General features: G+C 73.2%; 14 protein-coding genes (2 of these 14 cut by a window edge). 4 read left to right on the top strand and 10 right to left on the bottom strand.

Features of this window, described 5'->3' with window-relative positions:
* Positions 1-3,153 carry the 3' portion of a type I polyketide synthase gene (locus FXF68_RS35110; RefSeq protein ID WP_148767062.1) on the top strand. Its footprint begins 7,668 nt before the window's first position, so 3,153 of the gene's 10,821 nt are visible here — the last part of the coding sequence; the start codon falls outside the window, past its left edge; it ends in the stop codon at positions 3,151-3,153.
* Between the two features lie 60 nt (positions 3,154-3,213).
* On the opposite strand, the gene thiO is transcribed toward FXF68_RS35110, so the two are convergent.
* The 7 genes from thiO to FXF68_RS35075 all read right to left on the bottom strand — a co-directional run bounded on the left by thiO (position 3,214) and on the right by FXF68_RS35075 (position 20,852).
* Entirely contained in the window at positions 3,214-4,326 is a 1,113-nt protein-coding gene (gene thiO, locus FXF68_RS35105) for a glycine oxidase ThiO (protein WP_148767060.1), read from the bottom strand.
* Positions 4,327-4,342: 16 nt separating this feature from the next.
* Entirely contained in the window at positions 4,343-6,484 is a 2,142-nt protein-coding gene (locus FXF68_RS35100; RefSeq protein WP_148767058.1) for a type I polyketide synthase, read from the bottom strand.
* Between the two features lie 13 nt (positions 6,485-6,497).
* Positions 6,498-7,088, bottom strand: a complete 591-nt coding sequence (locus FXF68_RS35095; protein ID WP_222870232.1) for an FcoT family thioesterase — start codon at positions 7,086-7,088, stop codon at positions 6,498-6,500.
* Between the two features lie 50 nt (positions 7,089-7,138).
* Positions 7,139-18,028, bottom strand: coding sequence for a type I polyketide synthase (locus tag FXF68_RS35090; RefSeq protein ID WP_148767056.1), 10,890 nt, complete (start codon positions 18,026-18,028; stop codon positions 7,139-7,141).
* Between the two features lie 82 nt (positions 18,029-18,110).
* Positions 18,111-19,703, bottom strand: coding sequence for an AMP-binding protein (locus FXF68_RS35085; protein ID WP_246179109.1), 1,593 nt, complete (start codon positions 19,701-19,703; stop codon positions 18,111-18,113).
* 1 nt (position 19,704) lies between these two features.
* Positions 19,705-19,953, bottom strand: a complete 249-nt coding sequence (locus tag FXF68_RS35080) for an acyl carrier protein (RefSeq protein ID WP_148767054.1) — start codon at positions 19,951-19,953, stop codon at positions 19,705-19,707.
* A gap of 38 nt (positions 19,954-19,991) precedes the next feature.
* On the bottom strand, positions 19,992-20,852 hold the full coding sequence (locus FXF68_RS35075; RefSeq protein ID WP_148767052.1) for an SDR family oxidoreductase: 861 nt from the start codon (positions 20,850-20,852) through the stop codon (positions 19,992-19,994).
* 262 nt (positions 20,853-21,114) lie between these two features.
* On the opposite strand from FXF68_RS35075, the gene FXF68_RS35070 reads away from it, so the two are divergent.
* The 3 genes from FXF68_RS35070 (at position 21,115) to FXF68_RS35060 (ending at position 25,331) form a co-directional block, all read left to right on the top strand.
* A complete protein-coding gene (locus FXF68_RS35070) occupies positions 21,115-22,083 on the top strand; it encodes an ACP S-malonyltransferase (RefSeq protein WP_148767050.1) in 969 nt (322 codons plus the stop codon).
* A 77-nt stretch (positions 22,084-22,160) separates the two neighbouring features.
* Positions 22,161-23,720: an AMP-binding protein gene (locus FXF68_RS35065; protein ID WP_148767048.1), complete on the top strand. Its 1,560-nt coding sequence runs from the start codon at positions 22,161-22,163 to the stop codon at positions 23,718-23,720.
* Between the two features lie 21 nt (positions 23,721-23,741).
* Entirely contained in the window at positions 23,742-25,331 is a 1,590-nt protein-coding gene (locus FXF68_RS35060) for an MFS transporter (protein WP_148767046.1), read from the top strand.
* Positions 25,332-25,364: 33 nt separating this feature from the next.
* On the opposite strand, the gene FXF68_RS35055 is transcribed toward FXF68_RS35060, so the two are convergent.
* The 3 genes from FXF68_RS35055 to FXF68_RS35035 form a co-directional block, all read right to left on the bottom strand.
* Complete coding sequence (locus FXF68_RS35055) at positions 25,365-30,806, bottom strand: type I polyketide synthase (protein ID WP_222870231.1); 5,442 nt, start codon at positions 30,804-30,806, stop codon at positions 25,365-25,367.
* 11 nt (positions 30,807-30,817) lie between these two features.
* The gene (locus FXF68_RS44240; protein ID WP_148767044.1) at positions 30,818-50,725 is read right to left on the bottom strand and encodes a type I polyketide synthase; all 19,908 of its coding nucleotides are present in this window, start codon (positions 50,723-50,725) and stop codon (positions 30,818-30,820) included.
* A 68-nt stretch (positions 50,726-50,793) separates the two neighbouring features.
* Positions 50,794-57,671, bottom strand: the 3' portion of a protein-coding gene (locus FXF68_RS35035; RefSeq protein ID WP_187438287.1) for a type I polyketide synthase. 3,541 nt of this gene lie beyond the right edge of the window; only the last 6,878 of its 10,419 coding nucleotides appear in the window; its start codon lies off the right edge, out of view — the gene reads right to left on this strand; its stop codon occupies positions 50,794-50,796.

Genomic DNA, 57,671 nt, shown 5'->3' with positions numbered 1-57,671 from the left:
CCCGGCGCCCTCGCCGACCACATCGTCGGCGAACTGTCCGGCGGCGGGGACGCGGAGGCGCGGGCGGCCGTGCCGTCCGGAACGCCCGGCCCGGCGGCCGACGACGACCCGATCGTGATCGTCGGGATGGGCTGCCGCTATCCGGGGGACGTCCGGTCGCCGGAGGCGCTGTGGCGGCTGGTCGCGGACGGCGCCGACGTGATCTCCGGGTTCCCGGACGACCGCGGCTGGAACCTCGACGAGCTGTACGACCCGGACCCGGACCGCACCGGCACGTCCTACACGCGCCAGGGCGGGTTCCTGTACGACGCGGCCGACTTCGACCCGGCCTTCTTCGGGATCAGCCCGCGCGAGGCCCTCGCCATCGACCCGCAGCAGCGGATCCTCCTGGAAGTCGCCTGGGATACCCTCGAACGCGCGGGCATCGCGCCCGGCACGCTGCGCGGCAGCCGCACCGGCGTCTTCACCGGGATCATGTACGACGACTACGGCTCACGCCTCAACCCCGCACCGGGCGAATTCGAGGGGTACGTCGGCAGCGGGAGTATGCCGAGCGTCGCGTCCGGGCGCCTCTCCTACACCTACGGTTTCGAGGGTCCGGCGGTGTCGGTCGACACGGCGTGCTCGTCCTCGCTGGTGGCTCTGCATCTGGCGGCGCAGGCGCTGCGGAACGGCGAATGCGACCTGGCGCTGGCCGGTGGCGTCACCGTCATGGCGACGCCCACGACGTTCGTCGAATTCAGCCGACAGCGCGCATTGGCGACAGATGGGCGATGCAAAGCGTTCTCAGCCCAGGCGGACGGCACCGGATGGGGCGAAGGCGCGGGACTGCTGCTCCTGGAACGCCTCTCCGACGCTCGCAACAATGGCCACCGCATTCTGGCCGTCGTCCGGGGCAGCGCGGTCAACCAGGACGGCGCCTCGAATGGGCTGACCGCGCCGAACGGACCGTCGCAGCAGCGCGTCATCCGGCAGGCGCTCGCCAATGCGCGACTGACCGGCGGCGACGTCGATGTCGTGGAGGCCCACGGCACCGGGACGACTTTGGGCGACCCGATCGAGGCGCAGGCTCTCATCGCCACCTATGGGCGGCGGCGCGACGCCGAGAACCCGTTGTGGCTGGGGTCGCTGAAATCCAACATCGGCCACACGCAGGCCGCCGCCGGGGTGGGCGGAATCATCAAGATGGTGCAGGCCATGCAGCACGGACTGCTGCCCCGCACTTTGCACGCCGAGGAGCCGTCACCCCACATCGACTGGTCCGGCGGGACGGTCCAACTCCTCAATCACCCGATGCCGTGGCCCGACACCGATCATCCGCGCCGGGCCGCCGTTTCCTCGTTCGGGATTTCCGGGACCAACGCTCACGTCATCATCGAGCAGGCCCCGTCCGTGGAAGCCGCACGGGTGGATGGCGCGGGTTCGGACGAACCGCTGCCCTGGGTGCTGTCCGCGAAGTCGGAGGAGGCGCTGCGGAGCCATGCCGCGCGCCTGCACGAGCACGTTTCCGCTCGTCCCGAGCTTGAGGCGGCGGACGTCGCCTACACGCTCGCCGCGACCCGGACGAAGTTCGACCACCGGGCGGTGGTCGGCGGCGAGACCCGCAATGACCTCCTGGCCGGGCTGCATGCACTGGCCTCCGGGCAGGCTCCCGTCCGTCACATCGCGGGCTCGGAGAAACTGGCTTTCCTGCTGACCGGGCAAGGCTCCCAGCGTCCCGGAATGGGGCGGGGACTTTATGACGCCTATCCGGTCTTCGCAGAGGCTCTGGACGAGACCATTCGCCATCTCGACCCGCATCTCCCCCACCCGCTCAAGCCCATCCTGTTCGCCGCACCCGACAACCCCCAAAACCACCTCCTCCACCAAACCCTCTACACACAAACCTCACTCTTCGCCCTCCAAACCGCACTCCACCGACTCCTCCAGACCTACGGCATCACCCCCGACTACCTCCTGGGGCACTCCCTCGGCGAACTCACCGCCGCCCACCTCTCCGGGATACTCACCCTCCCCGACGCCGCCACCCTGATCACCACCCGCGCCAAACTCATGCAACAACTCCCCTCCGGCGGCGCGATGGTGTCGATCCGGGCGGGCGAGGACGACGTGATCGCAACCCTTCGAGGCGACGTCTCGATAGCGGCGGTGAACGGGCCTCGATCGACCGTCATCTCCGGCGACGCGGAGACCGTCCAGGCCATTGCGGCGGAATGGAAGGAACGCGGCGTCAAGACGCACAGGCTCCGCGTCAGCCACGCATTCCACTCACCGCACATGGACGCCATGCTCGACGAATTCCGCCAAGTCGCGGAAACCCTGGAGTACCGCCAACCCGAAATTTCCATCGTCTCCAACCTCACCGGAAACATCGCCGGACCCGAAATCACCACACCCGACTACTGGGTCCGCCACGTCCGGCAAGCCGTCCGATTCCACCAAGGCGCACAGACACTCCACCGCGAAGGCGTCACCACCTACCTCGAACTCGGACCGGACGCCGTGCTGACCGCGCTCGCGCGGACCGCCGTCGCGGACGCCGACCCCGAGGCGGACGCGGTCATGCTGCCGCTGCTGCGGCCGGGACGCTCCGAGCCCGGCACGCTGCTCGCCGCGCTCGCCCACGTGCGCGCCGACGCGGAGCGGCCCGCCGCCCTCCCCGCGGGCGGGCGCGGTGTGGACCTGCCCACCTATCCGTTCGAGCGGCGGCGCTACTGGCTCGAGGCGCCCGCCGCGACCGGCAGCGCCACCGGCCTCGGTCTGGACCCGGCGGGGCATCCGCTGCTCGCCACGGCCACCGAGCTGCCCGGCGGCGGCCGCCTCCTCACCGGGCGGATCTCCCTGGACGCCCAGCCCTGGCTCGCCGACCACACGATCATGGACGAGGTGCTGCTGCCCGGCACGGCGCTGGTCGAGCTGGCGATGCACGCCGCGTCCCTGACGGGGTGCGACGAGATCGAGGAGTTCGTCCTGCACACGCTGGTCACGTTCGACGCGCGCGGGGCCGTCCTGCTGCACGTCGCGGTGGGTCCGGCGGACGAGACGGGCCGCAGGTCCGTCACCGTCCGGTCGCGGGGCGAGAACGACACGTCCTGGACGCAGAACGCGGAAGGCACCCTCGCCACGACGTCCGCCAGGGAGCCGGTCGCCTGACCGTGACGTGCGTCCGCCCCGGCCGGAAGGAATTCCGGCCGGGGCGGACCTCTGAGAGGGTCAGGCGAAGCGGTGCGGGGTGAAGGGCTTCGCGACGTCGGGCAGGGCGCCGGTCGTCAGCGCGTCGACCATGGCGTCGGCGGTGGCGGGCGTGAGCTGGACGCCGATCCGGAAATGCCCCGTGCACAGCAGCAGTCCGGGAACGGTGGTCTCGCCGAGGACGGGAAGGTCGTCCGGCGCGCCCGGACGCATCCCGACGCCCGCCTCCGCGAACTCCAGGGAGGTGACGTCGGGAAGGACGGCCGCGGCCCGGGCCAGCAGGTCCCGGACGCCTCCGGCGGTGACGGTCATGTCGTCGCCGACGTCCTCGTAGGTGGCGCCGACGGCCAGCTCGCCGTCCAGGCGCGGGATGAGGTAGACGGCTCTGCCGTCCACGGCGGCGCGGGTGGTGCGCGCGAGGAACGGTTCGGCGGAGCGCAGCCGCACGATCTGCCCCTTGACCGGCCGGATCTCCGGGACGGCGCCCGGCGGCAGCCCGCCGACGCGGCGCGTCCAGGAGCCCGCCGCGAGGACGACGCGGTCGCCGGACACGGTCCCGCCCGAGCGGAGCCGGACGCCGGTCGCGCGGCCTCCCGCCACGACCGCCTCGGTGACCGCGTCCGCGATCAGCGTTCCGCCGCGCCGTTCGATGGCGGCGGTCAGCGCGGCCGTCATGCGGCGCGGGTCGATCGCGCCGTCGTCCGGGGCGAGCAGCCCGCCGCGGACGGACGGCGCGAGCCGCGGCTCGTGCGCGCGGCAGTCGGCGGCGGTGAGCGCCTCCGTCCGGATGCCGAGCGACTCCTGGAGGGCGCGCAGCCGGTCCAGGGCGGCGAGGTCGGCGTCGGTGAACGCGGCGTCGAGGACGCCGTCGCGGCGGTGGCCGGCGTCGCGGCCCGCGTCCTCCTCCAGCTCCGCGACGAAGGACGGGTAGCGGTCCCGCGAGGCGAGGTAGAGCCCGCGCAGCGGGCCGTCCTCGTGGACCTGCTCGGTGAGCGGCGGGAGCATGCCGCCGGAGGCGTGCGACGCGCGGCCCGGCTCGGCCGGGTCGACGACGGTCACCCGCAGCCCGGCGGTCAGCGCCCGCCAGGCGGTGGCGAGGCCGACCACGCCGCCACCGGCGATCACCACGTGCATGGAGGGGTCCCTTCGGTCAGGAGAGCAGCCGGTGCAGGTGCCCGGCCAGGCGGGCGGCGCTCGGATGGTCGAACGCGACGGTCGCGGGGAGGCGCAGGCCCGTCCGGGCGGCGAGCCGCCGGTTCAGCTCCACGGTGGTGAGGGAGTCCATGCCGAGCTCGCCGAACTCGCGGGCGGGGTCGAGGCCGTCCGGGGACGAGTGGCCGAGGACGTCCGCGACCTGCGCCCGCACGAACTCCAGGACGGCGTCCTCCCGTTCGGCGCCGGACAGGTGCGCGAGCCGTTCGCGCAGGTCCGGGCCGTCCGACGGGCGGGCGGCGCGGCCGGAGACGGCGAGGTCGGCCATCACCTCGGGCAGCGCGCCCGGTCCCGCGCGCAGCGCGGACTCGTCGAGCCGGACGGGCGCGAGCACGGCCCGGTCCTGGCGGAGGGCCGCGTCGAGCAGGTCGAGGCCCTGGTCGGCGGTGAGCGGGGCCAGGCCGGAGCGACGGAGCCGGGTGAGGTCGGCGGCGCTGAGGCCGGTGCCCATGCCGTCCTCCCACAGGCCCCAGGCCAGGGACAGGCCGGGCAGTCCGGTCGCGCGGCGGCGGTGCGCGAGCGCGTCCAGGAAGGCGTTGGCCGCCGCGTAGTTGGCCTGGCCCGCGCCTCCGGCGGTGCCGGACACGGAGGAGAACAGGATCAGCTCGCAGCCCGGCAGGTGCTCGGTCAGCTCGTGGAGGTTCAGCGCGGCGTCGGCCTTCGGACGCAGCACCCGCTCGAACCTGCGGGGGGTGAGTGCGGTGACGGTCCCGTCGTCCACGACGCCCGCCGCGTGCACCACGGCGACGAGCGGCCGGTCCGCCGGGATCGCGGCGAGGACGCGCTCCAGCGCGGGACGGTCCGCCGCGTCGCAGGCGGCGATGTCGACGTCCGCGCCGAGGCCGGTCAGCTCGGCGGCCAGCTCGGCCGCGCCGGGGGTGGCGTCACCGCGGCGGCCGAGGAGCAGCAGCCGCCGCACCCCGTGCTCGCGGACGAGTCGGCGCGCGACCAGCGCCCCGAGCGCGCCGAGCCCGCCGGTGACGAGCATGGTCCCGGCCGGGTCCCAGCGGGGCGTCGGGGCCGCTGGCGCGGCGGGCGGCACGCGGGTCAGGCGGGGCCGGGACGGCCGCCCGTCTTGGACGGCGAGCTGCGCCTCCCCGGTGTCCACGGCGGCGGCGAGCGCGGGCCCGGACGAGCCGGTGTCGTCCAGGTCGACCAGCGCGAACCGTCCCGGATGCTCGGACTGGGCGGACCGCACCATCCCCCACACGGCGGCGCCCGCGAGGTCGGGGACGTCGTCCCCGTCCCGCACGGCGACCGCGCCCTGGGTGACGAACACGAGCCGGGACCCGGCGAGCCGCTCGTCGGCGAGCCACTCCTGGATCAGCACGAGCGCCCGCTGCGTCGCCGCCCGCACCTCGGCCGCCTCGTCGGTGCAGGACACCACGACGGTCCCGGGGACGGCGTCGCCCGCGCGCAGCCCGTCGTCCAAGGCGCGCAGCGACGGATACAGCTCGACCCGCCGTCCCGCCGACTTGAGCGCGCCGGTGACGCCGAGGTGGTCGGTGCCGAGAAAGGCGAGCGCGCCGGTGCCGGGGACGCTCGGGCGGGTCAGGGCCGTCCAGTCGAGGCGGAGCAGCGCGGCCCCGGCGGACCGGCCGCCGCCGGGCGCGCGGAGCGCGAGGGACGCGACCGACGCGACCGGCCGCCCCTCGCCGTCGGTCACGGTCAGCGACACCGCGTTCGCGCCGTCCGGCGCCATGCGGACGCGCAGCTCCCGCGCCCCGGACGCGCCGCCCAGCCGCACGCCCCGCCACACGAACGGGACGCGCGGCGCGTCCGGCCCGGTCGCGGCGGGCAGCAGCGTCGTGTGCAGCGCCCCGTCGAACAGGGCGGGGTGCAGCAGGTAGGAGGCCGCGGCGCCGGACAGGCCCGGGTCGAGGGCGATCTCCGCGAACAGCTCGTCCCCGCGCCGCCACGCGGCCCGCAGCCCGCGGAACGCGGGACCGTAGCGGAAGCCGCGCTCGGCGAGCCGGGCGTACAGGTCGGCGGTGTCGACCGGGTCGGCGTCCGGCGGCGGCCACTCCCCCGTCGTCTCGGTGATGACCGGTCTCGTGGTGTCGGGAGTCGTCTCGTCCATCGCTGCCTCCGGCTCAGCCGCCGGACGGCGGCGGGTTCAGGATCGCGGCGGTGACCTCGCCGTGGCTGTCGCCGCCGTGCTCGTCCCAGAAGCGGCAGGTGGTGCGGATCACGACCAGGGCGTCGCGGATGTCGCTGGCGTCCCACTCGGCGACGTCCGCGATCTGGATCTCGCCCTGGAACAGCCGCCCGCGCATCTGCGTGCGGAACGCGCTGCGCAGGTCGGTGATGAGGATCTCGCCGAGCTGGCGGGTCCAGAAGTCGTCCATGTCCCATCGGGAGAAGGGCGCGACGACGCGCTCCTTCACCGCCTTGGCGACCAGGTAGTAGAACATCTGGTTGAAGCAGATGTTGAACTCGACCGCGTTGAAGTGGCCGGTGTCGTCGATGTAGCAGGACTCGGGGATCTCGAACGTGCAGGCCGCGCCGACCCGGAGCTGGTCGGCGGGCCCGGCCGGGTCGCGCTCGACGGTCAGCTCGGCCGACGTCAGGTACTCGCAGCGCTTCGCCCGGTACGGCCGCAGGACCTGGGTGAGCAGGTCCGGGTCGTCGGGGTAGCGGGCCGGGGCCGGCGCGCCGCCCGGCCGTTCCATCACTTCCGCCATCTCGGTGTCTCCTCGGGTTCGCAGGTGTCCGTTGGTCGGCGCGGGGACGGTCAGCCCGGCGTCGTCCGGCGCGCGGCCCGGAGCAGGTCGGCGACGCCCATGCTCCGGATCGCCTCGGCGGGGTCCCCGTCGTCGGGGCCGGGCGTGGCGGGCGGCGGGGCGGCGTCGGCGAGGCCGAGCAGCGTGTCCAGGATTCCCGCCGCGCGGAGCCGGTCCAGGGGGATGCCCGCGAGGGCCGCCCGCACCGCCGCCTCCCCGCCGGGCGGCGCCGGGTCGTCCGGGAGCAGCTCGGCCAGCAGGAACTTCGCCAGCAGCGCGGGGGTCGGGTGGTCGAAGACCAGGGTCGCCGGGAGCCGCAGCCCGGACGCCGCGCCGAGCCGGTTCCGCAGCTCCACGGCGGCGAGCGAGTCGAGCCCGAGGTCGCCGAACTGCGCGCCCGGGTCGATGGACGCCGGGTCCTCGTCGTGCCGGACGGCGGCGACCTCGGCGCGCACCGCGTCCAGGGCGGCGCGCTCCCGGTCGTCCGGGTGCAGCGCGGCGATCCGCTCCGCGAGTCCGAGCCCGGGCCCGGGCCTGCCGGACGCGGGCCCGGACGCCTGCCGGCGCGGCGCCGCCGGGACGATGCCGCGCAGCATCGCGGGCGGCTCCCCGCCGCGTGCGCGCAGCGCCGCCGGGTCGAACCGGACGGGCACCAGCGCGGGCGCGTCCGCGGCCAGCGCGGCGTCGAACAGGGCGAGGCCCTCGTCCGGCGACAGCGCGGGCATGCCGGACTCGGCGGCGCGGCGCAGGTCGGCGTCACCGAGGCGGCCGCCCATGCCGTCCTTCTCGTCCCAGAGTCCCCAGGCGAGCGACGTGGCGGGGAGGCCGAGCGCGCGGCGGCGGGACGCGAGCGCGTCGAGGAACGCGTTCGCCGCCGCGTAGTTGCCCTGGCCCGCGCCGAGCAGCACGCCGCTGGCGGACGAGAACAGGACGAACGCCGACACGTCCGGCAGGTCGCGGGTCAGTTCGTGCAGGTGCCAGGCCGCGTCCGCCTTGGGACGCAGCACCGCGTCCATACGGCCGGGGTCGAGCGAGCCGATGACGCCGTCGTCCAGGACGCCCGCGAGGTGCACCACCCCGGTCAGCGGACGGTCCGCCGGGATCGCGGCGAGGAGGGCGGACAGCGCGTCGCGGTCCGCGACGTCGCAGGCGGCCAGTTCGACGTCGGCGCCGAGGCCGGTCAGCTCGGCGGCGAGCGCGGCGGCTCCGGCGGCGGACGGCCCGCGACGTCCGGCCAGCACCAGGCGGCGGACGCCGTGCGCGGTGACGAGGTGCCGCGCGACGAGGGCGCCCAGGCCGCCCGTCCCGCCGGTGATGAGCACGGTTCCGTCGGCGCTCCACGACGAGGCCCCGCCGGGCGGGGCGGGCGATTCGATGAGGCGTGGAATGTACGGTGTGCCGTCCCGCAGCGCAGCCTCCGGTTCGGACGGCGACAGCGCGACGGGAAGGGCACGGAGGGAAGCGTCGAGCCCGTCGAGGTCGAGGAGGGCGAACCGGCCGGGGTTCTCCGCCTGCGCCGCGCGGACCAGGCCCCATGCCGCCGCCTGCCCCGGTTCGACGCGCCCGTCGCCGGTGTCGACGGCGTTCCGGGTCACGATGGCGAGGCGCGACCCGGCGAGGCGCTCGTCGGCCAGCCACGCCCGCAGCGTCTCCAGGACGGCGGTCGTCGCGGTGCGGGCGTCGCCCAGTGGGTCGGTGGTCGCGGCCGGGCAGGCGAACACCGCCAGTTCGGGCGCGGGCATCGCGCCGGAGCCGACCGCCGCGGCCAGCGCGGCGACGTCGCCGAACGCCGGGACGGCGTCGTCCAGGCCGAGCCGGTCGACGCCGATGACCGCGCCGACGTCGGCCGGGGACGTCGCGCGGGACGCGCCCCACCCGACCCGGTACAGCGTCGGCCGCCGTCCGCTCGCCAGTTGGCCGGCGGACACGGGGCGCGTGGCCAGCGACTCCACCGTGGCGACCGGGCGTCCGGCCGTGTCGGCGAGGTCGATGGCGAGGGTTCCGGAGGCGTCCGTCCGGCGGGTGCGGACGCGGACGGCCGACGCGCCTTCGGCGTGCAGCGTGACCCGCGTCCACTGGAACGGGACGCTCGCGGCGGCGTCCCCCTCCCCCGCGGCGTCGCTCAGGGCGTCGGCGTGCAGGGCGGCGTCGAGCAGGGCGGGATGCAGCCCGTAGCGCGCCGCGTCGCCGCGCGCGTCGTCCGGGAGGGCGACCTCGGCGAAGACCTCGTCGCCGCGCCGCCACGCCGCGCGGAGCCCCTGGAAGACGGGACCGTAGCCGTAACCCATGCCGGACAGCCGGTCGTAGGCGCCGTCCAGGTCCAGCGCGGTCGCGCCCTCCGGGGGCCAGTGCGCGAGGTCGGAGGCCGGTTCGCCGGGTTCGGGGACGAGGACGCCCGACGCGTGCCGGGTCCAGCCCGACGTCTCGCCGTCCGGCCGCGAGTACACGGCGACGGCGCGCTCGCCCGCCTCGTCAGGGCCTTCGACCACGGCCCGGACGGCGTACCCGGCGCGGCCGTCGAGGACGAGCGGCGCCTCCAGCGTCAGCTCCCCGAGCGAGCGGCAGCCGACCTGGTCGCCGGCCCGCAGCGCCAGCTCCACCAGCCCGGTGCCGGGCAGCAGCACCGAGCCGAGCACCTCGTGGTCGGCGAGCCACGGCTGCGTCCCGGCGGACAGCCGGCCGGTGAGGACCACCTGCTCGGAGCCGGGCGCGGCGACGGCGGCGCCGAGCATCGGGTGCCCGACCGGGTCCAGGCCCGCGCGGACCGGGTCACCGGCGGGCACGCCCGCGTCGAGCCAGTACCGGCGGCGCTGGAACGCGTACGTCGGCAGGTCCACGGACGGCCGTCCGGACACGTCCGCGAAGAAGGCGTCCCAGTCGACGCGGGCGCCGCGCGTGAACGCGGCGGCGATGCCGGACAGCAGCTCGCGCTCCTCCGGCCGGTCGCGGCGCAGCAGCGGAACGAACGCCGCGTCGCCGCTCGCGCAGTCCCGGCCCATCGCGGTCAGGACGGCATCCGGGCCGACCTCGACGAACGTCGCCGTCCCGGCCGACTCGAGGAAGCGGATCCCGTCCGCGAACCGCACCGGCTCGCGGACGTGGCGCACCCAGTACTCGGCCGATCCCTGGTCGGCGGGCTCGCCGGTCAGGTTGGACACGACGGGGATCTCCGGACGCCGGTAGTCCAGCCCTTCCGCGACGCGCCGGAACTCCGCGAGCATTGGCTCCATCAGCGGCGAGTGGAAGGCGTGCGAGACGGCGAGGGCGCGGGTCCGGCGGCCGTCGCCGGCCAGGCGGGCGGCGAGTGCGCGCACCGCGTCCGCCGCGCCGGACAGCACGACCGCCGACGGGCCGTTGACCGCCGCGATCGACACCCCGTCGCGCAGCAGCGGGACGATCTCGTCCTCCGCCGCCTGGACCGCGACCATCGCCCCGCCGGACGGGAGCGCCTGCATCAACCGGCCGCGCGCCGCGACGAGCGCGGCGGCGTCACCCAGCGACAGCACTCCGGCGGCGTGCGCGGCGGCGATCTCGCCGACCGAGTGCCCGGCCAGATGGTCCGGGCGCAGGCCCCACGACTCCAGCAGCCGGAACAGCGCCACCTCGACCGCGAACAATCCGGCCTGGGTGTAGACGGTCTCGTTGAGGAGGTCTTGGTCGTCCCACACCACGTCGCGGAGCGGGCGCTCCAGGTGCCCGTCGAGGCGGGCGCAGACGGCGTCGAACGCGTCCGCGAACACGGGGAACCGGGAGTAAAGCTCGCGGCCCATCCCGGCGCGCTGCGATCCCTGCCCGGTGAACAGGAACGCGACGCCGCCGCCGGTGACCTGGCCCGCGACCGCCGAGGCGTCGCGCCGGGCCAGGGCGTCCAAGCCCTGGACGAGTTCGTCGTGATCGGCGCCGATCAGCACCGCGCGGTGTTCGAGCGCGGCGCGGGTCGTCGCGAGCGCACGGCCGACCACCGCCGGATCGTCGTCGGCGCGCAGGCGCGCGTGGAGGCGCTCGGCCTGCGCCCGCAGCGCGCCGGCGGTCTTCCCGCTGACGACCCACGGCACGAGCCGCGTCGTCTCCGGCCGGGGCTCGTCGGTCACGGTCGGCTCGGGGGCCTGCTCGATGATGACGTGCGCGTTGGTGCCGCTGATCCCGAAGGAGGAGATCCCGGCCCGGCGCGGACGGCCGTTCTCCGGCCATTCGCGGGCCTCGGTGAGGAGTTCGACGCGCCCGGCCGTCCAGTCGACGTTCGGCGACGGCGCGTCAACGTGCAGCGTCTTGGGCAGAACGCCGTGCCGCATCGCCTCGACCATCTTGATGATCCCGGCGACACCGGCGGCGGCCTGCGCGTGACCGATGTTCGACTTGATCGACCCCAACCACAGCGGACGCCCGTCCGGACGGTCCTGCCCATAGGTCTCCTGGAGGGCCTGCGCCTCGATCGGGTCGCCGAGCGTCGTGCCCGTGCCGTGCGCCTCGACCGCGTCCACGTCGCCGGTGCCGAGCCCGGCGCCGGCGAGCGCCTGGCGGATCACCCGCTGCTGCGACGGCCCGTTCGGCGCGGTCAGGCCGTTGGACGCGCCGTCCTGGTTGATCGCGCTGCCCCGCACGACCGCGAGGACCCGGTGGCCGTTGCGCTCGGCGTCCGAGAGCCGCTCCAGCAGGAGCATGCCCGCGCCCTCGCCCCAGCCGGTGCCGTCCGCGGCGGCGGCGAACGACTTGCAGCGGCCGTCCTTGGCCAGGCCGCGCTGGAGGCTGAAGTCCACGAAGGTGTCCGGGGTCGCCATCACCGTCACGCCGCCCGCCAGCGCGAGCGTGCACTCGCCCTGCCGGAGCGCCTGCATCGCCCAGTGCAGCGCGACCAGCGACGACGAGCACGCCGTGTCCACGGTCACGGCCGGGCCCTCCAGGCCGAGCGCGTAGGCGACGCGGCCGGTGGCGATGCTGCCCGCGCTGCCGTTGCCGAGGTATCCGGCGAGGTCCTCGGGCACTTCGGCGAGCCGGGTGGCCCAGTCGTGGTACATGATCCCGGCGAACACGCCGACCGGGGTGCCGCGGACCGAAAGCGGGTCGACGCCCGCGCGTTCCAGCGACTCCCAGCAGACCTCCAGCAGGAGGCGCTGCTGCGGGTCCATGGCGAGCGCCTCGCGGGGGCTGATGCCGAACAGGTCTGCGTCGAAGTCGGCCGCGTCGTAGAGGAACCCGCCCTCGCGGATGTAGCTCTTGCCTGGGAGGCCGGGCTCCGGGTCGTAGAGGTCCGCGACGTTCCAGCCCCGGTCGTCGGGGAATTCGGCGATGCCGTCGCGTCCGGCGGCGACCAGCCGCCAGAGGTCCTCGGGGGCGGCGACGCCGCCGGGGTAGCGGCAGGCCATGCCGACGATGGCGATCGGCTCGTCCACGGGCGCGGTCACCCGCACGGCGCGCGGGCCGGACGCGGTGTCGCCGGACGCGGTGTTGAGCGCCTTGTCCGCGATGTGCCGGGCCAGGGCGCGCGGGTTGGGATGGTCGAAGACCAGGGTCGTGGACAGCCGCAGGCCCGTCGCCGTGCTCAGCGCGTTGCGCAGCTCGACCGCCGCGAGCGAGTCGAACCCGATCTCGTTGAAGGCGCGTCCGGGGTCGATCTCGGCCGCGCCGTCATGGCCGAGGACGGCCGCCACCTGCGTCCGTACCAGGTCCAGGACGACGCGTTCCCGTTCGGACTCGGGCAGGTCCGCGAGGCGGGCCGCCAGCCCTGCGGCGGGCGCGCCCGCGCGGCGGCGGGACGGTCCGCGCACCAGCCCGCGCAGCACCGCCGGGACGGCGTCCGTCCGGGCCCGCAGCGCCGCCGTGTCCACCCGGACCGGGAGCAGCTCGGGTTCCCCCGTTCGCAGCGCCAGGTCCATGAGCGCGAGGTTCTCGTCCGCCGACAGCGCGGCCAGGCCGGACCGTCCGGCGCGGCGGCGGGTGACCTCGTCCAGGCGTCCGCCCATGCCGTCGTCGCCCGCCCACAGGCCCCAGGCCAGGGACGTCGCCGCCAGGCCCGCCGCGCGGCGGTGCCGGGCCAGCGCGTCGAGGAACACGTTGGCGGCCGCGTAGTTGCCCTGCCCGGCCGCGTCCATGACGCCCGCCGCGGACGAGAACAGCACGAACGCCGACAGGCCGAGTTCACGGGTCAGCTCGTGGAGGTTCCAGGCCGCGTCCGCCTTGGGACGCAGCACGGCGTCCACCTGCTCGTGGGTCAGCGATCCGACCAGGCCGTCGTCCACGACGCCCGCCGTGTGGACGACGCCGCTCAGCGGATGCTCGGACGGCACCGCCGCCAGCACGGCGGCGAGCGCCCCGGCGTCGGCGACGTCGCAGGCGACCACCGTGACGTCGGCGCCGAGGCCGGTCAGCTCCGCGCGGAGGTCGGCGGCGCCGGGGGCGTCCGGGCCGCGCCGGGACGCGAGGATCAGGCGCCGGACGCCGTGCGCGGCCACCAGGTGCCGCGCGACCCGCGCGCCGAGCCCGCCCGTGCCCCCGGTGATCAGCACGGTCCCGTCGGCGCTCCACGGCGCGGGACGTCCGGCCCCGGTCGCCCGCGCCAGGACGGGGACGTGCGGCACGCCCGCGCGGACCGCGACCTGCGGCTCGCCGGTCGCGAGCGCCGTCCGCAACGCGCGGACGGCGTCGGCGGCGCCGTCCAGGTCGACGAGCGTGAAGCGTCCGGGGTGCTCCGCCTGCGCGGCGCGGGCCAGGCCCCAGAGCGGGGCCGTGGCGAGGTCGGGGGCCTCGTCGGCTCCGGCCGCGACCGCCCGCCGCGTCACCATGACCAGCCGGGACGCGGCGAACCGCTCCTCGGCCAGCCAGCTCTGGAGGAGGTCGAGAAGGCGCACGGCGGCGGCCCGCGCGGCTTCGGGCGGCGCGCCCTCCACCGGGAGGAACGGTGCGACCACGACACCGGGCACCGCCGCGCCGGACACCAGGAGGTCTTCGATGCCGGAGTGGACCGTCCCGGCGTTCTCCAGTTCGGGCGCGCCCGCGAGGACGGCCCAGCCGTCCCCGGCCACCGGTTCCGAGGCCGGAACCGGCTCCCACCGGACGATGTGCAACGGCTCGTTCCCGCTCTCGACGCGTCCGGCGGGGAGGGCGCGCGTCACGATCGTGCCGATGGACGCGACCGGCGCGCCCGCCGCGTCGGCCACCGCGACCGACACCGCGCCGCCGGTACCGGTGGGCGTGATCCGAACCCGCACCGACGCGGCGCCCGTGGCGTGGAGGGTCACGTCCGTCCAGGCGAAGGGGAGCCGGATCTCGTCCTCGGCCGGGTCCCCGGCGAGGTCGGCGGGACGGAGCGCCGAGTCCAGCAGCGCTGGGTGCAGCCCGAACCGCTCCGGGCCGGGTTGCGCGTCCTCTGACAGGGCGGCCTCGGCGAAGATCTCCGCGCCCCGGCGCCAGACGGCGCGCAGGCCCTGGAACATGGGGCCGAACTCAAGACCGGGGGTGTCGAGGGCGGCGGGGTCGACCGGCTCGGCGCCGGGCGGGGGCCAGGCCGTGAGGTCCGGAACCTCTGGCTCGTCCGCCTGCGCGGACAGGACGCCGCTCGCGTGCCGGGTCCACGGCTCGTCGGGCAGCGCGTCGCCGGGACGGGAGTAGATCTCCACCGTCCGGCCGTCGTCCTCGGCGGGCTCCCCGACCACGACCTGCACCGCGACCTCGGCGTCGGCGGGCAGCGCGAGGGGCGCCTCCAGCGTCAGTTCCCGGACGGTCCCGCAGCCCGCCTCGTCCCCGGCGCGGACCGCCATCTCCACGAACGCGGTCGCGGGCAGCAGGACGGTCCCGGCGACGACATGGTCGGCGAGCCAGGGCCGCGTGCGCGTCGACAGGCGGCCGGTGAGGACCGTCCCACCGCCCCCGGCCAGGCCGAGGACGGTGTCGAGCAGCGGGTGCCCGTCGCGGCGTCCGGCGGGACCGGGGCCCATGTCCAGCCAGTAGCGCCGCCGCTGGAAGGGGTAGGTCGGCAGGTCGACGCGCCGGGCGCCGCTGTCGGCGAAGAGGCCGTCCCAGTCGACGGGGACGCCGTGCGCGTGGGCGAGGCCGACCGCCGAGAGCAGTTCGCGCTCCTCGTCGCGTCCGTCGCGCATGACGGGCGTGAAGAGCGCGTCCTCGTCGTCGTCGGCGAGGCAGTCGCGGCCCATCGCCGAGAGGACGCCGTCCGGGCCCAGCTCCAGGAACCTGGTGACGCCCGCCGAGCGCAGCCAGCGCACGCCGTCCCGGAACCGGACGGCCTCGCGCACGTGCCGCACCCAGTACTCCGCGTCCGGCTCGACGGGCCGCCCGGTCACATTCGACACGATCGGGACGCGCGGCGGCGCGTACGCCATGACGTCCGCGATCCGCCGGAACTCCGCGAGCATCGGCTCCATCAGCGGCGAGTGGAACGCGTGCGACACGCGGAGTCGGCGCGTGCGGCGCGGCGCCCCGACCCGGCCGTCCGCGAAGAGGGCGGCGACGCGGGACACGGCCTCGCCGTCGCCGGAGATCACGAGCGCGGACGGGCCGTTGACGGCGGCGAGGCCCACCCGTTCGTCCAGGTAGGGGGTGATCTCTTCCTCGGTGGCCGCAACGGCGATCATCGCGCCGCCGGGCGGGAGCTCCTGCATGAGGCGCCCGCGCGCGGCGACCAGCAGCGCCGCGTCCTCCAGCGACAGGACGCCCGCGACGTGCGCCGCGACCAGCTCGCCGACCGAGTGGCCCGCCACGTGGTCCGGGGTCACGCCCCACGACTCCAGCAGGCGGAACAGCGCGACCTCGACCGCGAACAGCGCGGGCTGCGCGTAGGCGGTCTGGTCGAGCAGCGCGTCGGCGTCCGGGTCGGTGCCGAACAGGACGTCGAGCAGCGGCACGTCGAGCTGGAGATCGAGGTGGTCGGCGGCGTCGGCGAGGGCGTCGGCGAAGGCGGGGAAGGTCTCGTAGAGGCGCCGTCCCATGCCGGGACGCTGGCTGCCCTGCCCGGTGAACAGGAAGGCCGTCCCGCCGGACGGGGACGCGGCGGTCCCCCGCAGCACACCGGCCACGGCGTCGCCGTCGGCCAGCGCGTCCAGGCCGCGCAACACCTCGTCGCGGTCCCCGGCGACGACGACCGCGCGGTGGTCGAAGGACGCCCGCGTCGTCGCCGCCGAGAACGCGGCGTCGAGCAGGGACGGCGGCCGGCCCGCCGTGAGCGCCGCCCGCAGCAGGCGGGCCTGGTCGCGCAGCGCGGGCTCGCTCTTCGCCGACAGCGGCAGCGGCGTGATCCGCTCCTTGGACGGCTCGGGCCTCGGCCCGGTTTCCATGTCCGGCGGCTGCTCGATGATCACGTGCGCGTTCGTGCCGCTGGCGCCGAAGGACGAGATCCCGGCCCGCCTCGGCTCGGACTCGCCGTCGGGACGCGTCCAGGGAACGGCCTCGGTCAGCAGCCGGACCGTCCCGGACGACCAGTCGATGTGCGGGGACGGCTCGTCCACGTGCAGGGTCCGCGGCAGCGTCCCGTGCCGCATCGCCATGATCATCTTGATCATTCCGGCGGCCCCGGCGGCGGCCCCGGAGTGCCCGATGTTCGACTTGACCGAGCCGAGCCAGAGCGGCCGGTCCGGGGCGTGCTCGCGCCCGTAGGCGGCGATCAGCGCGCCCGCCTCGATGGGGTCGCCCAGCCGGGTCCCGGTGCCGTGCGCCTCGACCGCGTCGACCTGGCCCGCCGTGAGCCCGGCGTCGGCCAGCGCTGCGCGCAGCACCCGCTGCTGCGACGGCCCGTTGGGCGCGGTCAGGCCGTTGCTCGCGCCGTCCTGGTTGATCGCCGACCCGCGCACCAGCGCCAGCACCGGATACCCGGCCTGCCGCGCCGCCGACAGCCGGGCCAGGACGAACACGCCGACGCCCTCCGAGAAGCCGGTGCCGTCCGCCGCGGCGGCGAACGCCTTGCACCGGCCGTCCGGGGCGAGGCCGCGCTGGCGGCTGAACGTCGTGAACGTCCCGGGCCCGGACATCACCGTCACGCCGCCCGCGAGCGCGAGCGAGCACTCGCCGCGCCGGAGCGACTGCACGGCGAGGTGCAGCGCGGTCAGCGAGCCGGAGCACGCCGTGTCCACGGTCAGCGCGGGCCCTTCGAGGCCGAGGACGTAGGCGACGCGGCCGGACACGACGCTCGGCAGCGTGCCGAGCATCAGGTGCCCGTCGAGCCCGTCCGGCGCCTCGTGGGTCTTCGGGCCGTACTCGTGCGGCTCCATCCCGACGAACACGCCGGACGCGGAGCCGCGCAGGCCGGCGGGATCGATGCCCGCCCGCTCCAGCGCCTCCCAGCAGGTCTCCAGCAGGACCCGCTGCTGCGGGTCCATCGCCAGGGCCTCCTTCGGGCTGATGCCGAAGAAGGCGGCGTCGAAGTCGGCGGCGCCGTCCAGGAAGCCGCCCTTGCGGACGTAGCTGGTGCGGGGCGCGTCCGGGTCCGGGTCGAAGAGGGCGTCGAGGTCCCAGCCCCGGTCGGCGGGGAAGTCGGAGATGACGTGGACGCCGCCGTCGACGAGCCGCCACAGGTCGTCCGGGGACGCGACGCCGCCCGGGAACCGGCAGCCGATGCCGACGACCGCGATCGGGTCGTCCGCCGCCCCGCCCGCGCTCCCCGGCACGGCCGGTGCGTCCGTCTCCTCGCCGCCCGCGAGGGCGCGCAGGTACTCGGCCAGCCGTCCCGGCGTCGGGTAGTCGAACCCGACCGTGACCGGCAGCGGCAGGCCGGTCGCCGCCGTCAGCCGGGCGTGCAGGTCCACCAGGCCGAGGGAGTCCAGCCCGAGCTCCAGGAAGGGGCGGTCCCCGGTGACGGCGTGCCGGCCGTCCGGGTCGACCTTCCGCAGCACGGCGAGGGTCTCGGAGATCACCACGTCCAGCGGCGGACGTCCCGCCGGCGCGCCGGGCTCACTCATTCGCGCACTCCACCATCTCTCTCGTTCCGGCCCGCGGCGGTCCGGCCGTCCCGTTCGCGGGCCGTCCGGCGTCCGGCGGGCCCTAGCGCGTCGACGCGAGCAGCGCGCGGTCGACCTTGCCGTTCTCGGTGAGGGGAAGCTCGCCGACGACGTGGATCTCGCTCGGCACCATGTAGTCGGGCAGCGCCTCCGCGCAGAACGCGCGGACCGCCGGCCGGTCGAGATCGCCCTCGCCCGGGGCGCCGACGACGAACGCGCACAGCACCGGGTCGGCGGAGCCGCCGTCCGCGACCGTCACGGCCGCGGCGCCGACGCCCGGGAACTCGGCGATCCTGCGTTCCACCTCGGTCAGCTCGACCCGGTTGCCGCGGATCTGCACCTGCGAGTCGACGCGGGCGCGGAAGTACAGCTCGCCGTCCGGGCCGCGGTGGGCGAGGTCCCCGGTGCGCAGGACGATCTGCCCCGACGCCGGGTTGAGCGGGTCGCGGACCAGCGCCCGCGCCGTCGTCTCCGGGTCGTCCCAGTAGCCGCTGAACAGCGCGGGGGCGCGCAGGTAGATCTCGCCGGGGACGCCGGGCCGCTCGATCGGGCGGCCGCGCTCGTCGGCGATCATCATCTCGGCGCCGGGGTAGGCGTGCCCGATGGACAGCAGCTCCAGGTCGTCCGGGATGGGGTCGGGGACGTCGGTGAACGAGCACGCCATCGACTCGGTCGGGCCGTAGCAGTTGATGATCCGCGCGCCCGGCGCGAGGGACCGCAGCCGGCGCAGCTCGTGCATCGGGAACTGCTCGCCGGAGAACAGGACGCCGCGCAGGCCGAGCGTCGCCAGCTCGTCCGGCTCGTTCCGCAGCACCGGCCGCCAGATGGACGGGACGCCGTGCACGTGCGTGGCGCCCGCGTCCCGCAGGAACCCGACGAAGCGGCGCGGCCAGCGCAGCCGCTCGCGCGGGATCGGCAGCAGGGTCGCGCCGCTGCCGAGCGTGATGCCGATGTCGAACAGCGCGAAGTCGAACTGGAGCGGCGACGCGGTCGCGACCCGGTCCCCCGGCCGGAGGATGCCGAGGCCGTGCACCGCGCGGAAGAAGGCCGTGCTGGCGCGGTGGCTCATCACGACGCCCTTCGGGCGGCCCGTCGTCCCGGACGTGAAGATGATGTAGGCCGGGTCGGTGCCGACGACCTCGCGCCGCCGCCTCGTCCGCGGCTCCGGCGCGCGCTCGGCCCGCAGCCCGGCCGGGCCGAACCGGGCGGTGCCGACGCCCGGCGGGACGCCGTCCCGGCCGCCGTCCTCGTGCTGGAGGTACAGGGCGGGACGCGCCGAGTCGATGATCGCGAGCAGCCGCTTGGCGGGCGTCTCCGGGCTCACCGGGATGAACGGCAGGCCGAGCACGCAGCACGCCAGGTAGACGGCGATGGCCGTCGACGAGGTGTGCGACTCCAGGATCACCCGGTCGCCGACGTCGAGGCCGAGCGCGCCGATCGCGTCCGCGTACTCGTCGACCCGTTGACGCAGCTCGCCGTAGGTGACGACGGTCAGCTCGCCGGTGGGGCCGGGCTCCACGACCGCCGGCGCGCCCGGGGCGTCGCCGGCGGTCTGGAGCATGAAGCCGTGCAGGTTGTCCACCGAGTCCCGCACGCGGGCGGGCGGCACGGCGGGCGGCATGGTGATGGGGCTCATCTCAGGACGCCTTCTCGATCATCTTGGAAAGGGTCGTCCAGAGGACGCCGGGGGTGGCGAAGTTCGCCATGTCGAGCGCGTCGTCGACGAACCGCACCGAATAGGCGGCCTCCAGCGAGGCGAGCAATTCGACGGCGCCCATCGAATCGAGTCCGAAGTCCCGCAGACTGAGGTCCTCGCCGACCTTTTCCTTCTCTTCGAGGAACGGCAGCCTGCCGCGCAGAATCTCCTCGAAGCGCGAATCCCACATGATGGCTCCTGAGCGTGTCGTGATCGGGCGGCGGCCGATCAGGATTTCCAGGCCGCGGCCGTCTCCTCGGCGAATTCGGTGAAGGAGCGCGGCGGGTGGCCGAGCAGCTTCGTCGCGCGGACGACGTCGTCCTCGTCGGCGACGTGGCCGTGGTGGTCGTAGTGCTCGTACATCAGCCAGATGTCGCGGGCGATGTGCGACGGCATCATCTGGTTGAGGATCTGCCAGCACGAGTCCAGGTCGTCGCCCACGTAGGCGACCTCGCTGTCGAGCACGCGCTTCCAGGTGTCGGCGACGAACCGCCCGGTCACGGGCTCGGGGCCGGTGACGGTGTAGGTCTCGCCGAAGTGGCCGGGCGTCGTGAGGACGATCGCCGCGGCCTCCGCCACGTCGCGCACGTCCACCCGGGACACGCCGATCTCGCCGAACGGGATGCCGTAGATCCCCATGTCGAGCATGGGCTTGGCGCCGATGTCGTTCTGCATCAGCTCGCCCCGCCGGATGATCGTGTACGGGACGCCCGAGTTCTTGACGGCCTGCTCGATCGTGGCCTTCCCGGCACAGTACGGCGCGGTGACCATCGTCTCCACGTCCTGCGCGGAGAGGTAGACGAGGTGCTGGACGTCGGCGCGCTTCGCGGCGTCGACGGCGAGGATGCCCTGGTACAACTCGTCCGCGCCGACGGGCAGGTTGAGGAAGACGGCGTCGGCCGCGGCGAACTCGGTGCGGACCAACTCGAAGTCGAGCAGGTCGCCGACGACGCCGCGCACCCCGTCGGGCAGCGCCTCGGCGTTCTCGGCGCTGCGCGTGAGCACGGAGATCTCCGCTCCGCGCGACCTCAGCTCGGCGATCAGGGCGGTGCCGACGACGCCCGTCCCGGCGGTGACGAATACCTTCATCGAAATTCCTCCACTGGCGGCACCGTCGGCCGGAATGGAGTGGTCGACCGCGTGTCGTGAATCGCGGGAACCGACGGTTTTCACGCCTCTTTCCGCTGGACGCTATCGGCGCCGCCAACACCCCCCAACCCTTATGCACCCCTAGGGCCCGGGCCCGCCGATCCGTTAGGGGCGGTTAGGGGTACAGGGGCCGCCGGCGGCGCGGCCAAACTCGGGAATCAATGGATCGGCGGCAGCCGCGACACGAGGGGGAAAGAACGACATGGACACCGGCCCCCGGGCGGAAGCCGCGCTCGTCTTTCCCGCCATCAGCCCGTCGAGTTTCGGCGACGTCGGCAAATTCATGCTGATGCATCCGGCCGCGCGGCGGCTCGTCGCGGAGGCCGACGACGCGCTCGGCTACTCGCTCGTCGACCGGTTCCGCGCGAGCGACGGCGAGTACACCGAGCCCGCCCGCGTCGCGTTCCTCGTGAACTGCCTGGCGATGGCCGGGTGGGCGGAGTCGGCCCTGGACGCGGACCCGGTGGCGTGCGCCGGGCCGAGCTTCGGCGGGACGCCCGCGGCCGTCCACTCCGGCGCGCTCGGCTTCGCCGACGCGGTGCGGCTCACCGCCGCCGCGGGCCGCCACATCGAGGAGTACTTCCAGCGCGAGCACCGCGGGATCGTCACCCAGTCGTTCGCCCGGACCCCGCCGGAGGCGCTGGCCGAGGTGCTGAGCGACCTCGACGAGCAGGGCGCCTGGTACGACGTCTCCTGCTACGTCGACCACGACTTCTACATGCTGTCCGTGCACGAGGAAACGCTCGGTCGGCTGACCGAGCGGCTGCGCCGCGTCGGCGGGCTTCCGCTCGCCGTGATGCGCCCGCCGATGCATTCCAGCGCCTTCGGGTCGCTGCGCGACTCCCTCGAACGCGAGGTGTTCGCGGGCGTCGAGTTCCGCGACCCGTCCCTGCCCGTGGTCTCCGACCACGACGGGAGGCCGCTGCTGTCCGGCGCGGAGCTGCGCACGCTCCTGCTGGACGCGGCGGTCCGCCCGGTCCGCTGGCCGGGCGTCATGGAGGCCCTCAAGGGCCTCGGCGTCGGCCGCCTCTACGTGTGCGGGCCCGACAACCTGTGGGGGCGCGTGCGGTGCGCGACCGACCGGTTCGACGTCGTCTCGCTGCGTCCCGAGCTGGCGATGCGCCCGCGCACCCGGCGCACCCCGGCACGCGCCTCCCGGGCGGGCCGGTAGGACACGGACGACGCGGCGGGGCTGGGCGGGACGGCGGCGTTCCTTCCGAATCGACCCTCTTCCGGGAAGACACCACGATGAACGAGATCCCCGAGCACGCGCTGCACGGCCGCTTCCTGCGCGGCCTCGCCCTGTCGCCTTCGCGCCCCGCGTTCCACGTGGACACCGGTTCCCCGACCACGGCGTCCATGACGTACGAGGCGCTGCACGAGCGGGCGCTCGCGTGGGCGGGCGCGCTGCTCGCCATGCCGGGCGGGCCGCCGTCCGCGATCGCGGTGCTGGCGGAGAAGGGCCCGGTCGCGTACGGGGGGCTGCTCGCGGCGCTGTACACGGGCGCGACCGCCGTCCCGCTCAGCCCCGACTTCCCCGCCGCCCGGACCCGGCGGATGCTGGCGGACGCGAACGTCTCCGCGGCCGTCGCCGACGCCGCCGGGATCGCCGCCCTGGAGGCGGCCGAACTGGAGCTGCCGGTCCTGACGGACGGCGACGACGCCGGTCGGCTGCCCGTCATCCCAGCCGTCCGCGCCGCCCTGGACGCGCCGCGCCCCGTCCGTCCGGAGGACGTCGCCTACCTGCTGTTCACGTCCGGCTCGACGGGACGGCCGAAGGGCGTCAAGATCACCCACGCCGCCACGCACCACTACTTCACGCTGCTGGACAAGCGGTACGACTTCGGCCCGGACGACGTCTTCTCCCAGACGTTCGGCCTCAACTTCGACTGCGCGATGTTCGACCTGTTCTGCGCGTGGGGCGCGGGGGCGAGCGTGCGGACCGTCCCGGTGCGGGCCTACACGGACCTGCCGTCGTTCCTGTCCGAGCGGGCGATGACGGTGTGGTTCTCGACGCCGTCCGCGATCGCGCTCGTCCGGCGGATGGGCGGGCTGGAGCCGGGCGCGATGCCGTCGCTGCGCTGGAGCTTCTTCGCCGGTGAGGCGCTGCGCCACGCCGACGCCGCCGAATGGCAGGACGCCGCGCCCGCCTCCGCCGTGGAGAACCTGTACGGGCCGACCGAGCTGACCGTCACCGTGTCCGGGCACCGCTGGTCGCCGGAGACGTCGCCCGCGCTGTGCGTGAACGGGCACGTCCCGATCGGGACGGTCCACGAGGGCCACGACCACCTCCTCCTCGACCCGGACGACGGCGCGACGGACGGCGCCGAGGGCGAGCTGTGCGTCGCGGGGCCGCAGATGACGCCCGGCTACCTCGACCCACGGGACGACGAGGGCCGCTTCCTCGTCCACGCCGGGCGCCGCTGGTACCGGACCGGCGACCGGGTCCGCCGCCTCGACGGCGGCGAGCTCGCCTACCTCGGCCGCCTGGACGCCCAGGTGCAGATCCAGGGGTGGCGGGTGGAGCTGGCGGAGATCGACGACGCCGTCCGCGACTGCCCCGGCGTCGAGGACGCGGTGACCGTGACCCGCCCGGCCGACGCCGGGGGCATGGAGCTCGTCGTCTTCTACACCGGCACGCCCGTCTCCCCCGCCGTCCTCGCGGGACGGCTCCGGCAGGTGCTCCCCGAGGGGATGTTGCCGCGGGCGTTCCGGCACCTGGAGTCCTTTCCCCTCAATCCCAACCGGAAGATCGACAGAGCCGGCCTCGCCGCGACCGCGGCGGCCGGACCAGCGGCGCGCGGATAAGCGGCCGCCCTACGGAGGATCATGTCCACCTCAGCATCACCGCAGCGCGCCGGCCGGAGGGAGTGGGCGGGACTCGCCGTCCTGGTCCTCGCGAACCTGCTCGTCGCGATGGACGTCTCGGTGCTGTACCTCGCCGTCCCGTTCATCACCGCCGACCTGGAGCCGAGCAGCGCGCAGCAGCTCTGGATCCTCGACGTCTACGGATTCCTGCTGGCCGGTCTGCTCATCACGATGGGCGTCCTCGGCGACCGGTTCGGGCGCCGCCGCATGCTCCTGCTCGGCGCTGCGCTGTTCGGCGCGGCGTCGGTCGCGGCGGCGTACTCGTCCAGCGCGGAGACGCTGATCGGGGCGCGGGCCGCGCTGGGCGTGGCGGGCGCGGTGCTCGCGCCGTCGACGCTCGCGCTGATCCGCAGCATGTTCCGGGACGGCGACCAGCGCCGCACCGCGATCGCGATCTGGACGGCCGGGTTCTCCGGCGGCGCGGCGCTCGGCCCGCTGGTGTCCGGGGTCCTGCTGGACCATTTCTGGTGGGGTTCGGTGTTCCTGCTGAACGTCCCGCCGATGGCCCTGCTGCTGATCCTCGCGCCGCTGCTGATCCCCGAGTACCGCGACCCGCGTCCGGGACGGTTCGACCTGGTCGGCGCGGTGCTGTCGCTCGCCGCCGTGCTGCCCGCCGTCTACGGGATCAAGGAGCTGGCGCAGGACGGGGTGAGCGCCGTCCCGGTCGCGGCGGTCGTCGCCGGGCTGGTGCTCGGCGCGCTGTTCGTCGTGTGGCAGCGGTCCCGCCGCGACCCGATGATCGACCTCGCGCTGTTCCGGGTGCGGACGTTCGCGGTGCCGATGGCGGTGAACCTGGTGGCGTTCTTCGCGCTCGTCGGGTTCGCGCTGTACTCGACGCAGTGGCTGCAGCTCGTCCGGGGGATGGGGCCGATGGAGGCGGCGCTGTGGTCGCTGCCCGCCCCCGCGGCGGTCGCGGTGGCCACGACGGTGGCGAGCGGCCTCGCCAAGACGGTCCGTCCCGCCTCCATCATCGGGACGGGCCTGCTGATGACGGCGGCCGGGTTCCTGGTGGTGACGCGGGTCGGCGTCCATTCGTCGCTGGCGGTGCTGGTGACCGGCGTGGTGCTGGTCGCGGCGGGCCTCGGGGTGGCGATGACGCTGACCGCCGACATGATCCTCACCGCGGCGCCGCCGGAGCGGGCGGGCGCGGCGTCGGCGCTGTCGGAGACGGGGAACCAGCTCGGCGGCGCGCTCGGCGTCGCGATCATGGGCAGCATCGGCGCGGCGATCTACCGGGATCGGATGGGCGACGCGGTCCCGGCCGGGCTGCCGCCGCGCGCGGTCGAGGCCGCGGAGAAGACGCTCGGCGGCGCCGCCGAGGTCGCCAAGGGCCTGCCGGGCGACGCGCGTTCCGGGCTGCTCGGGGCGGCGCGGGACGCTTTCGTCCATGGCCTGAACGTCAACGCGGGCATCGCCGCGGGGGTGGTCGCGATCGTCGCGGTCGTCGGGACGGCGCTGCTGCGCAACCACGGCGGGAAGCAGACCGGCCCCGAGGAGGAGGGTCCGGAGGCCGCCGTCGAGAAGACTCCCGAGCCCGCCGGGGGACGCTGACCCTGACCGGGCCGCGTCCCCCGCGCGGCCCGGTCAGGCGGACGACTCCAGTTCGCCGTCCAGGATCTCGAACATCTCGCTCGCCGACACCGCCGCCAGGTCGTCCGACCCGGCGGCGGTGTCGCCGTCCGGGCGGGACGCGGCGGCCCACGCGGCGGTGATCTCGCGGAGCCGGGCGGTGACGCGGGCCCGCGCGTCCGGGTCCGAGGCCGTGGAAACCGCCAGTTCCAGGGCGCGCAGGTGCTCGTCCAGGGCGGGGGCCGCGGACGGCTCGGCCGGGTCCAGTTCCGCGTCGAGCAGGGCGGCGACCGCCGCCGCGTTCGGGTGGTCGAACACCAGCGTGGACGGCAGCCGCAGCCCGGTGACGGCGTTAAGCGCGTTCCGCAACTGGACGGCCGTGAGCGAGCTGAACCCGAGCTCGCTGAACGCGCGCTCGGGTTCGACCGCGTCCCGGTCGTCGTGCCCGAGGACGGCGGCGACCTGCGACTGCACCAGTTCCAGCAGGAACCGGTCGCGCTCCGGCCCGGCCAGCTCCGCGAGCCGCCGCGCGAGGACGGCGGCTCCGCCGTCCTGCACGGACTGCCGGGCGGGAACCTTGACCAGGCCGTGCAGCATCGCCGGGATCCCGCCCGACGCGGCGTGCGAGCGCAGCGCGGCCAGGTCGAGCCGGACGGGCAGCGGCGCCGGGGCGCCGTCCCGCAGCGCGAGGTCGAACAGGCCGAGGGCGTCGGCCGTGGTCAGCGCGGGGATCCCGGAGCGCTCGTGGCGGCGCAGGTCGGCGTCGCCGAGGCGGCGCGCCATGCCCGCCTCCGCCCACGGCCCCCACGCGAGCGACGCGGCGGGGAGGCCGAGGCCGCGGCGGTGCGCGGCGAGCGCGTCCAGATAGGCGTTGGCCATGGCGTAGTTGCCCTGGCCTGGCCCGCCGAGGACGCCGGACACGGACGAGAACAGCACGAACGCCGTCAGGTCCATGTCGCGGGTCAGCTCGTGGAGGTGCCAGGCCGCGTCGACCTTGGGACGCAGCACGGCGTCGAGCCGGTCGGGGGTGAGGGACGAGATCACGCCGTCGTCCAGGACGCCGGCGGCGTGCACGACGCCGGTCAGCGGACGGCCGTCGAGGAGCTCGGCCACGGCGTCCCGGTCGGCGAGGTCGCAGGCGGCGATCTCGGTGTCCGCGCCGAGCGCGGCGAGGTCGGCGCGCAGCTCGGCCGCACCCGGCGCGTCGGGCCCGCGGCGGCCGACCAGGAGCAGCCGCCGGACGCCGTGCGCGGACACCAGATGCCGGGCGATCAGCGGCCCGATGCCGCCCGTCCCACCGGTGATCAGGACGGTCCCGGAGGCGTCCCAGGGCGCGGGGCCCGAGCGTGGCGCGGCCGACCTCGCGAGCCGAGGCACGCGCGGCTCACCCGCCCGCAGTGCCACCTGCGGATCGGACAGCGCGGCCGCAGCGGGCAGCGCCCGCGCGGACTCCTCGCCGCCGTCGATGTCGAGGAGGACGAACCGCCCGGGGTTCTCCTCCTGCGCGGACCTGATCAGCCCCCACAGCGCGGCCCCGGCGAGGTCGCCCGGCTTCTCGTGCGGCGCGGCGGCGACGGCGTTCTCGGTGACCACGGCGAGCCGGGCCCCGGCGAACCGCTCGTCGGCGAGCCACTCCCGCGCGAGCGCGAGCACCTCGTGCCCGGCGCGCCGCACCTCGGCCGGGCCGACACCGGACGGCGCGGGCGCGAACACCACGTCGGGCACCGCGGATCCGGCAAGTGCCGCGAGGTCCGCGACGCCCGGCAGGCCGTACCGGTCGCCGCCGAGGACGACGCAGTTCGGAATGGCAGTGGCGGCGAGTTGGATCCCGGTCCACTCGACGTGGAACAGCGCGTCGTTCCTGGCGTTCCCCGCCGCCTCCAGCCGTTCGGCGGACACGGGCTCCAGCGTGACGGACGCCGCCGACAGCACGGGCCGACCGGCCTCGTCGACGAGGTCGAGCGCGTGCGCGCCGCCTTCGGCGGGCGTGATCCGCACCCGGACGGCCTCCACCCCTTCGGCGTGCAGCCGGACTCCGCTCCAAGCGGTGGGAAGGCTGACGTGCTCGGCGTCCTCTTCCAGGAGAACGAGGTGTGTCGCGGCGTCCAGCAGCGCCGGGTGGATCCCGAACCCGCTCGTTCCGGCCGCGCCTTCGGGCAGCGCGACCTCGGCGTAGAGGTCCCGGCCGTGCCGCCAGGCCGCGCGCAGCCCTTGGAAGAGGGGGCCGTAGGCGTGGCCGCGGGCGAGGAGTCGCTCGTAAGCGTCGTCGACGTCGATGGCGGTGGCGCCCTGCGGCGGCGACCGCCACGGCTCGGCGGGCGGCGGCGCGCCGTCCGCGGCGAGGCGTCCGGTGGCGCTCCGCGTCCACGGGACGTCCGAGGAGGCGTCGGCGGGACGGGAGAAGACGCTCACCGGCCATCCGCCGGACTCGTCCCGCTCCCCCACGACGACCTGGAGCGCGAGCCCTCCTTCCGGCGGCACCATCGGCTCGTGGACGGTCAGCTCCTCGACCAGGTCGCCGCCGACCTCGTCGGCGGCGCGGACGAGCAGGTCCACGAACGCCGCGCCCGGCAGCGGCGTCGCGCCGAGGACTTCGTGCTCGGTGAGCCACGGCCGGGCCCCGGCCGCGAGCCGCCCGGTGAGGACGACGCCGCCGGAGTCGGGCGCGGCGACCACGGCGCCGAGCAGCGGATGCCCGGCCGGTTCCAGCCCGGCCGCGCCGACGTCCCCGGCGGCTCCTGCGGCGGTGTCGGGCCAGTGGCGTTTCCGCTGGAAGGGGTAGGTGGGCAGGTCGACGGCGCGGGCGCCGCGCCCGGCGAACACCGCGTGCCAGTCGATGTCCGCGCCGTCCGCGTACAGCGCGCTGACCGCGGTGAGGAGGGCTGTCGCTTCGCCACCGTCGCGGCGCAGCACGGGCACGACGACCCGGTGCGCGCCGTCCAGGACGTCTTCGGCGAGGGCGGTCAGGACGGCGTCCGGCCCGACCTCCACGAACCGGGTGACGCCCTCCGATTCGAGGTGGCGGACGCCGTCGGCGAACCGGACGGCGTCCCGCGCGTGCCGCACCCAGTACTCGGGCGACCGGTGGTCGGCGGAGCCGTCCCCGGTGACGTTCGAGACGATCGGGATCGACGGCTCCGCGTGGTCGAGCCCGGCGGCGACGCGTCCGAACCCGTCGAGCATCGGGTCGAGCAGCGGGGAGTGGAAGGCGTGCGAGACGCGCAGCCGGTTCGTCTTCCGGCCGAGCGCGGCGAAGTGCGCGACGACGCGCTCGACCTCGGCCTCCGGGCCGGAGACGACGACCGAGTCGGGGCCGTTGACGGCGGCGATCGCGGTGTCGGGGCCGAGGACGGCGGACGCCTCGTCCTCGGTCGCCCGCACGGCCGCCATCGCGCCGCCCGCCGGGAGCGCCTGCATCAGCCGCCCGCGCGCGGCGACGAGCGCGGCGGCGTCGGCCAGCGTCCAGACGCCCGCGACGTGCGCGGCGACCAGCTCGCCGATGGAGTGCCCGGCGACGAGGTCGGGCCGCAGCCCCCACGACTCCAGCAGCCGGTAGAGCGCGACCTCCACGGCGAACAGCCCGGCCTGGGTGTGGACGGTCTGGTCGAGCCGCTCGCGGTCGTCGTCCCAGAGGACGGTCTTCAGCGGCACGTCCAGGTGCTTGTCGAGTTCGGCGCACGCGGCGTCGAGCGCGTCCGCGAACACGGGGAACGCCTGATAAAGCTCGCGTCCCATGCCGGGACGCTGCGCGCCCTGGCCGGAGAACAGGAACGCCGTCAGCCCGGTCGAGGCGACGCCGCCGAGCACGTCCGCGCGCGGCTCGTCCGCGGCGACCGCCGCGAGCCCGCCCGCCCCGGAGGCGGTGCCGGCGGCGAGGACGACAGCGCGGTGCTCCAGCGCGGCCCGCCCGGTCGCGAGCGAGTACCCGACGGACAGGGCGTCGGCGCCGTCCAGCCGGGCCGCGACGCGTCCGGCCTGGGCGCGGAGCGCGGCGGCGTCCCGCGCGGACACCGGCCACGGCACCGGCGCGCCGTCCGGCCACGGCAGCGCCTCCTCGGCGTCAGCCTCGGGCGCCTGCTCGATGATCAGGTGGGCGTTGGTGCCGCTGACGCCGAAGGACGAGACGGCGGCGCGGCGCGGCCGGTCGCCGTCGTGCTCCGGCCATTCCCGCGCCTCGGTCAGCAGGCGCACGTTCCCCTCGTCCCAGTCGACGTGCGTGGACGGCTCCGTCACGTGCAGCGTCTTCGGCAGCAGCCCGTGCCGCATCGCCATGACCGTCTTGATGATCCCGGCGACTCCGGCGGCGGCCTGCGCGTGCCCGATGTTCGACTTGATCGACCCGAGCCACAGCGGACGGTCGTCCGGGCGGTTCTGCCCGTAGGTCGCGAGGAGCGCCTGCGCCTCGATCGGGTCGCCGAGCGTGGTGCCCGTCCCGTGGCCCTCGACCGCGTCGACGTCTCCGGCCGCGAGCCGCGACTCGGCGAGCGCGTGCCGGATCAGCCGCTGCTGCGACGGCCCGTTCGGCGCGGTCAGGCCGTTGGACGCGCCGTCCTGGTTGACGGCGCTGCCCCGCACGACGGCCAGCACCCGATGGCCGTTGCGGCGCGCGTCGGACAGCCGCTCCAGCAGCAGGATCCCGGCGCCCTCGCTCCAGCCGGTGCCGTCGGCCGCGTCGGAGAACGCCTTGCAGCGGCCGTCCGGGGCGAGCCCGCGCTGCCTGCTGAACGCGATGAACGGCGCGGGCAGCGACATCACGAGGACGCCGCCCGCGAGCGCCAGGTCGCATTCGCGGCGGCGCAGCGCGTGCGCCGCCAGGTGCACCGCGACGAGCGACGACGAGCACGCCGTGTCGACGGTCAGCGCGGGCCCCTCCAGGCCGAGCGTGTAGGCGATCCGGCCGGAGATCACCGAGGCCGCGTTGGCGGTGCTGAGGTACGTCTCCTCGGCCTCGGGCAGGGCGTCGAGGACGTAGGCGTAGTCCTGCCCGCCGGACCCGACGAACACCCCGACCTGCTTCTCGCGGAGGGAGTGCGGGTCGATCCCGGCGCGCTCGCACACCTCCCAGGACAGCTCCAGCGCGATCCGCTGCTGCGGGTCCATGCTGAGGGCCTCGCGCGGGGAGATGCCGAAGAACCCGGCGTCGAAGTCCCCCGCGTCGTACACGAACCCGCCCTCGCGGACGTAGCTCGCGCCGGGACGGTCGGGGTCGGCGTCGAACAGCCGCCCGGTGTCCCAGCCGCGGTCGTCGGGGAACGGGCCGACGGCGTCGGTCCCGTCCGCGACCAGCTTCCACAGCCCCTCCGGGGACCGGACGCCGCCCGGGTACCGGCAGCTCATCGCGACGATCGCGATCGGCTCCCGTTCCCTGGTCTCGACGTCCTGGAGCCGCCGCCGGGTCTGGTGCAGTTCCGCGGTGACCCGTTTGAGGTAGCCGAGCAGCTTCTCGTCGTTCGCCATGTCCGCCTCTCTCAGGCCATCCCGAGGTCTTTGTCGATGAAGTCGAAGAGGTCGTCGGCCGTCGCGTCCTCCAGGCGGCTCGCGACGTCCGCGCCGCCGTCCCGTCCGGCGAGGGACTGGTTCAGCGACGCCACCAGCGCCTGGAGCCGCGCGGTGACGCCGGAGCGCTCGATCTCCTCGGCGGGCAGCGCCGCCACGGCCGCCTCGAGCCGGTCCAGCTCGGTCGTGATCGGGACGTCGCCCTGGACGGCCGCGTCGGCCGGGCGCATGAGCGTCTGGAGGAACGCGGCCAGCGCGGCCGGGGACGCGTGGTCGAACGCCAGCGTCGCGGGCAGTCTCCGCCCGGTCGCCGCGCTCAGCCGGGTGCGGAGCTCCACGGCGGCGACCGAGTCGAACCCGAGTTCCTTGAAGGCGCGTCCGGGGTCGAGCGCGGCGCTGTCGTCGTAGCCGAGGATCACCGCGACGTGCGTGCGGACGAGGTCGAGCAGCGCGCGTCCGCGTTCGGCCTCCGGCATCGCGGCGAGCCGCGCCGCGAACCCGGACTCGGTGTCCGGGGCGTCCCCGTCGTCGCCCTGCGCGGCGAGGGCGGCGCGGGCCTCGGGCAGCTCGTCCAGCAGCGGGCGGGGCCGGGCGAGCGTGTACGCGGCGGTGAACCGGGACCAGTCGATGTCGGCCACCACGAGGTGGCTCTCGTCGTGGTCGAGCGCCTGCCGCAGCGCGTTGATCGCCGGGCGCGGCTCCATCGGCGCGAGCCCGAGCCGGCGCGCCGCCGCGCCCGCGTCGGCGTCGACCATCCCGGCGTTCCAGGTGCCCCAGGCGATCGCGGTCGCGGTGCGGCCGTCCGCCCGGCGGCGGTGGGCGAGCGCGTCCAGGTAGGCGTTGGCGGCGGCGTAGGCCGACTGGCCCGCCCCGCCCCACGCTGCCGCCCCGGACGAGAACAGCACGAACGCGTCCAGCGGACGGTCGGCCAGGAGGTCGTCCAGGTGCGCCGCGCCCACGGCCTTCGGCATGACCGCCGCCAGCTCGTCCAGGGTCAGGTCGGACAGCGGGGCGTTCGCGCCGAGCGTCCCGGCCGCGTGCATGACCGCCGTGAGGTCGTCGCCGATCGAGTCGAGCAGGCGGCGCAGGGCGTCGCGGTCGGCGACGTCGCAGGCCGCGACCGTTACGCGAACGCCGAGCGCGGACAGCTCCGCCTCCAGCTCGGCGGCCCCCTCGGCGGCCGGGCCGCGGCGGCTGGTGAGCACGAGGTGCTCGGCGCCGTCCGCGGCGAGGCGGCGGGCGACCTGCGCGCCGACGCCGCCGGTGCCGCCGGTGACGAGGACCGTCCCGCGCGGACGCCAGGTGCGCGCCGGTGTCCTGCCATTGAGCCCAGCGCGGACCAGACGGCGCACGGCCACCTTGCCCGGCCGGATCGCGACCTGGTCTCCGGCCTCGCCTGTGAGGGCTGTGGCGAGCAGGTGGAGGGTCGTCTCGTCCAGATCGTCTCGGGCCGGGGCCGCGGGGAGGTCGATCATCCCGCCCCAGGTCCGGGGCCGTTCCAGGCCGAGGACCGTGCCGAGGCCCCAGAGGGACGCCTGCGCCAGGTCGGTGATCTCGGCGGGGTCGTCCACGGCGACCGCGCCCCGCGTCAGGCACCAGAGCGGCGCGTCGTGCCCGGTGTCGTCGAGCGCCTGCGCGAGGGCGATCGTCGCCGCGACTCCCCGGGTGATCGCCGGGTGGTGCGGGTGGGGGCGTGCGTCCAGGGCCAGGAAGGACAGGACGCCGTCCGTCGCCTTGGCGTCGCGGAGCCTGTCCGCCAGCGCCTCCCGGTCGTCGTCGTCCACCTCCATCGGGATGAGCTGGACGCCGTTGTCGGTGAGCGCCTTGGTGATCCGCGTGAGGTCGAGGCCGGACGGCATGACGACCAGCCATTCGCCGGACGGTGTCGTCTTGGGCCGGTCGGCCAGGGGCTTCCATGTGATCCGGTAGCGCCAAGAGTCGACGGCCTGGGTCTCGCGGCTGCGGCGGCGCCAGTCCGAGAGGGCGGGGGCCACATCGCGGAGCGATTCGGGGGCAAGGTCAAGGCTCTGGGCCAGGGAGGAGAGGTCTCCCTGCTCCACTGCGTCCCAGAAGGCTTCGTCGGCGGGATCGGACGGACGGGTGTTGGTGACGGGGTCCGACCAGTAGCGGGTGCGTTGGAATGCGTAGGTGGGGAGTTCGACTCGGTGTCCGCCGTGGTGGGTGAAGAGTGCGGGCCAGTCGATGGTGGTTCCGGTGACGTGGAGGTGGGCGAGTGCGGTGAGCAGGGTGGCGGTTTCGGGACGGTCGCGGCGGAGCGCGGCGACGCTGACGGTTGCGTCGGTGTCGGGGAGGGCTGCGGGGACCATTGCGGTGAGGACGCCGTCGGGTCCGATTTCCAGGAATCGGGTGACGCCGCTGTCGTGCAGGTGGGTGAGGGTGTCGTGGAACCGGACGGCGTCACGGACATGCCGCACCCAATACTCGGGGTCGGGTTCCGCACCGACGATGGGGAGGGCGGGTGTGGTGTAGGCGATGGAGTGGGCGACCTGACGGAAGTCCTCCAGCATCGGATCCATCAACGGGGAATGGAACGCATGCGAGACCCGAAGCCGGGTCGTCTTGCGTCCCAGGCCGGTGAAGTGGTCGATGATCCGGGTGACCTCGTCCTCCGCACCGGAGACCACGGTGGCCTGCGGACCATTGACAGCGGCGACCCCGACCTCGCCGCTCAGCAGCGGAGTGACTTCGTCCTCGGTGGCCTGAACCGCCGCCATCGCACCGCCAGGCGGGAGCGCCTGCATCAAGCGCCCTCGCGCAGCGACGAGCTTCGCGGCGTCCTCCAACGAGAACATCCCAGCGACATGCGCTGCAGCCAATTCACCGATCGAATGACCCGCCAGGAAATCAGCGCGGACACCCCACGATTCCAGCAGACGGAACAACGCGACTTCGATGGCGAACAAGCCGGTCTGAGTGAAAGCCGTTTGGTCCAGCAGGTCAGGGTCGGACCAGATGACCTCACGCAGCGACCGGTCTAGGTGTTGGTCCAGTTCGGCGCAGACGGTGTCGAAGGCATCGGCGAACACCGGGAACGTCTCATACAACTCCCGGCCCATCCCGAGACGCTGTGCGCCTTGGCCGGAGAACAGCAGCGCGGTCGACCCCGGACCCGCCGGGCCGGTGCCGACGACGACGTCCGGATGCGGCTTCCCAGCCCCCAACGCAGCCAGTGCGTCCAGAGTGGAATCACCGTCGCCTGCCAAGACCACCGCACGCCGCTCCAACAACGCACGGTCACTCGCCAACGAGAACCCCACGTCCAAGGGACGCAGCTCAGGAGTCGAACGGAGATGTGCGCGAAGCCGCTCCGCCTGGGCTTGAAGACCCGCCTCGTCACGCGCGGAGATCAGCCACGGAATGGTCGCGGGAGGATCGAGCGATACTTCCTCGGATTTCGCAGCGGGCGGCTCTTCGAGAATGAGGTGAACGTTGGTGCCGCTGATGCCGAACGAGGAGACTCCAGCTCGGCGGGGACGGCCATCGCGCGGCCAGTCGCGGGCTTCGGTGAGCAGTTCGACGGCTCCGGCCGACCAGTCCACGTGCGGGGACGGCTCGTCCACATGCAGCGTCCTGGGCAGCACACCATGCCGCATCGCCTGAACCATCTTGATGATCCCCGCCACACCGGCAGCAGCCTGCGCATGACCCATATTCGACTTGATCGACCCCAACCACAACGGCCGGTCCTCAGGACGGTCCTGGCCATAAGTCGCGATGACAGCCTGCGCCTCGATCGGGTCGCCCAGCCTCGTACCGGTACCGTGCGCCTCGACCGCGTCCACATCCGCAGCATTCAGCCCCGCATTGGCGAGTGCCTGGCGAATCACGCGCTGCTGTGACGGGCCATTCGGAGCCGTCAGGCCATTGGACGCACCGTCCTGATTCACCGCGCTACCCCTGACGACCGCCAGCACCGGGTGACCGTTGCGGCGAGCATCCGACAGACGCTCGACCACCAGCACCCCCACACCCTCGGCCCAACCCGCGCCATCAGCCGACGCCGAGAACGACTTGCACCGACCATCCCCAGCCAAACCACGCTGACGACTGAACTCCACAAACATCCCCGGCGTGGACATCACCGTCACACCACCAGCCAACGCCAGCGAGCACTCACCCGAACGCAACGCCTGACTCGCCAGGTGCAGAGCCACCAGGGAGGACGAGCACGCCGTGTCCAGCGTTACCGAGGGCCCTTCCAGGCCGAATACGTACGAGACGCGACCGGAGGCGAGGCTGCCTGCACTGGTGCTCGCGGCGTCGGCGTCCAGCGCGTAGTCGTGATACATCAGACCGGCGAAGACACCGGTCGCACTCCCCCGCAGAGACGACGGATCAATACCCGCCCGCTCGAACGCCTCCCACGACGCCTCCAACAACAAACGCTGCTGCGGATCGGTATCCGCCGCCTCACGCGGCGACACACCAAAGAAATCAGCATCAAAATCCGCCGCGTCATACAAGAACCCACCCTCACGAGCCACGCTCTTACCGGGGCGGCCAGGAACCGGATCGAACAAACCCTCCACATCCCAGCCACGATCGACCGGGAAACCCGACACCGCATCCACACCACCCTCGACCAGACGCCACAGGTCCTCAGGCGAAGCGACACCACCCGGATAACGGCACGCCATTCCCACGATCACAATCGGATCGTCATCGACCTTCTGAGCACTGGCGGTGACGACCGCGCCAGCGGCCGCCGTCCCGGAGAGTTCGCTCTCCAGGTATTCGGCCACAGCGTGCGCATTCGGGTAATCGAAGACCAGCGTTGCCGGGAGACGAAGACCCGTCTCAGCGCGCAGCGCATTCCGCAACTCCACCGCCGAAAGGGAATCGAAACCCAGGTCGCGGAACGCGCGGTCGGGCTGTACGGCATCTGCCGAGGCGTGGCCCAGCACGGCCGCGACTTGGGTGCGGACGATGTCGGACAGGGCGTTGAGGCGTTCGTCTGGGAGCATTCTGATCAGGCGGTCGCTCAGTGAGCTTTCCGCCCGGCCGCGCACGGGCCGCCGTCCATTGCCGGAGAGGCCGCGCAGCAGGGCCGGGATCTCGTCGCCCTGTCGTGCTCGCAACACCGCGCGGTCCACGCGCAATGGGACGACCGTCGCCTCATCGACGCCCAATGATGCGTCGAAGAGCGCCAGTGCTTCGTCCACGGACATCGGCGGCATGCCGAGCCGCCGCAACCGATCCGCGTCCGAGGCGTCCAGTTCGGCGGACATCCCCTCGGTGGTGTCCCAGAGCCCGAACGCCATTGACGTCGCCGTCAGCCCAAGCGAGCGGCGATGCTCGGCCAACGCGTCCAAGAACACATTCGCCGCCGCGTAATTGCCCTGCCCCGCCGCCAGAACCATCCCACCGGCAGACGAGAACAACACGAACGCCGACAGATCCAGGTCACGGGTCAACTCGTGCAGATGCCACGCCCCATCCACCTTCGGACCGAACACCGCATCAACCCGGTCGGGGGACAGCGAGCCGATCAGGCCGTTGTCCGCCACTCCCGCGGCGTGTACCACCCCGGTCAGCGGATGCTCCGCCGCGATTCCATCGAGTAGATCCGCCACGGCCTGACGATCCGAGACGTCACACGCGGCCACCGAAACCTCGGCACCCAGATCCGCCAACTCCGCGCGAAGCTCCGCAGCGCCCGGGGCGTTCAGGCCACGGCGACTGGTCAGAACCAGATGCCGCACCCCATGTGTCGACACCAGATGGCGGGCTACCAGCGCACCCAGTCCACCCGTCCCGCCGGTCACCAGGACTGTGCCGTCCGGGTCCCACTGGAAGGACGACGCCGACTTGGCGGCGGTGAGGCGAGGAAAGCGAACCTGGCCACCGCGAATGGCGACCTCGGGCTCGTCCCCGGACCCCGCGACCCGAGCAAGGACATTGCCCGACTCGGACGCATCATCCAGATCCACCAGAACGAAACGACCCGGATTCTCCGCCTGCGCCGCACGCAACAAACCCCGCACCGGAGCCTGCGCCAGCCCCTCACGAAGGACGACCACAAGCCGCGACGCGGCAAAACGCTCATCCCCCAGCCATTCCTGCACCACACCCAACGCGAAATGAGCCGTCGCACGCACATCCGCCAGAACGCCATCGCCAACGACAGCAGGCGACCACACCACGACGTCCGGCACACCAGCGTCCGCAACGCCCTCCAGACTGGCGAAGAGCGGGACGTCCGCGGAAAGGCCACACCGGTCCGAACCCAGCACGGCCAGGCTCGACGCGGGCGGCTGTCCGTCCATCGACGGAGCGGGCGACCAGGCGACCGTGAACAGCCCGTCGTTCGGTCCGCCGGGCGTGCTCAATTGCTCGGCCGACATTGCCCGCGACGCGAGCGACTCCACGCTGAGCACCGCGCGGCCCGTCTCGTCGGACGCGAGCAGGCTCACCACCGTGTCGCCCAACTGCGACACCCGTACCCGCAACGTCGAGGCACCGGCGGCGTGGAGGCTCACCCCGCTCCACTCGAACGGGAGCAGCGCCTCGTCGCCTCCGTCCAGCAGGATCACGTGCATCGCGGCGTCGAGCAGCGCCGGGTGGATGCCGTAGGCGGTCGCCTGGTCGCGCGCGTCGTCCGGCAGCGCCACCTCAGCGAACAGGTCGCTACCGCGTTGCCAGGCGGCCCGCATCCCCTGGAACAGGGGTCCGTAGCCGAAGCCCCGGTCGGCGAGGCGGTCGTAGGCGTCGGCGACGTCGAGCGCGGTCGCGTCGGCGGGCGGCCACTGCGCGAGATCGGACGGCGGCTGCTCGGCACCCGTGGCCAGCACGCCTTCCGCGTGCCGCGTCCACTCGCCGTCGCCCGCCCCGCCCTCGGGGAGCGAATGGACGCTCACCGGGCGGCGGCCCCGCTCGTCGGCCGCGCCGACCGTCACGTGGATCGCCGCGCCGCCGTGCTCGGGCAGGACGAGCGGCGCCTCCAACGTGAGCTGTTCCAGCACGTCGCAGCCGATCTGGTCCCCGGCCCGGACGGCCAGCTCCACGAACACCGCGCCCGGCAGCAGGACACTGCCCAGCACTTCGTGCTCGGCCAGCCACGGTTGCCCGTCGGCCGAGAGCCTGCCGGTCAGCATCACGCCGTCCGATCCGGGGATCGGAACCACCGCACCCAGCAGCGGGTGCTCGGCCGGGCCGAGTCCGAGCGCCGATGGGTCGTCGTTGGCCGTGGTGTCCAGGAGCCAGAAGCGTTCGCGCTGGAAGGCGTAGGTCGGCAGCTCGACCATGCGGGCGGCGCGCCCGGCGAAGACGGCGTGCCAGTCGACGTCCAGGCCGTGCGCGTGGACGTGTCCCAGGGCGGTCAGGAGTTCCTGCGCCTCGGGACGATCCCGGCGGAGGACGGGCGCGACGACCTCGGCGTCCGAGTCGTCCCGCACCAGCGCCGTCAGCACGCCATCGGGCCCGATCTCCAAGAACCGGGTCACGCCCTGATCGCGGAGCTCGGTAACCGCGTCGTGGAATCGGACGGCGTCACGGACGTGCCGCACCCAGTATTCGGCGTCCGGCTGCGCGCCCAGGACGGGAAGTGAAGGCGCGTTGAAGGTGATGGATTCGGCGAGCTGGCGGAAGTCGTCCAGCATCGGATCCATCAGCGGCGAATGGAAGGCATGCGAGACCCGCAGCCGGGTCGTCTTGCGTCCCAGTTCGGTGAAGTGGTCGCTGATTCGGGAGACCGCGTCCTCGGCACCGGAGACCACGACCGAATTCGGGCCGTTCACCGCGGCGACACCGATAACCGCCGAGTCCAGCAGCGGGACGACCTCGGTCTCCGTCGCCTGGATGGCCGCCATCGCTCCGCCGGGCGGGAGCGCCTGCATCAGGCGACCCCGAGCCGCGACCAGTTTCGCGGCATCCTCCAGCGAGAACATCCCGGCCACATGCGCGGCAGCCAGTTCACCGATCGAATGACCCGCCAGGAAATCGGGGCGGACACCCCACGACTCCAAGAGCCGGAACAGCGCGACCTCGACCGCGAACAGGCCCGTCTGAGTGAACACCGTCTGGTTCAGCAACTCGGGCTCAGACCACACGACTTCCTTCAGCGGCCGGTCCAGATGCCGGTCGATTTCAGCGCAGACCGCGTCGAACGCTTCCGCGAACACCGGGAACGCCTCATACAACTCCCGGCCCATCCCGACACGCTGCGAACCCTGACCCGAGAACAGGAAGGCCGTCTGCCCCGGCTTGGCGGTTCCGCGGACGACGCCGTGCCCGGCGGTGCGTCCTTCGGCGAGGACGTCCAGGCCCGCCAGCAGTTCTTCCCTGCCTCGACCAACCACGACCGCGCGGTGTTCCAGGACCGCGCGGGACGTGGCCAGCGTGAACGCCACGTCCAATGCTTCCGGCTCGGAGTGCGCGCGCAGATGTGCGCGGAGCCTTTCGGCCTGTCCGCGAAGGCCCGCCTCATCGCGCGCCGAGAGCAGCCAGGGAAGGACCCCGTCCTCGCCGGACGGACGCTCCGGCGCTTCCGGCACAGGAACCTGTTCGAGGATGACGTGCGCGTTCGTGCCGCTGATTCCGAACGAGGAGATCCCGGCGCGGCGCGGGTGGCCGTTCCGCGGCCATTCACGCGCTTCCGCCAGCAGTTCGACGCGCCCCGCCGTCCAGTCGACGTGCGGGGTCGGCTCGTCCACGTGCAACGTCTTCGGCAGGACGCCGTGCCGCATCGCGTAAACCGTCTTGATGATCCCGGCGACTCCGGCGGCGGCCTGCGTGTGACCGATGTTGGATTTGATCGACCCCAGCCACAGCGGCCGATCCTCCGAACGCCCCTGGCCGTACGTCGCGAGCAATGCCTGCGCCTCGATCGGGTCGCCGAGCGTCGTTCCCGTGCCGTGCGCCTCGACCGCGTCCACGTCGGCGGCGTCCAATCCGGCGTTGGCCAATGCCTGCCGGATCACCCGCTGCTGCGACGGCCCGTTCGGCGCCGTGAGGCCATTCGAGGCCCCATCCTGATTGACCGCAGTACCGCGAACGACGGCCAGTACGGGGTGGCCGTTGCGGCGGGCGTCCGAGAGGCGTTCGACCAGGAGCATGCCCGCGCCTTCGCCCCATGACGTGCCGTCCGCCGCCGCGGCGAACGACTTCGCGCGGCCGTCCTGGGCCAGGCCCCTTTCCAGGCTGAAGTCGACGAACGTGTCCGGCGTCGCCATGACGGCGACGCCTCCGGCCAGCGCCAGGGTGCATTCGCCGGAGCGCAGCGCTTGCGCGGCCAGGTGAAGCGCCACCAGGGACGACGAGCACGCCGTGTCCACGGTCACTGCCGGGCCTTCCAGCCCGAACGTGTAGGAGATCCGGCCCGAGACGATCGAGCCGGTATTACTGCCCGCCGCGTAGTCGTGGTACATCGCCCCGGCGAATACGCCGGTCGCGCTTCCGCGCAGGGACGACGGGTCGATTCCCGCGCGTTCGAGCGCCTCCCACGACACTTCCAGCAGCAGCCGTTGCTGCGGGTCCATGGACAATGCCTCGCGCGGGCTGATGCCGAAGAATCCCGGGTCGAATTCCGCCGCATCGTGCAGGAAGCCGCCGGTCCGGACGTAGCTCTTGCCGGGCGTGCCGGGTTCGGGGTCGTAAAGGCCGTCGACGTCCCAGCCTCGGTCGGCGGGGAATTCGGAGACGGCGTCCACGCCGTCCGCGACGAGCCGCCACAGGTCCTCCGGCGCGGTGACGCCGCCGGGGAAGCGGCACGCCATCCCGACGATCGCTATCGGCTCGTCGTCCACCCGCGCGGCGGCCACGACAGGACGGTCGGACGCGGCGCCCGTCACCTCGTCCAGCAGGTGGCGGGCCAGTACGACCGGCACCGGGTAGTCGAAGACGAGCGTCGCGGGCAGCCGGAGCCCGGTCGCCTCCGCGAGCGCGTTGCGGAACTCGACCGCCGACAGCGAGTCGAAGCCCAGGTCGCGGAACGCGCGCTCGGGTTCGACGGCCGCCGGGCCCGCGTAGCCGAGGACGGACGCGGCCCGGCCGCGCACGATGTCCAGCAGCATCTCCTCCTGCTCGGCCTCGGTCAGGCCGGACAGCCGCCGTCCGAGCGCCGCCGCGCCGCCGGCCCCGCTGTCGGCGGCGGCGCGGCGGCGCGTGCCGCGGACCAGGCCCCGCAACACGTGCGGCACGTCGGCGCCGCCGCTGGAGGCGAGGGTCCGGAGGTTCAGTCGGACCGGGACGAGCATCGCCTCGTCCACCCGGCCCGCCGCGTCGAACAGCGCCAGGCCCTGGCCGTCCGGCAGCGCCTCCAGGCCGGTCCGGTCGAAGCTCTGCGCCCGTTCCGCCATGCCGGTGCTCCACAGGCCCCAGGCCAGCGACTGCGCGGGCAGGCCGTGGGCGCGGCGATGTGCGGCGAGGCCGTCCAGGAAGGCGTTGGCCGCCGCGTAGTTGCCCTGACCGGGCGACCCCAGGACGCCTGCGGCCGACGAGAACAGCACGAATGCCGACAGGTTCTGGTCACGGGTCAATTCATGCAGGTTCCAGGCCGCGTCCGCCTTGGGACGGAGCACCGCGTCGACCCGCTCGGGCGTCAACGACGAGATCACGCCGTCGTCCAGAACACCGGCCGCGTGCACGACGGCCGCTATTTCCCGGCCTGCCATCAGCTGCGCCGCCGCATCGCGGTCGGACACATCGCAGGCGGCGAATTCGACCTCGGCGCCCAGGGCGATCAGGTCGTCGCGCAGTTCGGGCGCACCCGGCGCGTCCGCGCCTCGGCGGCTCACCAGCAGCAGGCGGCTCACGCCGTGCCCGGTCACCAGGTGGCGTGCCACCAGTGCGCCGAGGCCGCCGGTTCCGCCGGTGATGAGCACCGTCCCATCGCCGGGGAAGGTCTCCTCGGACGGAGGGAGGGCGGGCACGCGCGCCAAGCGCATCACGAACGTCCCGCCATCGCGGAACGCCACCTGCGGTTCGCCGGACGCGACCGCCGGCAGGGCATCGGCCGTGTTCATGCCGGTGTCGAGGTCGGCCAGGACGATCCGCCCCGGGTTCTCCGACTGCGCCGAGCGGATCAGTCCCCAGGCCGCCGCGCCGCCGAGATCGGTGACGTCCTCGCCGTCGACCGAGACCGCGCCGGACGTCACGACCAGCAGGGTGGACGACGCGAACCGCTGGTCCGCCAGCCACGCCTGCGCGACCGCGAGCGCCTGATGGACGCTTGCCCGCACCTCGCCGCCCGCGTCCGGTTCATAGACGACCACGTCGGGGACGGCGGTGTTCTGTTCGAGTTCCTCCCACCGTGTCCATGACGGCGCCGAGTCGCTTTCGAGCCCGATCGGCGTCCATTCCACGTGGTAGAGGGAGTCGCCGGAGGGATCGCGGGCCTCGGCCTCGGAGAACCGGTCGGCGGAGACCTCCCGGAGCACCAGCGAGCCGATCGCCGCGACGGGACGTCCGGACCCGTCCGCCACCTGCAAGGACACCGCATCGCCCGCCGTCGGGGATACTCGCACGCGGAGCGTCCTCGCGCCCGTGGCGAACAGTTCCACGCCCGACCACGCGAAAGGCAGCAGCACCCCGTCCCCGGACGCCGCGTCGGTCAGCGCGATCGCGTGCAGCGCGGCGTCCAGCAGCGCCGGGTGGAGGCCGAAGCGGTCCTCGGCGACCTGGTCGGGGAGCGCGATCTCGGCGAACACCTCGTCGCCGCGCCGCCAGGCGGCCTGCAAGCCCTGGAATGCCGGGCCGTAGTCCAGGACGTCGTACAGCCCCTCGGTCTCGGCCTCGGTGGCACCGGCCGGAGGCCACTGCTCCATCCCGAAGTCGGGGAGGGCGTCGGTGTTGGAGAGGAGGCCGACCGCGTGGCAGGTCCAGGGCGCGTCGTCGTCCTGGCGCGAATGGATGCTCACGGTCCGCCGGGCGTCCTCGCGGGGCGCGCCGACGACGATCTGGACCGACGTGCCGCCGTCTCCGGGAAGGACAAGTGGCTGTTCGAGAGTGAGTTCCTCAACCCGGCCGCTGCCGACCTGATCTCCTGCGCGGACGGCCAGTTCGACGAATCCGGTGCCCGGGAAGACCACCACGCCGCCGAAGGCGTGGTCGGCGAGCCAGGGCTGCGCGTGGACGGAAAGGCGACCCGACAGCACCACGCCATCGGACTCCGGCGAGGAGACCACCGCGCTCAGGAGCGGATGGTCGGCCGATCCGAGGCCCATCGATTCGGCGTCGCCACCGGCCTGCGGGGCCGACAGCCAGAAATGCTCGCGCTGGAAGGCATAGGTCGGCAATTCGACCTGCCGCGCGCCGCGTCCCGCCAATACCGTGCGCCAGTCAATGGACGCCCCGGACGCATGCAGCCCGCCCAGCGCGGTGAACAGGGTCTTGGTCTCCGCCTGCTCCCTGCGCATTGCCGGGACGACGACCGCGCCGTCAGAGTTGCTCTGGACGATCGCGGTCAGCACGCCGTCCGGGCCTACCTCCAGGAACCGGGCGACACCACGACCGCCCAGCTCAGCGACGGTGTCATGGAATCGGACGGCGTCGCGGACGTGCCGCACCCAATACTCGGCGTCAGGTTGCGGCCCCGCGAGCGGAATCGCGGGTTCGTTGAAGGTGATGGATCCGGCGACCTGGCGGAAGTCGTCCAGCATCGGATCCATCAGCGGGGAATGGAAGGCGTGCGACACCCGCAGCCGGGTCGTCTTGCGCCCCAGCTCCGTAAAATGCTCCACGAGCCGGGAGACTTCATCTTCCGCGCCCGACACCACGACCGAGTCCAGGCCGTTTACCGCCGCGACGCCGACCCGGTCGTTCACATGCGGGACGATCTCGTCCTCGGTCGCCTGCACCGCTGCCATCGCCCCACCAGGCGGCAGCGCCTGCATCAACCGACCCCGAGCAGCCACCAACTTCGCCGCATCCTCCAGCGAGAACATCCCCGCCACATGCGCCGCCGCCAACTCACCGATCGAATGACCCGCCAGGAAATCAGGCCGGACACCCCACGACTCCAACAGCCGATAAAGCGCGACCTCGACCGCGAACAGACCCGTCTGAGTGAACACCGTCTGATCCAGCAACTCAGGCTCAGACCACACGACCTGCTGCAAAGGCCGATCCAGATGCTTGTCCAACTCCCCGCAGACCGCGTCGAACGCCTCCGCGAACACCGGGAACGCCTCATACAACTCCCGGCCCATCCCCACACGCTGCGAACCCTGACCCGAGAACAGGAAAGCCGTCCCGCCCTCCTTACGGTCTGGGCGGCGCGATTCCCCCGCTGCTAGACGATCCAGTCCGGCCAGCAGTTCGTCGTGGTCCTGTCCGACCACGACCGCGCGGTGCTCGAATATCCCGCGCGTAGCGACTAGCGAGAAGCCCACGTCCAGCGGCGAAACCCGCTCATCCCCGCGAACGAACTCGGCCAGCCGAGCGGCCTGTCCCCGCAGGCCGGCCTCACTCCGTGCCGATACCACCCATGGAACGACCGGCAATTCCGCAGCAGGCGGCGATTCCTTCTCAACCGCCGGGGGCTGCTCGACGATGACGTGCGCGTTCGTCCCGCTGATCCCGAACGACGAAATCCCCGCACGGCGCGGATGACCGTTCTGCGGCCATTCCCGCTCCTCCGCCAGCAGTTCGACCTGCCCCGCCGACCAATCCACGTGCGGGGTCGGCTCGTCCACATGCAGCGTCTTCGGCAGCACCCCATGCCGCATCGCCTGGACCATCTTGATGATCCCGGCCACCCCAGCCGCCGCCTGCGTATGACCGATATTCGACTTGATCGACCCCAGCCACAACGGCCGCCCCTCCGAACGCCCCTGGCCATACGTCGCCAGCAACGCCTGCGCCTCGATCGGATCACCCAACGTCGTACCGGTGCCATGCGCCTCGACCGCATCCACATCACCGACACCCAACCCGGCATTGGCCAACGCCTGCCGGATCACCCGACGCTGCGACGGACCATTCGGCGCCGTCAACCCATTCGACGCACCATCCTGATTCACCGCCGAACCACGCACCACCGCCAACACCGGATGCCCAAGCCGCCGAGCATCAGAAAGACGCTCGACCAACAACATCCCCGCACCCTCACCCCACGACGTCCCATCTGCCGAAGCGGCAAACGACTTGGCTCGTCCATCGGCGGCCAGACCGCCTTGGCGGCTGAATTCCACGAACGTCCACGGGGTCGCCATTACCGCGACGCCGCCGGCCAGCGCGAGCGAGCACTCCCCCGACCGCAACGCCTGCGCCGCCCAATGCAACGCCACCAACGACGACGAACACGCCGTGTCCACCGTCACGGCCGGACCCTCGAAACCGAACGTGTAAGAGATGCGGCCGGAGACAACAGACCCGGAACTGCTGCTGTCCGCGTAGTCGTGGTACATGACCCCGGCGAACACACCGGTGGAACTCCCACGCAGCGAAGAAGGGTCGATCCCCGCCCGCTCCAACGCCTCCCACGACACCTCGAGCAGCAACCTCTGCTGCGGGTCCATTTCGGCGGCCTCATTGGGGCTGATGCCGAAGAAGCCCGGATCGAATTCCGCCGCCTCGTGGAGGAAACCGCCGGTGTTCACGTAGCTGGTATTGGGCCTTTCCCCGGCGGGGTCGAAAAGGCCGGACGTGTCCCAGCCCCGGTCGGACGGGAACGTCGACACCGCGTCCACGCCGCCCGCGACCAACCGCCACAGGTCCTCCGGCGAGGCGACGCCGCCCGGATACCGGCACGCCATTCCGACGATCGCGATCGGCTCGTCGTCCGCCCCGGCGGACGTGGCCGTCACGAGGCGGGCCTCCCCCGCCCCGGACACCTCGCTCAGCAGGTAGCGGGCCAGGACGTCCGGGCTCGGGTAGTCGAACACGAGCGTCGCGGGCAGCCGGAGCCCGGTCGCCTCCGCCAGCGCGTTGCGGAACTCGACCGCCGACAGCGAGTCGAAGCCCAGGTCGCGGAACGCGCGCTCGGGCTCGACGGCCTCCGGCCCCGAGTGCCCGAGGACGATCGCCGCCTGCGTGCGCACCAGCACCGACAGCGCGTCGTACCACTCCGGTTCGGGCAGGGACGCGAGCCGCCGCCGCAGCGCGCCCGTGTCCGCCTGGACGCTCGCGGCGGTCCGCCGCACCCGCGGGACGAGCCCGTGGAACAGGCGCGGAACCTCGCCCCCACCCGCGCCCAACGCCTTCAGGTCGAGCCGGATCGGGACGAGTGAAGCGTCGCCGAGCGCGCAGGCGGTGTCCAGCAGGGCGAGCCCTTCGTCCCCGGACAGCCCTTCCACCCCGGAGCGGGCCATGCGCTCGACTTCGCCGTCGTCGAGCCCGGCGAGCATCCCGCTCCCGGCCGTCCACGGCCCCCAGGCCAGCGCCTGGACGGGCAGGCCCAGCGACGCGCGGTGCGCCGCGAGCCCGTCCAGGAAGGCGTTGGCCGCCGCGTAGTTGCCCTGGCCGGGGGTCCCCAGCACGCCCGCGGCCGATGAGAACAGGACGAACGCCGACAGGTCCGGCAGGTCGCGGGTCAGTTCGTGCAGGTTCCACGCCGCGTCCACCTTGGGACGCATGACCGCGTCCACCCGCTCGGCGGTCAGGGACGAGATCACGCCGTCGTCCAGGACACCGGCCGCGTGCACGACACCCGAAACGTCGCGTCCCGCCAGCAGTCCGGCGAGAGCGTCACGGTCGGCCACGTCGCAGGCCGCCAACTCGACCTCGGCGCCCAAGCCCGCCAGCTCGTCCCGCAACTCGGGCGCGCCCGGCGCGTCCGCGCCCCGGCGGCTCACCAGCAGCAGACGCTCAACGCCGTGCTCGGTCACCAGATGACGCGCCACCAGCGCGCCCAGACCACCGGTACCACCCGTGATCAGCACCGTCCCGGCACCGCCACCGCCGAAGACCGACGCCGAGGGCGCGTCCGGCGCGGCGACGGACACACGGGCCAGCCGCGGAGCCCGCACGACACCGTCGCGCACGGCCACCTGCGGCTCACCGGAACCGACCACCCGCGCCGCGTCGGCGGGCCCGGCACCTGGGAAGAGGTCGGCCAGGACGATCCGCCCCGGATTCTCCGACTGTGCCGTCCGGACGAGCCCCCACACCGCCGCGCCCGCCAGGTCGGTGACGTCCTCGCCACCGGACGACGACACGGCCCCCGCCGTCGCGACGACCAGCGTCGATTCGGTGAAGCGCTCCTCGGCGAGCCAGGCCCGTACCGCGTCCAGCGCCCGCACCACCGCCGGGCGGACGGACGCCGCGTCCACGCCCCCCGCCACCGGCAGGACCACGACCTCCGGGACGTCGTCGTCGGGTCCGAGGTCGTCCCAGCCGGTCCAGGCGGGCGTGTCCGGCGGCGTGTCCGGGACGGGCGCCCATTCGACGCGGTAGAGCGACTCGTGGAACACCGAGCGGGCCGCCGAGAGCTGATCGGCGGTGATCCGCCGGAGCGCCAGCGAGCCGACGGCCGCCACCGCCCGCCCAGTCCCGTCCGCCACCTGGAGGGACACCGTGTCGCCGGTCGTCGGGGACACCCGCACCCGCAGCGCCCTGGCACCCGAGGCGTACAGCTCCACGCCCGACCAGGCGAACGGCAGCGCCGTGCCGTCCCCGCCCGGCTCGTGGAGGGTGATCGCGTGAAGTCCCGCGTCGAGCAGCGCGGGGTGGAGCCCGTAGCCGTCGTCCGCGACCTGGTCGGGGAGGACGACCTCGGCGTAGAGGTCGTCGCCGTCCCGCCACACCGCCCGCAGGCCCTGGAAGGTCGGCCCGTACTCCAGGCCGGACGCCGCGAGCTCTTCGTAGAAGCGGCCCAGTTCGACGGGGGCCGCGCCCGGCGGCGGCCATTGCGTCAGGTCGGCGCCGTCAGGGCGGGCGGCGGGGGCGAGCGTCCCGGCCGCGTGCTGCGTCCACACGGGGACGCCCTCGTCGCGGGAGTGGACGCTGACGCGGCGCACACCGGACGCGTCCGGCACGCCCACGACGACCTGCACCTGCACCCCGCCGCCCTGCGCTGGGAGGACGAGCGGCGCCTGGAGGGTCAGTTCCTCGATCCGGGCGCAGCCCACCTCGTCCCCGGCGCGGACGGCGAGCTCGACGAAGCCGGTGCCGGGGAACAGCACGACGCCGCCGACGACGTGGTCGGCGAGCCACGGCTGCGTCCCGGCGGACAACCGGCCCGTCAGGATCACCTCGTCCGACTCGGCCAGGACCACGCTCGCGGCGAGCAGCGGGTGCCCGGTCTTGCCCAGCCCGGCGGACGCGACGTCCGCGGCGCCGCTCGACGCCTCCATCCAGTAGCGGCGGTGCTGGAAAGCGTGCGTCGGCAGGTCCACGCGGCCCGCGTCGCGTCCGTCGAACACGGCTCGCCAGTCGGGCGCGACGCCGTTCACGTGGAGGTGCGCGACGGCCGTGATCAGGGACGTCCCCTCGGCGTGGCCCTTGCGCAGGACGGGCACGGCGACCGCGCCGTCCACGCCGCCCCGCACCATCGCGGTGAGGACGCCGTCAGGCCCGACCTCCAGGAACCGGACGACGCCCTCGTCGCGGAGGCGCGTGACGGCGTCGTGGAACCGAACGGCTTCGCGGACGTGCCGCACCCAGTACCCGGCCTCCGCCTCCACGCCGACGATGGGGATTTCGGGGTCGGCGTAGGTGATGGATTCGGCGACTCGGCGGAAGTCGTCGAGCATCGGGTCCATGAGCGGGGAATGGAAGGCGTGCGAGACTCGAAGGCGGGTCGCCTTGCGTCCCAGCTCCGTGAAGTGCTCAAGAACGCGGGTGACGTCGGCTTCGGCGCCGGAGACGACAATGGCCCGGGGGCCGTTCACTGCGGCGATTCCGACCTGGTCGTTCAGAAGCGGGACGACCTCGTCTTCGGTCGCCTGGATCGCCGCCATCGTCCCGCCGGACGGGAGCGCCTGCATCAGCCGTCCGCGAGCCGCGACCAGCTTGGCGGCGTCCTCCAGCGAGAACATCCCGGCCACATGCGCGGCAGCCAGTTCACCGATCGAATGACCCGCCAAGAAATCAGGGCGGACACCCCACGACTCCAGCAACCGGAACAGCGCGACCTCGACGGCGAACAGACCCGTCTGAGTGAACACCGTCTGGTTCAGCAACTCGGGCTCGGACCAGATGACGTCACGGATAGGCCGGTCCAGGTGACGGTCCAGTTCAGCGCATACCGCGTCGAAAGCCTCGGCGAACACGGGGAACTTCTCGTGCAGTTCCCGGCCCATTCCGAGTCGCTGCGAGCCCTGGCCCGAGAACAGGAAGGCCGTTCCGCCTTCCAGGCGCGCGGAGCCGCGCACCACGCGCGAGTCGGGTTCGTCGGCGGCGAGCGCGGCGAGGCCGTCGAGGAGCGCGGCCCGGTCCGGGGCGACGACGGCGGCGCGGTGCTCCAGCGCGGCGCGCGTCGTGGCCAGCGAGAACCCGACGTCCACCGGGTCCAGGTCGGGGCGCTGCGCGAGGAAGTCGAGCAGGCGGGCGGCCTGGGCGGGCACCGCGTCCCGGCTCCGCGCCGAGATCGTCCACGGCACGGGGCCCGGCGCGGGCGAACGCGACTCCGCCTCGGCGGGAGGGGCCTGCTCGACGATGACGTGCGCATTGGTGCCGCTGATCCCGAAGGACGAGATCCCCGCGCGACGCGGACGCTCCTCCTCCGGCCATTCACGAGCCTCGGTGAGGAGTTCGACGCGCCCGGCCGTCCAGTCGACGTTCGGCGACGGCGCGTCAACGTGCAGCGTCTTCGGCAGGACGCCGTGCCGCATCGCCTCGACCATCTTGATGATCCCGGCGACACCGGCGGCGGCCTGCGCGTGACCGATGTTCGACTTGATCGACCCCAACCACAGCGGCCGGTCGTCCGGACGATCCTGGCCATAGGTCGCGAGAAGCGCCTGCGCCTCGATCGGGTCGCCGAGCGTCGTCCCCGTGCCGTGCGCCTCCACCACGTCGACCTGGGCGGCGGACACCTGCGCGCTCGCGAGCGCCTGCGCGATCACCCGCTGCTGCGACGGCCCGTTCGGCGCGGTCAGGCCGTTGGACGCGCCGTCCTGGTTGACCGCCGAGCCCCGCACCACGGCCAGCACCGGGTGGCCGTTGCGGCGGGCGTCCGAGAGGCGCTCCACGAGGAGCATCCCGGCGCCCTCGCCCCAGCCGGTGCCGTCCGCGGACGCCGCGAACGCCTTGCACCGCCCGTCCGGCGACAGCCCGCGCTGCTGGCTGAAGTCGATGAACGTCTCCGGGGTGGCCATGACCGACACTCCCCCGGCCAGCGCCAGGGAGCATTCGCCCGACCGCAGCGCCTGCACCGCGAGATGCAGCGCCACCAGCGACGACGAGCACGCCGTGTCCACCGTCACGGCCGGGCCTTCGAGCCCGAGCGTGTAGGACACGCGACCGGACGCGATGGCGCCGGTATTGCTGTTGGCGAAATAGTCGTGGTAGACGAGGCCCGCGAAAACACCGGTCGGAGTTCCGGCCAGCGACGACGGGTCGATTCCGGCCCGCTCCAGCGCCTCCCAGGAGATCTCCAGGAGGATCCGCTGCTGCGGGTCCATCAGGAGCGCCTCGTTCGGGCTGATGCCGAAGAACTCGGCGTCGAACGACGCGGCGCCGTCCAGGAACCCCCCGGTGTTCACGTAGCTGGTGTTCGGCCGCTCACCGGTCGGGTCGAACAGTTCGGCGACGTCCCAGCCGCGGTCGGAGGGGAACGGCGACACGGCGTCCACGCCGTCCTCGACCAGCCGCCACAGGTCCTCCGGCGAGGAGACCCCGCCGGGGAAGCGGCACGCCATCCCGACGATCGCGATGGGTTCGCGGTCGCGGGCCTCCAGGTCGCGGAGGCGCCGCCGGGTCTGCTGGAGCTCGCTCGTGGCGAGCTTGAGGTAGTCGCGGAGCTTCTCGTCGTTCGACATCGGGTGAACCAATCTCCGGCGAATCGCAGATCAGAGTCGAGGGAGTGGACAGGTCGGGCGGGTGTGGGTCAGGAGATTCCGAGTTCCTCGTCCAGGACGGCGAACAGCTCGCTGTCGCTGGCCGAGTCGAGATCGGGCGCGCGGCCGGCGTCGTCCTCCGGGCCCTCGCCGTCGTGCCGGTCCTGCCAGGCGCGCAGCAGGGCCTCCAGGCGGGCGGTGATGCGGGCGTGCGCGCCGTCCGGCAGGTCGGCGGCGGTCAGGCCGGGTGCGGACAGCGCCGTCTCCAGCCGGTCCGCCTCGGCCAGGACGAGCCGCGACGGGTCGTCCTCGCGGGGGCCGATGGACGTGCCGATCTCCTGCGCGACGGCGCGGGCGGTCGGATGGTCGAACAGCAGCGTCGCGGGGAGCCGCAGCCCGGTCGCCGCGCTGAGCGCGTTCCGCAGTTCCAGCGCGGTGAGGGAGTCGAAGCCGAGTTCCCGGAACGCGCGGTCCGGCTCGACCTCGCCCGCGGACCCGCGCCGCAGCACCACGGCCACCCGTTCGCGGACCAGGCCGAGGAGTTCCTTCTCGCGTTCCGGGCCGGGCAGCCCGGCGAGCCGGCGGGTGAGGTCGGCGGCGGCGTCCCGGCCCGCCCGGACGGTCCGGCGCGCCGTCCCCCGGAACAGGGTGCGGAGCTTCCACGGCAGCACGGCGGGGTCGGCCTGCGCGGCGACCCGCTCGTCCAGCGGGACGGCGATCAGCACGGGTTCGTCCACTCCCGCCGCCGCGTCGAGCAGAGCCATGGCCTCGTCCCCGGCCATGGGGATCATCCCGGCCTCGGCCATCCGCCGCCGGTCGACCTCGCCGAGCCCGGACGTCATCTCGCTGGCGTCCGCCCACAGCCCCCACGCGAGCGACTGCCCGGCGAGCCCGTTCGCCCAGCGGTGGGCGGCGAGCGCGTCCAGGAACGTGTTCGCCGCCGCGTAGTTGCCCTGGCCGCCGTTGCCGAAGACACCGGAGTTGGACGAGAACAGCACGAAGGCGTCGAGGTCCAGGCCCGGGTCGCGGGTCAGCTCGTGGAGGTTCCAGGCCGCGTCGACCTTCGGGCGGAACACCGCGTCCAGCCGGTCGGGGGTCAGCGAGCCGAGCGCGCCGTCGTCGACGACGCCCGCCGCGTGCACGATCCCGGACAGCGGGTGCGCTGGGTCGATCCCGGCGAGCAGCGCGGCGGCGGAGTCGCGGTCGGCGACGTCGCAGGCGGCCACGGTGACGGTCGCGCCGAGCGCGGACAGCTCGTCGCGGAACTCGGCGGCGCCCTCGGCGGCCAGACCGCGCCGCCCGGCGAGCAGCAGGTGCCGGACGCCGTGCTCGGCCACCAGATGGGTCGCGACGAGCCGTCCCGCCATGCCCGTACCGCCCGTGATCAGCACGGTTCCGTCCGGGGCGAACGCCGGGGCGGCGGAGTCGGCGGGGGTGGGACGAGGGCGTGGGACTCGGGCCAGGCGCGTCCGGTAGGTGACGTCGCCGCGGACGACCAGTTCTGATTCGTGCGCGGCCATGAGCGCGCCGATGTCGGGCGCGTCGGGCGCGTCGGCGTCCAGGTCGGCGAGGACGATCGTGCCCGGGTGTTCGAGCTGGGCCGTCCTTACGAGGCCCCATATTGCGGCGCCCGCGAGATTTGTCACGTCCTCACCGCGCACGGATACCGCACCTCGGGTGAGGATGAGGAGGTCGCTCTGCAGGAACCGCTCGTCGGTCATCCAGGTCTGGAGCACTTCGAGCGTCTGGTGCGCGGTCGCGTGGGCGGATTCCGCGTCGTCGCCGGTTTCGGGTTCCAGGACGACGACGTCGGGGATTTCGTCGTTCAGGTCCTCCCAACGGGCCCAGGTCTTTTCGTGTGGCGCTGACGGCGGGGTGATCGGGGACCATTCGACACGGAACAGCGAGTCCAGGTATTCGGCGCGGGCCGCGCCGAGCTGGTCGGGGCTTACTTGGCTCGATGCCACGGCGTGGGCGGTCAGGACCGGGTTTCCCGTGTCATCGGTGGCCAGCAGGCTCATGCCGTCCTGCTCTTCCCCGGTTGGGGAGAGGTGGACGCGGAGGGCCTTGGCGCCGGTTGCGTGGAGGGTGAACCGCGTCCAGGCGGATGGCATCCGCGGTCCGTCGTCGTGGTTGAGTGACTGGAGTTGCGTGGCGGCGTCGAGCAAGGCCGGGTGGATACCGAAACGGTCGGTCTCTGTCTCCGGTGGGAGGGCCACTTCCGCGAACAGCTCCTCGCCTTGGCGCCAGGCGGCGCGCAGTCCTTGGAAGAAGGCTCCGTAGGCGTGGCCGCGGCCGAACAGCTGGTCGTAGACGTCGTCCAGGTCGAGTTCGGTCGCCCCGGCGGGCGGCCAGGCGGTGGCCGGGTTGGGTGCGGGCGTCTCGGCGTCGGACGTCAGCGTGCCCGAGGCGTTCCGGGTCCAGGGGCCGCCGTCCCGGCGGGAGTGGATCGCCACCGTCCGCTTCCCGGACTCGTCCGGGGCGCCGACGACGACCTGGACGTCAATCCCGCCGTCTGTGGGGAGCGACAGGGGCGCGTCCACCGTCAGGGTGTCGACGACATCGCAGCCGACCTCGTCCCCGGCCCGGACGGCCAGCTCCACGAAGCCGGACGCGGGGAAGACCGCCGCGCCGAACATCTCGTGGTCTGCCAGCCACGGCTGCGTGGCCGAGGACAGCCGTCCCGTCAACACCACGCCGTCAGAATCGGGCGAGGCGACCACGGCCGCGAGCAGCGGGTGCTCGGCGGACGCCTGGCCGAGGCTGGAAACGCCCCCGGCGACGGTGGGCGCGTTCGTCCAGTAGCGGGTGCGTTGGAAGGCGTAGGTGGGGAGTTCGACTCGGTGTCCGCCGTGGTGGGTGAAGAGTGCGGGCCAGTCGATGGTGGTTCCGGTGACGTGGAGGTGGGCGAGCGCGGTGAGGAGGGTGGCGGTTTCGGGACGGTCGCGGCGGAGCGCGGCGACGCTGACGGTCTCGTCTGCAGCCACCATCGCGGTGAGGACGCCGTCGGGTCCGATTTCCAGGAATCGGGTGACGCCGTTGTCGTGCAGGTGGGTGAGGGTGTCGTGGAACCGGACGGCGTCACGGACATGCCGCACCCAGTACTCAGGGTTGGGCTCCGCACCCACGATGGGGAGGGCGGGGGTGTTGTAGGTGATGGATTGGGCGATCTGGCGGAAGTCGTCCAGCATCGGATCCATCAACGGCGAATGGAAGGCGTGCGAAACCCGAAGACGGGTTGTCTTGCGTCCGAGTTCGGTGAAGTGGTCGATGGTTCGGGTGACGGCGTCTTCGGTGCCGGCCACCACGATCGATTCCGGGCCGTTCACCGCCGCGATACCAACCAGTGTCGGATCCAGGAGCGGAGTGACTTCGTCTTCGGTGGCTTGGACCGCCGCCATCGCTCCACCCGGCGGGAGCGCCTGCATCAACCGGCCCCGAGCCGCGACCAGCTTCGCCGCATCCTCCAGCGAGAACATCCCAGCGACATGCGCCGCCGCCAATTCACCAATCGAGTGACCCGCCACGAAGTCAGCGCGGACGCCCCACGATTCCAGGAGGCGGAACAGGGCGACTTCGATGGCAAACAGGCCGGTCTGAGTGAAAGCGGTCTGGTCCAGCAGATCGGGTTCACACCAGATGACGTCCTTCAAGGAACGACCCAAGTGCCGGTCCAGTTCAGCGCAGACGGTGTCGAAGGCATCGGCGAACACCGGGAACGTCTCATACAACTCCCGGCCCATGCCGAGACGCTGTGCGCCTTGGCCGGAGAACAGCAGCGCGGTCGAACCCGGACCCGCCGGGCCGGTGCCGACGACAACGTTCGGATGCGGTTTCCCAGCCGCCAACGCAGCCAGCGCATCCAGAGCGGAATCACCGTCACCCGCCAAGACCACCGCACGCCGCTCCAACAACGCACGGTCACTCGCCAACGAGAAACCCACGTCCAAGGGGTTGAGTTCGGGGTGGTTCAGCAGGTGGGATCGCAATTTCTGCGCCTGATTCCGCAAGCCGTCCACGGATTTGCCGGAGACCGTCCACGGCACGACGCCCGGACTGGCGGGAGACTCCGACGCCGCAGCTTCGGCTTCCTCGGCCTGCTCGATGATCACGTGAACGTTGGTGCCGCTGATGCCGAACGAGGAGACTCCAGCTCGGCGGGGACGGCCGTTCCGCGGCCAGTCGCGGGCTTCGGTGAGCAGTTCGACGGCTCCGGCCGACCAGTCCACGTGCGGGGACGGCTCGTCCACATGCAGCGTCCTGGGCAGCACACCATGCCGCATCGCCTGAACCATCTTGATGATCCCCGCCACACCGGCAGCGGCCTGCGCATGACCCATATTCGACTTGATCGACCCCAACCACAACGGCCGACCCTCAGGACGATCCTGACCATAAGTCGCGATAACCGCTTGCGCCTCGATCGGGTCACCGAGCACCGTGCCGGTCCCGTGCGCCTCAACCGCGTCCACATCGGCGACACCCAGGCCCGCATTGGCAAGTGCCTGGCGAATAACACGCTGCTGCGACGGCCCATTCGGAGCCGTCAGGCCGTTCGACGCGCCGTCCTGGTTGACTGCACTGCCGCGAACGACGGCCAGCACCGGGTGACCGTTGCGGCGAGCATCCGACAGACGCTCGACCACCAGCACACCCACACCCTCAGCCCAGCCCGCGCCATCAGCCGACGCTGAGAACGACTTGCACCGACCATCAGCGGCCAAACCACGCTGACGACTGAACTCCACGAACATCCCCGGCGTGGACATCACCGTCACACCACCAGCCAACGCCAGCGAGCATTCACCCGAACGCAACGCCTGTGCGGCCCAATGCAGGGCCACCAATGACGATGAGCACGCCGTATCCACGGTGACGGCCGGGCCTTCAAGGCCCAGCGTGTAGGCGACACGGCCGGAGACCAGGCTCCCGCCGCTAGTGCTCGCGCTGTCCAGGTCGCCGAGGGCGTAGTCGTGGTACATCAGACCGGCGAAGACACCGGTCGCACTCCCCCGCAAAGACGACGGGTCAATACCCGCCCGCTCGAACGCCTCCCACGACGCCTCCAACAACAAACGCTGCTGCGGATCGGTATCCGCCGCCTCACGCGGCGACACACCAAAGAAATCAGCATCAAAATCCGCCGCGTCATACAAGAACCCACCCTCACGAGCGATGCTCTTACCCGGACGGCCAGGAACCGGATCGAACAAACCCTCCACATCCCAGCCACGATCGACCGGGAACCCCGACACCGCATCCACACCACCCTCGACCAGACGCCACAAGTCCTCAGGCGAAGCGACACCACCCGGATAACGGCACGCCATACCCACGATCACAATCGGATCGTCATCGACCTTCTGAACGCTGGCAGTGACGACCGGCCCGCCAGTCGTCCCAGAGAGTTCCTCCTCCAGGTGTTCGGCGACAGCCTGTGCGGTCGGATAATCGAAGACCAGCGTTGCCGGGAGACGAAGACCCGTCTCAGCCCGCAGCGCATTCCGCAACTCCACCGCCGAAAGAGAATCGAAACCCAGGTCACGGAATGCACGGGTCGGCTCCACCGTGTCCGCGGACACGTGTCCGAGAACGGACGCCACCTGAGCACGCACCAAATCCAGGAGGACGGCCAAGCGTTCGGCCGATTCCATGTTCGCCAGGCGGTCTTGTATCGACGAGTCAGCGCGCCCTCGCACCACCTGGGTTGTGCCGCCGCCGGACATGTCGCGCAGCAGAGCCGGTACGTCGTCTCGCTTCCGCAGCACCGCACGGTCGACGCGGAGCGGGACGACCACTGCGTCATCCGCTCCGAGCGAGGCGTCGAACAATGCCAATGCCTCGTCCGTGGACAACGGCGGCAGGCCGAGACGTCGCATGCGTTCGGCGTCCACGCCGTCCGGATTCGCGGAATCGCCGGTGTCCCAGAGCCCGAACGCCATAGACGTCGCCGTCAGCCCGAGAGAGCGGCGATGCTCGGCCAGCGCGTCCAAGAACACATTCGCCGCCGCGTAATTGCCCTGCCCAGCCGCCAGAACCAACCCACCGGCAGACGAGAACAACACGAACGCCGACAGATCCAGCTCACGGGTCAACTCGTGCAGATGCCACGCCCCATCCACCTTCGGACCGAACACCGCATCAACCCGATCGGGCGACAACGAACCGATCAAGCCGCTGTCGATCACCCCAGCGGCATGCACGACACCAGTCAGCGGATGCTCCGCCGGGATCCCATCCAGCAGATCCGCCACGGCCTGACGATCCGAGACATCACACGCCGCCACCGAAACCTCGGCACCCAGACCCGCCAACTCCGCGCGAAGCTCCACAGCACCCGGCGCATCCAGGCCACGGCGACTCGTCAGAACCAAATGCCGCACACCATGAACCGACACCAGATGACGCGCGACCAGCGCACCCAGACCGCCCGTCCCGCCGGTGACCAGGACCGTCCCAGACGGGTCCCACCGGAATGGTTCGCTCGGACGAGCCCGCACCAGGCGGGAGACACCTACCTGGCCACCACGAATGACGACCTCAGGCTCGTCACCAGATACCACGACGCCAGCAAGGGCAGTAGCCAACTCAGACGCATCATCCAGATCCACCAGTACGAAACGACCCGGATTCTCCGCCTGCGCCGCACGCAACAAACCCCGCACCGGAGCCAGAACCAGACCAGCATCGCGAAGGACGACCACCAACCGGGACGCGGCAAACCGCTCATCCCCCAGCCATTCCTGCATCACACCCAGTGCGGAGTGAGCCGTCGCACGCACATCCGCCAGAACGCCGCCACCAGCGGCAGGAGGCGACCACACCACGACATCTGGCACACCAGCGGCCGCAAGACCCGCCAAATCCGCAAACACTGGGACGTCCGCGGAAAGGCCACACCGATCCGGTCCCAGGACGGCCAGGCTCA

Source organism: Actinomadura decatromicini (genome assembly GCF_008121305.1).
In the GTDB taxonomy this organism is placed as follows: Bacteria; Actinomycetota; Actinomycetes; order Streptosporangiales; family Streptosporangiaceae; genus Spirillospora; species Spirillospora syzygii.
Note: the sequence above shows the minus strand (reverse complement) of the source record. Positions and strands in the feature narration are given on the sequence as shown.

Excerpts from the sequence above, each read along its gene's own strand:
- thiO (WP_148767060.1), bottom strand. The coding sequence starts at position 4,326 with ATGCACGTGGTGATCGCCGGTGGCGGCGTGGTCGGCCTCGCCACCGCC.
- FXF68_RS35100 (WP_148767058.1), bottom strand. The coding sequence starts at position 6,484 with ATGGACGAGACGACTCCCGACACCACGAGACCGGTCATCACCGAGACG.
- FXF68_RS35095 (WP_222870232.1), bottom strand. The coding sequence starts at position 7,088 with ATGGCGGAAGTGATGGAACGGCCGGGCGGCGCGCCGGCCCCGGCCCGC.
- FXF68_RS35090 (WP_148767056.1), bottom strand. The coding sequence starts at position 18,028 with ATGAGTGAGCCCGGCGCGCCGGCGGGACGTCCGCCGCTGGACGTGGTG.
- FXF68_RS35085 (WP_246179109.1), bottom strand. The coding sequence starts at position 19,703 with ATGAGCCCCATCACCATGCCGCCCGCCGTGCCGCCCGCCCGCGTGCGG.
- FXF68_RS35080 (WP_148767054.1), bottom strand. The coding sequence starts at position 19,953 with ATGTGGGATTCGCGCTTCGAGGAGATTCTGCGCGGCAGGCTGCCGTTC.
- FXF68_RS35075 (WP_148767052.1), bottom strand. The coding sequence starts at position 20,852 with ATGAAGGTATTCGTCACCGCCGGGACGGGCGTCGTCGGCACCGCCCTG.
- FXF68_RS35070 (WP_148767050.1), top strand. The coding sequence starts at position 21,115 with ATGGACACCGGCCCCCGGGCGGAAGCCGCGCTCGTCTTTCCCGCCATC.
- FXF68_RS35065 (WP_148767048.1), top strand. The coding sequence starts at position 22,161 with ATGAACGAGATCCCCGAGCACGCGCTGCACGGCCGCTTCCTGCGCGGC.
- FXF68_RS35060 (WP_148767046.1), top strand. The coding sequence starts at position 23,742 with ATGTCCACCTCAGCATCACCGCAGCGCGCCGGCCGGAGGGAGTGGGCG.
- FXF68_RS35055 (WP_222870231.1), bottom strand. The coding sequence starts at position 30,806 with ATGGCGAACGACGAGAAGCTGCTCGGCTACCTCAAACGGGTCACCGCG.
- FXF68_RS44240 (WP_148767044.1), bottom strand. The coding sequence starts at position 50,725 with ATGTCGAACGACGAGAAGCTCCGCGACTACCTCAAGCTCGCCACGAGC.